Annotated in this window: 54 protein-coding genes and 7 tRNA genes (1 of these 61 cut by a window edge); 27 read left to right on the plus strand and 34 right to left on the minus strand. The window is 61.2% G+C overall.

Annotated elements, in window-relative coordinates; genetic code table 11:
- Nucleotides 1–107 precede the first annotated feature (107 nt).
- From BN1127_RS21700 to amt, 4 genes are all read right to left on the minus strand, one after another.
- Nucleotides 108–290, minus strand: coding sequence for a DUF5363 family protein (locus BN1127_RS21700; RefSeq protein WP_082030117.1), 183 nt, complete (start codon nt 288–290; stop codon nt 108–110).
- A gap of 82 nt (nt 291–372) precedes the next feature.
- On the minus strand, nt 373–882 hold the full coding sequence (locus BN1127_RS14875) for a GNAT family N-acetyltransferase (protein WP_197069656.1): 510 nt from the start codon (nt 880–882) through the stop codon (nt 373–375).
- A 214-nt stretch (nt 883–1,096) separates the two neighbouring features.
- Nucleotides 1,097–2,449: a 23S rRNA (uracil(1939)-C(5))-methyltransferase RlmD gene (rlmD, locus tag BN1127_RS14880; protein WP_042649963.1), complete on the minus strand. Its 1,353-nt coding sequence runs from the start codon at nt 2,447–2,449 to the stop codon at nt 1,097–1,099.
- A gap of 233 nt (nt 2,450–2,682) precedes the next feature.
- Nucleotides 2,683–4,110, minus strand: a complete 1,428-nt coding sequence (gene amt / locus BN1127_RS14885) for an ammonium transporter (protein WP_005332207.1) — start codon at nt 4,108–4,110, stop codon at nt 2,683–2,685.
- Between the two features lie 662 nt (nt 4,111–4,772).
- Here amt and BN1127_RS22465 point away from each other — a divergent pair.
- Nucleotides 4,773–4,964, plus strand: coding sequence for a VOC family protein (locus BN1127_RS22465; RefSeq protein ID WP_197069655.1), 192 nt, complete (start codon nt 4,773–4,775; stop codon nt 4,962–4,964).
- A gap of 128 nt (nt 4,965–5,092) precedes the next feature.
- Here the strand turns inward: BN1127_RS22465 and BN1127_RS14895 are convergent.
- A tRNA-Leu gene (locus BN1127_RS14895) sits at nt 5,093–5,177 on the minus strand.
- Nucleotides 5,178–5,319: 142 nt separating this feature from the next.
- On the opposite strand from BN1127_RS14895, the gene BN1127_RS14900 reads away from it, so the two are divergent.
- The gene (locus BN1127_RS14900) at nt 5,320–5,838 is read left to right on the plus strand and encodes an RDD family protein (protein ID WP_005332441.1); all 519 of its coding nucleotides are present in this window, start codon (nt 5,320–5,322) and stop codon (nt 5,836–5,838) included.
- Between the two features lie 83 nt (nt 5,839–5,921).
- Here BN1127_RS14900 and lptG read toward each other — a convergent pair whose 3' ends face one another.
- Both lptG and lptF read right to left on the minus strand, forming a co-directional pair.
- On the minus strand, nt 5,922–6,992 hold the full coding sequence (gene lptG / locus BN1127_RS14905; RefSeq protein WP_041206454.1) for an LPS export ABC transporter permease LptG: 1,071 nt from the start codon (nt 6,990–6,992) through the stop codon (nt 5,922–5,924).
- A 25-nt stretch (nt 6,993–7,017) separates the two neighbouring features.
- Complete coding sequence (gene lptF / locus BN1127_RS14910; RefSeq protein WP_005332438.1) at nt 7,018–8,130, minus strand: LPS export ABC transporter permease LptF; 1,113 nt, start codon at nt 8,128–8,130, stop codon at nt 7,018–7,020.
- Between the two features lie 172 nt (nt 8,131–8,302).
- Between lptF and pepA the strand changes: the two genes are divergently transcribed.
- From pepA to pbpG, 6 genes are all read left to right on the plus strand, one after another.
- A complete protein-coding gene (gene pepA, locus BN1127_RS14915; protein WP_041206455.1) occupies nt 8,303–9,814 on the plus strand; it encodes a leucyl aminopeptidase in 1,512 nt (503 codons plus the stop codon).
- Between the two features lie 156 nt (nt 9,815–9,970).
- Nucleotides 9,971–10,426: a DNA polymerase III subunit chi gene (locus BN1127_RS14920; RefSeq protein WP_041206456.1), complete on the plus strand. Its 456-nt coding sequence runs from the start codon at nt 9,971–9,973 to the stop codon at nt 10,424–10,426.
- Nucleotides 10,427–10,491: 65 nt separating this feature from the next.
- Nucleotides 10,492–13,344: a valine--tRNA ligase gene (locus BN1127_RS14925; RefSeq protein ID WP_042649964.1), complete on the plus strand. Its 2,853-nt coding sequence runs from the start codon at nt 10,492–10,494 to the stop codon at nt 13,342–13,344.
- A gap of 243 nt (nt 13,345–13,587) precedes the next feature.
- Nucleotides 13,588–14,880, plus strand: a complete 1,293-nt coding sequence (locus BN1127_RS14930; protein ID WP_042649965.1) for a hemolysin family protein — start codon at nt 13,588–13,590, stop codon at nt 14,878–14,880.
- Nucleotides 14,881–14,898: 18 nt separating this feature from the next.
- A complete protein-coding gene (locus BN1127_RS14935) occupies nt 14,899–15,564 on the plus strand; it encodes a DedA family protein (RefSeq protein ID WP_042649966.1) in 666 nt (221 codons plus the stop codon).
- A 136-nt stretch (nt 15,565–15,700) separates the two neighbouring features.
- Nucleotides 15,701–16,528, plus strand: a complete 828-nt coding sequence (gene pbpG, locus BN1127_RS14940) for a D-alanyl-D-alanine endopeptidase (protein WP_042649967.1) — start codon at nt 15,701–15,703, stop codon at nt 16,526–16,528.
- Nucleotides 16,529–16,897: 369 nt separating this feature from the next.
- On the opposite strand, the gene BN1127_RS14945 is transcribed toward pbpG, so the two are convergent.
- The 12 genes from BN1127_RS14945 to pncC form a co-directional block, all read right to left on the minus strand.
- Nucleotides 16,898–16,974: transfer RNA gene (locus tag BN1127_RS14945), tRNA-Arg, on the minus strand.
- A 25-nt stretch (nt 16,975–16,999) separates the two neighbouring features.
- A tRNA-Arg gene (locus BN1127_RS14950) sits at nt 17,000–17,076 on the minus strand.
- 25 nt (nt 17,077–17,101) lie between these two features.
- Nucleotides 17,102–17,178: transfer RNA gene (locus BN1127_RS14955), tRNA-Arg, on the minus strand.
- Nucleotides 17,179–17,204: 26 nt separating this feature from the next.
- A tRNA-Arg gene (locus BN1127_RS14960) sits at nt 17,205–17,281 on the minus strand.
- Between the two features lie 98 nt (nt 17,282–17,379).
- Nucleotides 17,380–17,456 (minus strand) — tRNA-Arg (locus tag BN1127_RS14965).
- A gap of 4 nt (nt 17,457–17,460) precedes the next feature.
- A tRNA-Ser gene (locus tag BN1127_RS14970) sits at nt 17,461–17,553 on the minus strand.
- Between the two features lie 213 nt (nt 17,554–17,766).
- Complete coding sequence (gene csrA / locus BN1127_RS14975) at nt 17,767–17,955, minus strand: carbon storage regulator CsrA (protein ID WP_005315760.1); 189 nt, start codon at nt 17,953–17,955, stop codon at nt 17,767–17,769.
- A 93-nt stretch (nt 17,956–18,048) separates the two neighbouring features.
- On the minus strand, nt 18,049–19,296 hold the full coding sequence (locus BN1127_RS14980) for an aspartate kinase (RefSeq protein ID WP_005332431.1): 1,248 nt from the start codon (nt 19,294–19,296) through the stop codon (nt 18,049–18,051).
- Nucleotides 19,297–19,312: 16 nt separating this feature from the next.
- On the minus strand, nt 19,313–21,937 hold the full coding sequence (alaS, locus tag BN1127_RS14985) for an alanine--tRNA ligase (protein WP_042649968.1): 2,625 nt from the start codon (nt 21,935–21,937) through the stop codon (nt 19,313–19,315).
- Nucleotides 21,938–22,215: 278 nt separating this feature from the next.
- The gene (locus BN1127_RS14990) at nt 22,216–22,716 is read right to left on the minus strand and encodes a regulatory protein RecX (RefSeq protein WP_042649969.1); all 501 of its coding nucleotides are present in this window, start codon (nt 22,714–22,716) and stop codon (nt 22,216–22,218) included.
- Nucleotides 22,717–22,756: 40 nt separating this feature from the next.
- Nucleotides 22,757–23,818: a recombinase RecA gene (gene recA / locus BN1127_RS14995; protein ID WP_005324574.1), complete on the minus strand. Its 1,062-nt coding sequence runs from the start codon at nt 23,816–23,818 to the stop codon at nt 22,757–22,759.
- A gap of 80 nt (nt 23,819–23,898) precedes the next feature.
- A complete protein-coding gene (gene pncC, locus BN1127_RS15000) occupies nt 23,899–24,390 on the minus strand; it encodes a nicotinamide-nucleotide amidase (RefSeq protein ID WP_041207091.1) in 492 nt (163 codons plus the stop codon).
- 245 nt (nt 24,391–24,635) lie between these two features.
- Between pncC and BN1127_RS15005 the strand changes: the two genes are divergently transcribed.
- Both BN1127_RS15005 and mutS read left to right on the plus strand, forming a co-directional pair.
- Nucleotides 24,636–25,043: a Spy/CpxP family protein refolding chaperone gene (locus tag BN1127_RS15005; RefSeq protein ID WP_042649970.1), complete on the plus strand. Its 408-nt coding sequence runs from the start codon at nt 24,636–24,638 to the stop codon at nt 25,041–25,043.
- A 262-nt stretch (nt 25,044–25,305) separates the two neighbouring features.
- On the plus strand, nt 25,306–27,888 hold the full coding sequence (gene mutS, locus BN1127_RS15010; protein WP_042649971.1) for a DNA mismatch repair protein MutS: 2,583 nt from the start codon (nt 25,306–25,308) through the stop codon (nt 27,886–27,888).
- A gap of 70 nt (nt 27,889–27,958) precedes the next feature.
- On the opposite strand, the gene BN1127_RS15015 is transcribed toward mutS, so the two are convergent.
- Both BN1127_RS15015 and BN1127_RS15020 read right to left on the minus strand, forming a co-directional pair.
- Nucleotides 27,959–29,557, minus strand: coding sequence for a BCCT family transporter (locus BN1127_RS15015; RefSeq protein WP_041206460.1), 1,599 nt, complete (start codon nt 29,555–29,557; stop codon nt 27,959–27,961).
- A gap of 9 nt (nt 29,558–29,566) precedes the next feature.
- Nucleotides 29,567–30,094: a hypothetical protein gene (locus BN1127_RS15020; protein ID WP_025325616.1), complete on the minus strand. Its 528-nt coding sequence runs from the start codon at nt 30,092–30,094 to the stop codon at nt 29,567–29,569.
- 163 nt (nt 30,095–30,257) lie between these two features.
- Between BN1127_RS15020 and BN1127_RS15025 the strand changes: the two genes are divergently transcribed.
- A complete protein-coding gene (locus BN1127_RS15025; protein WP_041207092.1) occupies nt 30,258–30,737 on the plus strand; it encodes a MarR family winged helix-turn-helix transcriptional regulator in 480 nt (159 codons plus the stop codon).
- Nucleotides 30,738–30,784: 47 nt separating this feature from the next.
- Here the strand turns inward: BN1127_RS15025 and BN1127_RS15030 are convergent, their stop codons facing one another.
- Nucleotides 30,785–31,366, minus strand: coding sequence for a YjaG family protein (locus tag BN1127_RS15030; protein WP_042649972.1), 582 nt, complete (start codon nt 31,364–31,366; stop codon nt 30,785–30,787).
- 161 nt (nt 31,367–31,527) lie between these two features.
- Between BN1127_RS15030 and BN1127_RS15035 the strand changes: the two genes are divergently transcribed.
- Nucleotides 31,528–32,472: a D-2-hydroxyacid dehydrogenase gene (locus BN1127_RS15035; RefSeq protein WP_042649973.1), complete on the plus strand. Its 945-nt coding sequence runs from the start codon at nt 31,528–31,530 to the stop codon at nt 32,470–32,472.
- 66 nt (nt 32,473–32,538) lie between these two features.
- Here the strand turns inward: BN1127_RS15035 and mepM are convergent, their stop codons facing one another.
- Nucleotides 32,539–33,876, minus strand: a complete 1,338-nt coding sequence (gene mepM / locus BN1127_RS15040; protein ID WP_042649974.1) for a murein DD-endopeptidase MepM — start codon at nt 33,874–33,876, stop codon at nt 32,539–32,541.
- Between the two features lie 270 nt (nt 33,877–34,146).
- On the opposite strand from mepM, the gene BN1127_RS15045 reads away from it, so the two are divergent.
- Both BN1127_RS15045 and BN1127_RS15050 read left to right on the plus strand, forming a co-directional pair.
- On the plus strand, nt 34,147–35,445 hold the full coding sequence (locus BN1127_RS15045; RefSeq protein ID WP_042649975.1) for a LapD/MoxY N-terminal periplasmic domain-containing protein: 1,299 nt from the start codon (nt 34,147–34,149) through the stop codon (nt 35,443–35,445).
- Complete coding sequence (locus tag BN1127_RS15050; RefSeq protein ID WP_042649976.1) at nt 35,442–36,383, plus strand: TAXI family TRAP transporter solute-binding subunit; 942 nt, start codon at nt 35,442–35,444, stop codon at nt 36,381–36,383. The genes BN1127_RS15045 and BN1127_RS15050 overlap by 4 nt, the downstream gene beginning before the upstream one ends.
- On the opposite strand, the gene BN1127_RS15055 is transcribed toward BN1127_RS15050, so the two are convergent.
- Both BN1127_RS15055 and znuA read right to left on the minus strand, forming a co-directional pair.
- Nucleotides 36,378–37,052 carry a transglutaminase-like cysteine peptidase gene (locus BN1127_RS15055; RefSeq protein WP_041206463.1) on the minus strand — a complete coding sequence of 225 codons (675 nt, stop codon included), beginning with the start codon at nt 37,050–37,052 and terminating at the stop codon, nt 36,378–36,380. The genes BN1127_RS15050 and BN1127_RS15055 overlap by 6 nt on opposite strands.
- Before the next feature lie 77 nt (nt 37,053–37,129).
- Complete coding sequence (znuA, locus tag BN1127_RS15060; RefSeq protein WP_042649977.1) at nt 37,130–38,071, minus strand: zinc ABC transporter substrate-binding protein ZnuA; 942 nt, start codon at nt 38,069–38,071, stop codon at nt 37,130–37,132.
- Nucleotides 38,072–38,165: 94 nt separating this feature from the next.
- Between znuA and znuC the strand changes: the two genes are divergently transcribed.
- On the plus strand, nt 38,166–38,930 hold the full coding sequence (gene znuC, locus BN1127_RS15065; RefSeq protein ID WP_042649978.1) for a zinc ABC transporter ATP-binding protein ZnuC: 765 nt from the start codon (nt 38,166–38,168) through the stop codon (nt 38,928–38,930).
- Nucleotides 38,931–38,950: 20 nt separating this feature from the next.
- On the plus strand, nt 38,951–39,730 hold the full coding sequence (gene znuB / locus BN1127_RS15070; RefSeq protein WP_005331063.1) for a zinc ABC transporter permease subunit ZnuB: 780 nt from the start codon (nt 38,951–38,953) through the stop codon (nt 39,728–39,730).
- A 107-nt stretch (nt 39,731–39,837) separates the two neighbouring features.
- On the opposite strand, the gene BN1127_RS15075 is transcribed toward znuB, so the two are convergent.
- Nucleotides 39,838–40,755 carry a LysR substrate-binding domain-containing protein gene (locus BN1127_RS15075; RefSeq protein WP_042649979.1) on the minus strand — a complete coding sequence of 306 codons (918 nt, stop codon included), beginning with the start codon at nt 40,753–40,755 and terminating at the stop codon, nt 39,838–39,840.
- A 91-nt stretch (nt 40,756–40,846) separates the two neighbouring features.
- Between BN1127_RS15075 and BN1127_RS15080 the strand changes: the two genes are divergently transcribed.
- The gene (locus BN1127_RS15080; protein WP_042649980.1) at nt 40,847–41,704 is read left to right on the plus strand and encodes a DMT family transporter; all 858 of its coding nucleotides are present in this window, start codon (nt 40,847–40,849) and stop codon (nt 41,702–41,704) included.
- Nucleotide 41,705: 1 nt separating this feature from the next.
- Here BN1127_RS15080 and BN1127_RS15085 read toward each other — a convergent pair whose 3' ends face one another.
- A complete protein-coding gene (locus BN1127_RS15085) occupies nt 41,706–42,287 on the minus strand; it encodes a uracil-DNA glycosylase family protein (protein WP_042649981.1) in 582 nt (193 codons plus the stop codon).
- 101 nt (nt 42,288–42,388) lie between these two features.
- Between BN1127_RS15085 and rarD the strand changes: the two genes are divergently transcribed.
- Entirely contained in the window at nt 42,389–43,282 is an 894-nt protein-coding gene (gene rarD, locus BN1127_RS15090; RefSeq protein ID WP_042649982.1) for an EamA family transporter RarD, read from the plus strand.
- Nucleotides 43,279–43,623, plus strand: a complete 345-nt coding sequence (locus BN1127_RS15095; protein WP_042649983.1) for a GIY-YIG nuclease family protein — start codon at nt 43,279–43,281, stop codon at nt 43,621–43,623. The genes rarD and BN1127_RS15095 overlap by 4 nt, the downstream gene beginning before the upstream one ends.
- Nucleotides 43,624–43,693: 70 nt before the next feature.
- Here the strand turns inward: BN1127_RS15095 and pspG are convergent, their stop codons facing one another.
- The 4 genes from pspG to BN1127_RS15115 all read right to left on the minus strand — a co-directional run bounded on the left by pspG (nt 43,694) and on the right by BN1127_RS15115 (nt 45,768).
- Nucleotides 43,694–43,912, minus strand: coding sequence for an envelope stress response protein PspG (gene pspG / locus BN1127_RS15100; RefSeq protein ID WP_042649984.1), 219 nt, complete (start codon nt 43,910–43,912; stop codon nt 43,694–43,696).
- Between the two features lie 48 nt (nt 43,913–43,960).
- Nucleotides 43,961–44,167, minus strand: a complete 207-nt coding sequence (locus BN1127_RS15105; protein WP_042649985.1) for a PspC domain-containing protein — start codon at nt 44,165–44,167, stop codon at nt 43,961–43,963.
- Nucleotides 44,168–44,169: 2 nt separating this feature from the next.
- Nucleotides 44,170–44,832: a phage shock protein PspA gene (gene pspA, locus BN1127_RS15110; protein WP_042649986.1), complete on the minus strand. Its 663-nt coding sequence runs from the start codon at nt 44,830–44,832 to the stop codon at nt 44,170–44,172.
- Between the two features lie 207 nt (nt 44,833–45,039).
- Nucleotides 45,040–45,768, minus strand: coding sequence for a 1-acylglycerol-3-phosphate O-acyltransferase (locus tag BN1127_RS15115; RefSeq protein WP_042649987.1), 729 nt, complete (start codon nt 45,766–45,768; stop codon nt 45,040–45,042).
- A gap of 176 nt (nt 45,769–45,944) precedes the next feature.
- Between BN1127_RS15115 and BN1127_RS15120 the strand changes: the two genes are divergently transcribed.
- From BN1127_RS15120 to BN1127_RS15135, 4 genes are read left to right on the plus strand one after another with little or no spacing between them, the layout of a single operon-like run.
- The gene (locus tag BN1127_RS15120; protein WP_042649988.1) at nt 45,945–46,322 is read left to right on the plus strand and encodes a hypothetical protein; all 378 of its coding nucleotides are present in this window, start codon (nt 45,945–45,947) and stop codon (nt 46,320–46,322) included.
- Between the two features lie 50 nt (nt 46,323–46,372).
- Nucleotides 46,373–48,415 (plus strand): protein-disulfide reductase DsbD family protein, encoded by a 2,043-nt coding sequence (locus BN1127_RS15125; RefSeq protein WP_042649989.1) that lies wholly within the window; start codon nt 46,373–46,375, stop codon nt 48,413–48,415.
- Nucleotides 48,412–49,143: a DsbA family protein gene (locus BN1127_RS15130; protein ID WP_042649990.1), complete on the plus strand. Its 732-nt coding sequence runs from the start codon at nt 48,412–48,414 to the stop codon at nt 49,141–49,143. Before BN1127_RS15125 ends, BN1127_RS15130 begins: the two co-directional genes overlap by 4 nt.
- 3 nt (nt 49,144–49,146) lie before the next feature.
- Entirely contained in the window at nt 49,147–49,674 is a 528-nt protein-coding gene (locus BN1127_RS15135; protein ID WP_042649991.1) for a protein disulfide oxidoreductase, read from the plus strand.
- A gap of 85 nt (nt 49,675–49,759) precedes the next feature.
- Here BN1127_RS15135 and BN1127_RS15140 read toward each other — a convergent pair whose 3' ends face one another.
- On the minus strand, nt 49,760–50,179 hold the full coding sequence (locus BN1127_RS15140) for an EF-hand domain-containing protein (protein WP_042649992.1): 420 nt from the start codon (nt 50,177–50,179) through the stop codon (nt 49,760–49,762).
- A 361-nt stretch (nt 50,180–50,540) separates the two neighbouring features.
- Here BN1127_RS15140 and atcJ point away from each other — a divergent pair, with 361 nt between their 5' ends.
- From atcJ to atcC, 4 genes are read left to right on the plus strand one after another with little or no spacing between them, the layout of a single operon-like run.
- A complete protein-coding gene (atcJ, locus tag BN1127_RS15145; protein WP_025325592.1) occupies nt 50,541–50,825 on the plus strand; it encodes a cold adaptation protein ActJcold adaptation protein ActJ in 285 nt (94 codons plus the stop codon).
- Nucleotides 50,826–50,832: 7 nt separating this feature from the next.
- Entirely contained in the window at nt 50,833–51,363 is a 531-nt protein-coding gene (gene atcA, locus BN1127_RS15150; RefSeq protein ID WP_042649993.1) for a cold adaptation protein AtcA, read from the plus strand.
- A gap of 12 nt (nt 51,364–51,375) precedes the next feature.
- Nucleotides 51,376–52,140: a cold adaptation protein AtcB gene (gene atcB, locus BN1127_RS15155; RefSeq protein WP_042650001.1), complete on the plus strand. Its 765-nt coding sequence runs from the start codon at nt 51,376–51,378 to the stop codon at nt 52,138–52,140.
- 10 nt (nt 52,141–52,150) lie between these two features.
- Nucleotides 52,151–53,053, plus strand: a complete 903-nt coding sequence (gene atcC / locus BN1127_RS15160; protein WP_042649994.1) for a cold adaptation protein AtcC — start codon at nt 52,151–52,153, stop codon at nt 53,051–53,053.
- Between the two features lie 261 nt (nt 53,054–53,314).
- Here atcC and BN1127_RS15165 read toward each other — a convergent pair whose 3' ends face one another.
- Both BN1127_RS15165 and BN1127_RS15170 read right to left on the minus strand, forming a co-directional pair.
- Entirely contained in the window at nt 53,315–53,878 is a 564-nt protein-coding gene (locus BN1127_RS15165; protein WP_042649995.1) for a histidine phosphatase family protein, read from the minus strand.
- Between the two features lie 12 nt (nt 53,879–53,890).
- Nucleotides 53,891–54,916 carry the 3' portion of an SDR family oxidoreductase gene (locus BN1127_RS15170; protein ID WP_042649996.1) on the minus strand. 18 nt of this gene lie beyond the right edge of the window, so 1,026 of the gene's 1,044 nt are visible here — the last part of the coding sequence; its start codon lies beyond the right edge, outside the window; it ends in the stop codon at nt 53,891–53,893.

Here is a 54,916-nt window from a genome sequence, read left to right on the forward strand (position 1 = left end):
TATTCGGAACAGCTATTTAGAACACAGCAACTGCCGCTATACCCTGCGTGACTCCATCGGCCGCTTCCCCGCTTATCCGGACGGGTTGGGATTTGAGTACAACAGCGTTACCGGGGCCGTGACGCGCAATTTTGATTGAGTGGCGAGGCATCGCCCTCCGACGTCGGCTCCTCCTGCTCGTCTTCGTCATAACGCACCGGCACGCAGCAGCGCCGGTTCTCCGGAGTGAGTCCCCACTCCTGGCACCAGGCATCGTAGCGAGCCAGCCAACGCAGCAAAATCCCCTTCATGGGTCCTCCTCGTCTCTATTATCCTCCCGCTACAGCCTGCCCGAATCGTGTGCGCCGGGCCAGCATCACGGGTCCAGCGGCGCTATGGTGTAGTGGGCGGCAATAGCAGCCCCATGCTGATCTCGTCGACATAGCCCTCGTCCAGCCGATACGCCTGCCGCCACAGCCCCTCATCCATGAAACCGCACTTGCGATAAAGTGAATGAGCCACCTCGTTATGAGCCATCACCCCCAGCTCCAGTCTGCTGATGCCGCAATCCGGTGCACTCGCGATCAGGGTACGCAGCAGCCGCTCGCCCCAGCCCTGGCCGCGCGCACTCGACCGCAATCCCATCACCACCTGGGCGCAGTGCCGGTTGCGCGCCAGGCCGCCGCCGATGAGCACGGCAAACCCCTGCACCTCTCCGGCCAGCACCAGCAGCCACATGGCCTGATTGGGGACCGCCGCCATGGCCTCGAGCCGCTGGCGCTGCCCCTCGATATTTGAGGGTCGCTCCCCCACCTCATAGAGCATGAAGCCGGTCTCCCGATCCAGCTGCCCAAAGAAGTGATCCAGCGCAGCTGCATCCTCCACGTCCGCCAAACGAATCATCACCCCGCTCTCCCTGACTGGTTGCCATGCCGGTCCACGGCCATAAAAAAACGACTCCATTTGGAGTCGTTTTTATCAGAGCCATCTGGCTAATGCCATGCCCTTATGGCGCAGCAGCCCGATCAGGCTTTCTCTGGCAGGCTCAGACGAGCGACCGCTTCCACGTGCATGGCATGGAGGAGGAACATGTCAATCTCTCCACACCAATGCCCGCTCAGGCTTTGGCCGGCAGGCTCAGGCGGGCGACCGCTTCCACGTGCATGGAGTGCGGGAACATGTCCACCGGCTGCACCTCGTCCAGCACGAAGCCCTGCTTGACCAGCCAGGCGAGATCCCGGGCCAGGGTCTGGGGGTTGCAGGAGACATAGACCAGCCGGCGCGGCGCCATGCCGACCAGGGTCTGCAGCACCGCCTTGTCACAGCCCTTGCGGGGCGGATCCATCACCACCACATCGGCAGTCACGCCCTGGGCGTGCAGCTCGGGCATCAGTTGCTCGGCCTTGCCCACGTGGAATTCGGTGTGCTCTATGCCGTTGAGATCTGCGTTGCGACGGGCATCGCTGATGGCGCTCTCCACCGACTCGATGCCCACCACCTTGGCGGCCTTGCCAGCCAGGAACAGGGAGATGGTGCCGATGCCGCAGTAGATGTCGAACACCGTCTCGTTGCCGGTCAGCTCGCTGTATTCCAGCGCCTTGGAGTAGAGCACATCGGTCTGGCTCGGGTTGTTCTGGAAGAAGGAGAGCGGCGAGATCTCGAACGCGAGCTCGTGGATCTTGTCGCGGATCACTCCTTCCCCCAGCAGCACGCGGTTGCTCGTCCCCAGGATGCGGTTGGTGCGCTCGTCATTGATGTTCTGCACCAGGGTAGTGATGGGCAGATCCCTCAGGGCCGCCAGCAGTTCGGCCTCGAAGGGCAGCTCCTCGCCCAGGGTCACCAGCACCACCATCAGCTCGCCGCTCTTGAAGCCCTTGCGGGTCATCAGGTTGCGCACGCAGCCGGTGTGGGCCACTTCGTCATAGGCGGCAATGTCGTGCTCACGCATCCAGCCGCGCACCCGGGCATTGAGCTCCACATGCAGGGAGTCCTGCACCGCGCAGTCGTCGGCGGTGATGAGATCATGGGAGTGCTTGCGATAGAAGCCGATCTCGGCGCCGGCCTCACTGCCACGCACGGCGTACTGCGCCTTGTTGCGGTAGGCGAAGGGGCTGTCCATGCCGAGGATGGGGTTGACCTGGGTCTCACCCAGCCCAACCTGCTCCAGCGCGCTCTGCACCAGAGATTGTTTCAGCTTGAGCTGGGCCGGATAGGCCAGCGGGCGCACCTGACAGCCGCCGCACTCGGTGTTGGGGCAGAAATCGGGAACCCTGTCGGCGGACGGCTGGGTCAGCTCGACCAGCTTGCCGTGCAGATAGTTCGGCTTGACCTCGGTCAACTCGACCAGCGCCTGCTCACCGGGCAGCAGACCCTCGACAAACAGGGGGCGATCGAACAGGCGACCCTTGCCATCCCCCTTGTCGGTCAGTTCCAGAATATCGATCTGATGTTGGTGTCCCACTAACGGCATGAGCGGCTCCGAAGGCATAGAAGAAAGGGTGGAAGCAGGGCTGACCCGGCTACCCCAAATAAAGGGTGGCAGAGTTTAGCGGAGATCCGGCCAAATTGCAGGCATAAAACATCCCTTGAAGGAAATAACGGCAGGCTGGATCAGGGGGCTCTGGATAGGGGGCGCCTCATGGGTCGCCATAAAAAACCGCCGGACAAGGCCGGCGGCAGGTGGTCAACGGGAGCCTGAGGGGATCACAGGCTGTAGGCTTTCTCCCCATGGCTGGTGACATCCAGCCCTTCCCGCTCGGCATCTTCCTTGACCCGCAGGCCAATCAGCAGATCCACCAGCTTGTAGGCCACGGCAGAGACCAGGGCAGTCCATGCCACCGTCACCAGCACACCGATGACCTGGATCTTCACCTGGGTCAGGATGGAATAGCCCTCGGCCACCTGGTTGGTCACATAGTCCCACACCCCGGTGCCACCCAGATCCGGGCTGGCGAACACACCGGTCAGCACGGCCCCCAGGATACCGCACACCCCGTGCAGGCCGAACACATCCAGGCTGTCATCGGCCCCCAGCAGGCGCTTGAGGCCATGCACGCCCCACAGACCGGCCACACCGCTCAGCAGGCCTATGATGAGGGCACCACCGACACCGACGAAACCGGCGGCAGGAGTGATGGCCACCAGGCCCGCCACCGCACCGGACACGGCGCCCAGCAGGGAGGGACGACCCTTCATCATCCATTCGGCCAAGGTCCAGGAGAGCGCGGCACCCGCCGGCGCCAACCAGGTGTTGACGAAGGCCAGGGCGGCCGTGCCGTTGGCTTCCAGCGCGGAGCCGGCGTTGAAGCCGAACCAGCCGAACCAGAGCAGGGCGGCGCCAATCATGGTCATGGTCAGGCTGTGGGGAGCCATGGGATCACGACCGTAGCCAACCCGCTTGCCGACCATGAAGGCACCGACCAGACCGGCGACCGCCGCGTTGATGTGCACCACAGTGCCGCCGGCGAAATCGAGGGCGCCGTGCTGGAACAGATAACCTGCGGTGGCACCGGCAGCCTCGGCGGCGGCGGCATCCGTGTAAGCATCCGGACCGGCCCAGTACCACACCATGTGCGCCATCGGAATGTAGGCGAAGGTGAACCAGATCACGGCGAACAGCAGCACGGCCGAGAACTTCATCCGCTCGGCGAAAGCACCGACGATGAGCCCGCAGGTAATGGCGGCAAAGGCCCCCTGGAACACCACATAGATGAACTCGCTGATCCCCACCCCTTTGCTGAAGGTGGCGGCAATAGACTCGGGGGTCACCCCGACCAGCAGCAGCTTGTCGAACGAACCGTAAAAGGCGTTCCCCTCGGTGAAGGTCAGTGAATAGCCGTAGATGACCCAGAGCACTGTGATCAGGCAGAACAGGGTGAACACCTGCATCAGCACACTCAGCATGTTCTTGGCGCGTACCAGGCCACCGTAGAACAGGGCCAGCCCCGGGATGGACATCAGGATCACCAGGGCGGACGCCAGCATCAACCAGGTGTTGTCTCCCTTGTTGATGGTCACGGTCGCGGCAGCCTGCACCACGTCGGCCTGAGCGGCTACCTCTTCTGCCCAACCTGGGGTGGCCATGGTGGCGCTCAGCGCCAGCAGGCCAGTCACTACGAGTCTCTTGAACATACAGCCCTCTCCTTGTCGTCCCGGCACCCGGCCGGGTCCATTTCCTGATATGAATGTCAAACTTGGCCACTTGCACACATCGTCACATCCAGCGTGCCACCCCCTCGGGCATGACTCGGCGGGCTCTTCATGGCGACCTGATTTATCTAAAGCATAAAGCAGGCCAGAAAATATAATTCTTTATTTTCAATCACTTGAATTTGATTGTGCGATCTGATGCACCATATTGGCGCATCCCGCCCACAATCAGGCAGGGAGGCGCACTTCGGCTGTGCAGTGCCGGGCGTTGCACCAGGATGGCACCTGGGCATACCAAACGGGAAAAATCCCGGGGCAACGGGGGCCCGGCTGGCCATGGCGCTCATTTATTGAACAAATGGGAAACGCCTTTGCATGACGAAGTCACATGATGGCGTAGGTTGGGCATCATCCATCTGAGGGAGAGGATGGGAGCGTAGAGGGGGATTCGCCGCCTGATCTGGTCTGAGCCCGATCTTCCTGACCATAGCGGCGCGACCAGGTTTGCCCTGTCACCCGAACGAGGAGCCTATACCCTGTCTCGCCATGCCCAAAATCAAGGCGTTCGTGCCTGCCCGCGACATCAGCCTCTCCAGGCAGTGCTATCAGGTTCTCGGCTTCACCCTGGCTTCCGACGGCGAGGGGTGGCCTATTTCCATTTCGGGGCGGTGAGCTTCCTGCTGCAAGACCATTACCACGAGGCGCTGGCCGAGCACTTCATGATGCTCATCCTGATGAAGGACGTGGCCGCCTGGTGGGCTCACGGGGAGGAAAGCCAGATCACCCCCGTTACGGCATCAGGGTCACGGAGATCGCCACCAAGCCGTGGCACATGAAGGAGTGCAGTCCCTACGACCTCTCAAACGTGCTGTGACGGATCGGCCAGAGCATCGATTGAGAGGCCGCGAGTGCTGAAAAACAAAAGGCCATCCGCGAGGATGGCCTTTTATCATGAATTAGTTGATGGTGCCCGGGGTCGGACTCGAACCGACACGTCTTGCAACGGCGGATTTTGAATCCGCTGCGTCTACCGATTTCGCCACCCGGGCAACTGCGAGGGATTATACGAATGGCGTTTTGCCATGCAAGGTGTTTTTCTTGCGCGGCCACCGTTTGCTCAATTATTCAACGCCTTGCCGATGTTCGGCCAGTTACATAGAATGCCCGCATCATATTAATGGAATAATCATCATGGCCAAGCGCAAGACCCCCTCCTCTCTCCAGCCTCCCCCCCAGCACCAGCACCCTTCGGCCGGCCTGCTGCGGCGCCTGGGTGCCCTGCTCTATGACTACCTGGTGGTCATCGCCTTGCTGATCATCGCCGGTTTCATCGGCATGGGGGTGGCGCAACTGCTGCTGGCTACCGGGATGGCGACAGTCCCGGAGGGCAAGGATGCGGCCTGGCTGCTCACCAGCCCTCTCTACAGCGCCTGGCTCGCCCTGGTGATCTGCGGCTTCTACACCTGGTTCTGGACCCGCGCCGGCCAGACCATCGGCATGCGAGCCTGGCGTCTGCGCATCCAGAATCTGGACGGCAGCAACATTCGTATCACCCAGGCCCTGATCCGGCTCGCAACCTCGGCCTTCGGTCTCGGCAACCTGATGTGCGTGTTCAATCGTGCACGGCCCCGCGCCTTCCAGGACATCTGGGCCGAATGTGAAGTGGTGGTGCTGAGCAAGCAGGAGAACCTGGAGCAGCTGAACAAGTGACCAGCCGAGTACGAGATGAGAAACAAGAAGGGCACCCAGTGGGTGCCCTTCTTGTTTCTTGTCGTCTCACACCACCGCCAGTGTCACTGCTTGCGGCTCAGGATATAGAAGGAGATGCCACCAAACAGCAGGCTGGGTGCAATGGCAGCCAGGATGGGCGGTACCGCATACACCAGGCTGACCGGGCCGAATACCCGATCGCTCACATAGACAGCGAAGCCGGTCATGATCCCCATCAGCATCCTGGCCCCCATGCTCACCGAGCGCAGCGGGCCGAAAATGAAGGAAGACGCAAGCAGTATCATGGCCACCACCGACAGCGGCGACAGCAGCTTGCGCCACATCTCCAGCTTGTAGCGTCCTGCGTCCTGCTTGTTGGCGTCCAGATAGCCGATGTAATCCCGCAGTCCCGAGATGGGCAGGTTTTCGGGATCAATGCTCACCACCCCCAGCTGCTTGGGAGTCAGCTCGGACTGCCACTGCATCTGGGCATGTTTCTCGTCCAGGATCTGCTTGGGATCGTCGAAGCGGGTGATGTGCACCTGCTTGAGCAGCCAGTGATGCTGCTCGAACACCCCTTCCTGCGCCTGGACCACGTCGATCAAGGCTCGGGACGGAGTAAAACGATACAGTGTGATGCCGGTCAGGGCGCCGTCGTTGCGCACCCCGTTGATATTGACGAAGTTGTTGCCATCCCGTGCCCAGACACCGTAGGCCGAGACGGTGAGTCGCCCTTCCGACATAGCACCCGCCTTGATGTCATCCGCCATCCGCTTGGCGGCCGGGGCGACGTACTCGCCCATCAGACCGACCAGCAGCATCAGGGGGATCGCCGTCTTGAGCGCCGCCATCACGATGCTGATCTTGGAGCGACCCGATGCCTGCATCACCACCAACTCGGAGCTGGTGGCGAGCTGCCCCAGGCCGATGAGGCCACCCAGCAGGGCCGCCAGGGGGAAGAACAGCACCGCCTCCTTGGGCATGGAGAGCAGTACGAAATAGAGGGCGTTGAGCATGTCGTAGTTGCCCTCCCCCACGGCTTTCAACTGCTCCACATATTTGATGAGCGCCGCCAGCCCGACCAGGGTCAGTTCACACAGCAGGATCGACATGAAGATGACCCTGCCGATGTATCTATCGAGAATGCCGAACATCAACAGAAACTCCTATGTTGCAGCATCATGCTGATTTGCCTTTGAAAAAGTGACCCTTGACCCCGTTCCACCAACTGGTGCCCTGCAGGTTGAGCGGCACCCCGATCAGCAGCAGATAGACCAGCGGCACCAGGAACATGCCTGGCCAGTGAGGCAGACGCCCGCTGTCGATGGCTGAACGGGCGGCACTGAGCAGCAGGAAATAGGAGAGATAGAGCAGGATGGCCGGCAACAGTTTGGCGTAACGCCCCTGGCGGGGGTTGACCCGGGCCAGAGGCACCACCAGAACAGTGAGCACCAGGATGGAGAAGGGCAGCGACAGACGCCACTGCAGCTCGGCCATCAGCTGATTGTCCTGGGTACCCAGCAGCGCCATGGTCGGCTTGGCCGCCGCCTTGCGGTTGGAGCGCTCCATCTCCTGCTGACGGATTACCAGGCTGTATTCGCTGAACTCGGAGACCTGGAACTGCTTGCCGGTGAACTGACCTTCATAGCGGGAACCGTCCTTCAGAGTCAGCCATTGCAGGCCATTGCTGTCGGCGGTCACCTGTCCCTCGTTAGCCACCACCACGGAAGGGGGCGAACTCCCTTCGGCACGCTGCAGCACGAAGATCTTCTGCAACTCGGATCCCTTGTCGTTCAGATCCTGGATGTAGGCAACCAGGCGCCCCTTGTCGAGCTCCATGAAACGGCCGGCCTGCAGGAAGGAGATGCCAGGATCGGCCTTGAACTCGTCGATCACCTGATACTCGCGCTCCTTGGCCTGGGGGGCGATCCAGCCGGTATTGAATGCGGCGACGGCTGCTGTCAGCAGAGCCAGCAGCAGGGCACTGCCCATCACGAAGCGGTGGCTGAAGCCTACCGCATGCATCACCGTCATCTCGCTTTCCGCATACAAACGACCGTGAGCAAACAGAATGGCTAAAAACAGACTGATAGGCAGCATCAACAGGGCCATATTCGGCAGGTTGAGCAGCAACAGGGTGGAAACCAGGCGCGTCGGCACCTCACCATCGGCAGCATCGCCGATGATCTGGATAAATTGCTGGCTGACGAAGATAAGCAGCAGTACGAACAGCACCGCCAGCTGGGTTTTCAGGGTCTCCCTGAACAAATATCGGAAAACGATCACAGTCATTCCCAAGTAAACTTGTGTTTTTAGTCGAATGCCTGAAAAATAGGGCCCTATATTGGATTTTTACCAGTTTGAACTGCGGAGCCTGTGGCTGTTCGCTCCGCCTCTGATACCCCAACAAGCACCGCATTATTCAATAAATGGTGCCTTTTGTCTTTAGGATGTAGGAGATTCCATGGAGTTCAGTGTAAAGAGTGGCAGTCCTGAGAAGCAACGCAGCGCCTGCGTCGTGGTCGGCGTTTTTGAGCCTCGCCGCCTCTCTCCGGTTGCCGAACAGCTGGACAAGATCAGCGACGGCTACCTCAGCTCGCTGCTGCGCCGCGGCGATCTGGAAGGCAAACCAGGCCAGATGCTGTTGCTGCATCAAGTACCGGGCGTGCTCAGCGAGCGCGTGCTGCTGGTAGGGTGCGGCAAGGAGCGGGAACTCGACGAACGCCAGTACAAGCAGATCATCAACAAGACCATCACCACCCTGAACGAGACCGGGTCCATGGAAGCGGTCTGCTTCCTGACCGAGCTGCACGTCAAGGGCCGGGATACCTACTGGAAGGTGCGTCAGGCGGTAGAAACCACCAAGGCGGGCCTCTACAGCTTCGATCAGTTCAAGACCAACAAGGCCGAACCGCGCCGCCCGTTGCGCAAGCTGGTATTCAACGTGCCGACGCGTCGGGAACTGACCATAGGCGAGCGCGCCATCACCCACGGCCTGGCCGTGGCGAAAGGGGTACGCATCTGCCGCGACGTGGCGAACATGCCGCCCAACGTCTGCAACCCGGCCTACCTCGCCTCCCAGGCCCGCCGTCTGGCGGATGCCTATGACAACATCACCACCAAGGTGATCGGCGAGCAGGAGATGGCAGAACTCGGCATGAACTCCTACCTGGCGGTGGCCCGCGGCTCCGAGAACGAAGCCATGATGGCCATCATCGAATACAAGGGCAACGCCGACGCCAAGCCCATCGTACTGGTGGGCAAGGGACTGACCTTCGATTCGGGCGGCATCTCCATCAAGCCGGCGGACGGCATGGACGAGATGAAGTACGACATGGGCGGCGCCGCCTCCGTGCTCGGCACCATGCATGCCCTGGCCCAGTTGCAGCTGCCCATCAACGTCATCGGCGTGCTGGCAGGCTGCGAGAACATGCCGGGTGGCAACGCCTATCGCCCGGGTGACATCCTCACCACCATGTCCGGCCAGACCGTCGAGGTGCTCAACACCGACGCCGAGGGTCGCCTGGTGCTGTGCGATGCCCTCACCTATGTGGACCGCTACGATCCCGAAACCGTGATCGACGTGGCGACCCTGACCGGCGCCTGCATCATCGCCCTGGGTCACCACACCTCGGGCCTGCTGGCCAACCACAACCCCTTGGCCCACGAGCTGCTGAACGCCTCCGAGCAGGCCGGCGATCGCGCCTGGCGCCTGCCGCTGTTCGACGAGTATCAGGAGCAGTTGGAGAGTCCGTTCGCGGACATGGCCAACATCGGGGGCCGCCCGGCCGGCACCATCACCGCCGCCGCCTTTCTGTCGCGCTTCACCAAGAAGTACAACTGGGCCCACCTGGATATCGCAGGGACCGCCTGGAAGAGCGGCAAGGATAAAGGTTCCACCGGTCGCCCCGTGCCCCTGCTGACCCAGTTCCTGCTCAATCGAGCCGGCGTGGCAGACGTCGAAGACAAGGAGTAACCCCTCTCTTCGGATGCCCGCATCAGGGGAGTGGTACCACAAGGAAGAGGCTCGCCTCTTCCTTGTTTCATTGAGAGAATCCGGGAAGACCGTGCCTGGCACGGCGCCCCGCAGACGGCCAATCGCTGTCCGTCACAGCCAAACGGGACCCACCTGATGAGCCAAGTGACCTTTTACCTGATGAGTGAGCCTGACGACGCTCAGGCGTCTGCGGTCGAACGCCTCGCCTGCCAGCTGGCGGCCGATGGCTGGAGTGCCGGCCACCTCTATCTGTTTTGCAACGACGAGGCCCAGGCCCTGCGCCTGGACGAGCTGCTGTGGCAACTGCCGCCGGATCGTTTCGTGCCGCACCAGTTGCAGGGGGAGAGCGGCCAGGCCCCGGTGGAGATAGGCCATCAGCCACCGAAGCGGCGCTATGCCCGCCTCATCAACCTGGCCGAGCAGACACCTTTGTTTGCAGGACACTTCGCTCAAGTGGTAGATTTTGTCCCCACTGACGAAACGCAAAAGCAGCAAGCCCGCGAGCGCTACAAGCACTATCGCCAGGCGGGTCATGCCCTCGAGATGAGGGATCAGCCCGTCCTTGCCGCACCGGATCCGGCGCAGCCCTGACTGCGCCACCCTCGATCCACGACGACTCAACACCAGACTCCATCCATCCAGAATACGGCGAGACCATGGAAAAGACTTTTAATCACAACGCCATCGAACAGGCGCTCTATCAGCACTGGGAAGCCCAGGGTTACTTCAAGCCCCACGGCGACACCAGCAAAGACTCCTTCTGCATCATGATCCCGCCGCCGAACGTCACCGGCAGCCTACACATGGGTCACGCCTTCCAGCAGACCCTGATGGACACCCTGATCCGCTACAACCGCATGCAGGGCAAGAACACCCTGTGGCAGGCAGGTACCGACCACGCCGGTATCGCCACCCAGATGGTGGTTGAGCGCAAGATCGCCGCCGAAGAGGGCAAGACCCGCCACGATTACGGCCGTGAAGCCTTCATCGACAAGATCTGGCAGTGGAAGGAAGAGTCCGGTGGCACCATCACCCGCCAGATGCGCCGCCTCGGCGACTCCGTTGACTGGGAGCGCGAGCGCTTCACCATGGATGAAGGCCTCTCCGCCGCCGTGCAGGAAGTGTTCGTCCGTCTCTACGAAGATGGCCTGATGTACCGCGGCAAGCGCCTGGTGAACTGGGATCCCAAGCTCAACACCGCCATCTCCGATCTGGAAGTGGAAAACCGCGAGATCAAGGGCCACATGTGGCACCTGCGCTATCCGCTGGCCAACGGCGCCAAGACAGCCGAGGGCCAGGATCACCTGATCGTCGCCACCACCCGTCCGGAGACCATGCTGGGCGATACCGCCGTCGCCGTGAACCCGGAAGACCCCCGTTACAAGGCGCTGATCGGCCAGCACATTCTGCTGCCACTGGTGAACCGCCTGATCCCCATCGTCGCCGATGAACACGCCGACATGGAGAAGGGCACCGGCTGCGTGAAGATCACCCCGGCCCACGACTTCAACGACAACGAAGTGGGCAAGCGCCACAACCTGCCAATGATCAACATCTTCACCCTGGACGCCCACGTGCGTGCCGAGGCCGAAGTGGTCGACACCAACGGCAACCCCAGCACCGCCTACGATGCCGCCCTGCCGAGCGAGTTTGCAGGCATGGAGCGCTTCGCCGCCCGCAAGGCCATCGTCGCCAAGCTGGACGAGCTGGGTCTCTTGGCCGAGATCAAGGATCACGTGCTGCAACAGCCTTACGGTGATCGCGGCGGCGTGCCCATTGAGCCCATGCTGACCGACCAGTGGTACGTGCGCGTGGCCCCCATGGCCAAGACCGCCATCGAAGCGGTGGAAGATGGCCGTATCCAGTTCGTGCCGAAACAGTACGAAAACATGTACTTCTCCTGGATGCGCGACATTCAGGACTGGTGCGTCTCCCGTCAGCTGTGGTGGGGTCACCGCATCCCGGCCTGGTATGACGACGCCGGCAACGTCTACGTGGGCCGTGACGAGGCGGAAGTGCGTGCCAAGCACAGCATCCCGTCCGTGACCACCCTGCGTCAGGACGAAGACGTGCTCGACACCTGGTTCAGCTCCGCCCTGTGGACCTTCTCCACCCTGGGCTGGCCGAACAACACCGAGGCGCTCAAAACCTTCCACCCGACCGACGTGCTGATGAGCGGCTTCGACATCATCTTCTTCTGGATTGCCCGGATGATCATGATGACCATGCACTTCATCAAGGACGAAAACGGCCAGCCGCAAGTCCCGTTCAAGACCGTCTACATCACGGGCCTTATCCGTGACGAAGAAGGCCAGAAGATGTCCAAGTCCAAGGGCAACGTGCTGGACCCGCTCGACATGATCGACGGCATCTCCCTGGAAGATCTGCTGGAGAAGCGCACCGGCAACATGATGCAGCCGCAGATGGCCGAGAAGATCGGCAAGCGCACCGCCAAGCAGTTCCCGGAAGGGATCGAGGCCCATGGTACCGACGCCCTGCGCTTCACCCTGGCGGCGCTGGCCTCTACCGGTCGTGACATCAACTGGGACATGAAGCGCCTGGATGGCTACAACAACTTCTGCAACAAGCTGTGGAACGCCTCCCGCTATGTGCTGATGAACACCGAGGATCAGGATTGCGGCCTGCACGGCGGCGAGATGCAGTTCAGCCTGGCGGATCGCTGGATCCAGTCCCAGCTGCAAGTGGCCATCCGTGACTTCCGTACCGCCCTCGATACCTACCGCTTCGATATCGCGGCCGGTGTGCTGTACGAATTTATCTGGAACCAGTTCTGCGACTGGTATCTGGAGCTGACCAAGCCGGTGCTGGGCAAGGGCTCAGAGGCCGAGCAGCGCGCCACCCGTCACACCCTGGTGACTGTGCTGGAGACCCTGCTGTGTCTGGCGCACCCCATCATCCCTTTCATCACCGAGACCATCTGGAAGTCGGTGGCTCCGCTGACCGGCGTGCACGCCGACACCATCATGATTCAGGCTTTCCCGGAGTTCGATGCCGCCAAGGTAGACGACGCCGCCATGGCGGATCAGGAGTGGGTGAAGGAGTTCATCGTCGGCATCCGCAACATCCGCGCCGAGATGAACGTGGCTCCGAGCGTAGCCCTGAACGTGCTGCTCAAGTGTGATGGAAAGGACGCCCAGCGCGCCGGTGACAACGAGGCCTTCCTCAAGTCCCTGGCTCGTCTGGAATCCATCCGCGTGCTGGCGGACGGTGAAGTCGCCCCCCTGTCGGTGAAGAAGCTGATCGGTGCTACCGAGCTGATGATCCCGATGGCCGGTCTCATCGACAAGGATGCCGAACTGGCCCGTCTGGCCAAAGAGGTGGCCAGGCTGGTCGGCGAGTGCGGCCGCATCGAAGGCAAACTCGGCAACGAGGCCTTCGTCGCCAAGGCACCGGATGCCGTCATCGCCAAGGAGCGCGAGAAGCTGGAAGATTACCGTCTCCAGCTGACCAAGCTGGAAGCCCAGCAGGCCGAGATCGCCGCCCTCTAAGTGCTCCTCGCCAACCCCAAAAGCCCCCGTCTATCGGGGGCTTTTCATTTTCCCCCCCCGGATGGCAAACCCGCGGCTATCATCCCGATGCCTGGATGACGACGAGTCCGTGATGGACGGATGCCCCGCAGCCCAACGTTGAATTGAAAAATTCACGAGCCACATCACCTCCTTTCACAAGCGCATCGCCCGCAAATTCATTACACTGCCAGCGATCTTTTCTACCGGGAGTGCTGCTGCAGTATGGAAATATTGATCCTGTTTGGATTGATTTTGCTCAATGGCGTCTTCGCCATGTCGGAAATCGCCATCGTCACCGCACGCAAGGCCCGTCTCAGCAAGATGGCAAGCGAGGGGAGCCGCTCTGCCGCCATCGCCCTCAAGCTGGGAGAGGATCCGACCCATTTCCTCTCCGCCGTCCAGATCGGCATCACCAGCATAGGCCTGCTCAACGGTATCTACGGTGAGTCACTGCTGGCCCAACCCTTCGCCCTCTGGCTGCAGGAGTGGGGTCTCTCCCCCAAGAGCAGCAGCCTGTTCGCCACCGTCATCGTGGTGGTGCTGGTGACCTACCTCTCCATCGTGGTGGGGGAACTGGTGCCCAAGCGCCTCGGCCAGCTCAATGCCGAACGCATCGCCTGCCTGGTGGCTCGCCCCATGCTGTGGCTGGCGACCCTGACCCGCCCCTTCGTCTGGCTGCTGTCCGCCTCCACCAACGCCAGCCTGCACCTGCTGCGGGTCGATCAGAGCAGCAGCAACAACGTCACCCAGGAGGAGATCCACGCCATCCTGGTAGAGGGCTCAGAGGCCGGCATCATCGAGGATCACGAACACACTATGTTGCGGAACGTGTTCCGCCTCGACGAACGCAGCCTCTCCTCCCTGATGGTGCCCCGCAGCGACATCCGCTATCTGGATCTCTCCCTGCCGCTGGAGACCAACCTGCAGCGACTGGTGGAGTATCGCCACAGCTTCTTCCCGGTCTGTGACGGCAGCCTCTCTGACCTGGTGGGCATCCTCAACGTCAGCAAGGTGCTACACGCCTACATCAAGGGGGAGCCCATCGATCTGGCGGCCCTGACCCAGGATGGCAGCCTGCTGCCGGAGACCCTCAACGGCCTGGAGCTGCTCAACCACTTCCGCGCCCACGCCGAACACATGGTGCTGGTGGTGGACGAATATGGCGAGCTGCAGGGGCTGGTCACCCAGCAGGATCTGCTGGAGACCCTGGCGGGCGACTTCCAGCAGGAAGACGGGGAGAACAACTGGGCCTTCCAGCGTGCCGATGGCAGTTGGCTGCTCGACGGCCTGATCCCGCTGCCGGAATTGAAGGACTGTCTGGAGCTGGTTCGCCTGCCGGAAGAAGAAAAACATCACTATCACACCCTCGGAGGGCTTATCATGCTGCTCCTTGGCCGCCTTCCCCAGACCGGAGACCTGGTCACCCTGGAACAGTGGCAACTGGAAATCGTGGATATGGACGGCCTGCGCATCGACAAGGTGCTTGCCATGCCCTTGACCGACCAACCCAGCTAACCTGCGGAGTTTGCATGTATGGAGCAGTTTTACCACCTGGCTAACGCCTTCATTCATCAGGATCTGGCGACCCTGTCCGACCCCAAGATGGTCTTCATGGTCTACATAGTCCTGCTGACCTTCCTGGTGCTGGAAAATGGCTTCATCCCGACCGCCTTCCTGCCCGGTGACACCCTGCTGATCCTGACCGGCGTGCTCATCTATCAGGGGGTACTGCCGCTCGCAGTCATCCCGCTGCTGATCCTGGCGACCTTCTTCGGCACCTGGCTCGGTTACATGCAGGGGCGCTTCCTCGGCCACACCCAGATGTACCACAGGCTGATGTCCCATCTGGACGAGAAGCACAAGGAGAAGGTGCACTACCTGCTCAACAAGTACGGCATCATCACCCTGATCACCGCCCGCTACATCGCCTTCGTGCGCACCGCCTACCCCTACATCGTCGGCGCCAACGAGATACCCCAGGGTCGCTTCCTGGTGGTGAACCTCATCAGCTCCATCATGTGGATCTGCCCTCTGGTCGGGCTGGGTTACTACCTGAGTCACACCAAGCTGGCCGCGCAGTATGAGTCCCAGTTCCTCAGTATCATCCTCTGCCTGCCGCTGGTGCTGCTGGTGGGCGGCTTGATAGCGCTGGTCTGGCGCTGGCTGAGCAAACGCAAGGTCCACGTCTCAAGGGATTGAGACAAATCACAGGGGTCGCCAGCAGGCGGCCCTTTTTTATGGAAATAGTGGCGAATTCCGCCCTCCCGCTCTTGTAAAGCGAGGGCAAAAATGAGTGAATCTAGCGCCTTTTTTCGCTGTGGATGGAGTCGGTTGTATGGGGTGTCGGATTCGCGCAATCGCGCTGGTATGTGGATTGATGGGACTGCTCGGATCGCAGGCAGCCCTGGCGGCGCCCAACCCGGCCAAGCTGCAACTGAAATCGGGCAGTGCCCTGGTGATGGACATCAACACGGGCAAGACCCTCTACCAGAAGAACCCTGCCCAGGTGCGCCCCATCGCCTCCCTCACCAAGCTGATGACGGCCCTGGTGGTGCTGGATACCCGCCAGAACCTCAACCAGACCCTGACCATCGATCAGAACGACAGGGACAACCTCAAGCACACCTACTCCCGGGTACGCATGGGCACCAAGGTGAGCCGCCGTGACGCCCTGCACCTAGCGCTGATGTCCTCCGAGAATCGCATGGCCTCTGCCCTCGGCCGCCACTATCCGGGTGGCCGCTCGGCCTTCATTCGCGCCATGAACAACAAGGCCAGGCAGCTCGGCATGCGCAACAGCCGTTTCTACGACTCCACCGGCCTGTCGACCCGCAACGTCTCCACCGCCCGGGATCTCGCCAAGCTCATCGCCGCCGCCTATCGCCAGCCGCTGATCCGACAGTTCACCCAGGACACCAACAAGGAGATGCGCTTCAGCACGCCCGCCTACAGCCTGATGTTCAACAACACCAACCCCCTGGTGAAGAACCCGGACTGGGACGTGCGCCTCTCCAAGACCGGCTACACCGACGAGGCGGGCCGCTGCCTGCTGATGCGCGCCAAGCCGGACCAGCAGGAGCTCGCCATCGTGCTGCTCAACTCCGTGGGCAAACGCACCCCTGTCGGCGATGCGAATCGCATTCGCAAGTGGCTGAAAAGCTGACTCTCTCCACGAAGACAAGAAAGGATGCCGCGGCATCCTTTTTTATTGCCCGCCAAAGGCTGCTGTCGGCCACCAAGGCGTTCAACGTCCAGAGCCTGGGTTCATGCCGCCCTAGTGGTGCCAACGAGCCTGTAGCAGCGCGGTGAGCAGCTGGAGGTGGCATGGGGCTGGGATGACAAGACGCTGAGTGGCAGGGTCTGGTTCCGGATAGAGGGGAAGATAGGACGAAGACAGGGAGTGATGTGGCGGGAATAGCAAGTGTCGTTCAATACGGCGGCACATCGATCGCCATCAGGGCCACAGATCTCCAGGACCGGGAGAATGGCGCCCATAAAAAAACAGCCCCGACTAATGTCGAGGCTGTCTGTATGGTGCGCCCGAGAGGATTCGAACCTCTGACCACCTGGTTCGTAGCCAGGTACTCTATCCAGCTGAGCTACGGGCGCTCATCAACTTTTGGTACTGCTAAAATGGTGCGCCCGAGAGGATTCGAACCTCTGACCACCTGGTTCGTAGCCAGGTACTCTATCCAGCTGAGCTACGGGCGCTCACAAACTTTTGATACTGCTAAAATGGTGCGCCCGAGAGGATTCGAACCTCTGACCACCTGGTTCGTAGCCAGGTACTCTATCCAGCTGAGCTACGGGCGCTCATAAATCTTTGATTTCACTTTAAATGGTGCGCCCGAGAGGATTCGAACCTCTGACCACCTGGTTCGTAGCCAGGTACTCTATCCAGCTGAGCTACGGGCGCTCTGATTTAAAGCGATAAAAAAAGCTTACTCAACAGTAAGCCTTTTCTAGCGTACCGACCTGCCGACGGTCGATACATGACTCATCGTGAGTCTAATATGGTGCGCCCGAGAGGATTCGAACCTCTGACCACCTGGTTCGTAGCCAGGTACTCTATCCAGCTGAGCTACGGGCGCAAAATGGCGGAGAAGGGGGGATTCGAACCCCCGATGCGGGTATAAGCCGCATACTCCCTTAGCAGGGGAGCGCCTTCAGCCTCTCGGCCACCTCTCCGTTTGCGGGGCTGATAATACTTCACAGGGATTTTTAGTCAAACACTTTTTTGGAGAAAACAGCGAGTTCGCTCAGCATTTGGCCAAAGCGTGGAATATTCAAGCAATATCGACACTTACCCCCTGGTTCCGCGCCTCGCAAGGCGATTTGCAGGGCCCGGAAAAACAAAAGGCGACACCTGAGATGTCGCCTTGAGGCTGCCAATGGAATGGCTTAGAAATTCGGTTGGCCCGGTACTTTCTCGGCCTGTATCCGCATGTAGATCTCTTCGCGGTGCACGGAGACCTCTTTGGGTGCATTCACACCGATACGAACCTGGTTACCCTTAACGCCCAGCACGGTGACAGTCACTTCGTCACCGATCATCAGGGTTTCCCCTACACGACGAGTCAAAATAAGCATTCGCTTGCTCCTGTATCCTGTTTTGTATTTATATCGATATGCGCCATTATCTTACAAAGATACCGATATGGTAAATGGTTGAAACTAAATCAATCAGGGATTGTTCCCCAAGGGCTGCTCATGAGGCTCATTATCCAGCCCGAACGCTGAGTGCAACGAACGCACGGCCAGCTCCAGGTACTTCTCGTCAATCACCACGGATATCTTGATTTCAGAGGTGGAGATCAACTGCATGTTGATCCCCTCCTCACCCAATACCTTGAACATGGTGCGCGCGACCCCGGGATGATTCCACATGCCGACCCCGACGATGGAGACCTTGGCGATCTCCCCGTTACCCTGCACACAGGCGGCCCCCAACAGGGTGGCGGTCTCCTCCAGCAGGGCGCGAGCCCGGCGATAGTCATCGCGATTCACCGTGAAGGTGAAGTCGGCGGTGCCATCCCCCATGGTGTTCTGCACTATCATGTCGACATCTATGTTGGCGTCGCTGATCGGATTCAGGATCTGCGCGGCCACCGTCGGCCTGTCCGGCACTCCCAGAATGGTTAGGCTGGCCTCGTTGCGATTGAACGCAATGCCGGATACCAGGGGTGCTTCCATCCTCTCACCTCCATATGTGATTAAGGTTCCCTCTCCGTCGACGAAACTCGACAGCACCCGCAGCGGTACGCGGTACTTGCCCGCGAATTCCACCGAACGGATCTGCAGCACCTTGGCCCCCAGGCTCGCCATCTCCAGCATCTCCTCGAAGGTGATGGTGGAGAGGCGGCGTGCCTTGGGCTCGATGCGCGGATCCGTGGTATAGACCCCATCCACATCGGTAAAGATCTGGCATTCATCGGCCTTGATGGCGGCCGCCACGGCAACCGCCGTGGTGTCCGAACCACCTCGCCCCAGGGTGGTGATGGCGTTGTGCTCATCACGGCCCTGGAAGCCGGCGATCACCACCACCTTGCCCGCACCCAGCTCGGCCTGAACCTGCTCGGTGTCGATCTGGGTGATGCGCGCCTTGCCATGGGCGGAATCAGTGTGGATACGAACCTGATCACCGGTCATTGAGACCGCAGGGCAACCCCGTTTGTTCAACGCGATGGCCAGCAGCGCTATGGTGACCTGTTCACCGGTGGAGACCAGCACATCCATCTCGCGCCGGTTGGCATCCGGATCCAGCTGCTGGGCCATGCCCAGCAACCGGTTTGTTTCGCCCGACATGGCGGAGACGACCACCACCACATCATGCCCCTGGGCGCGGCTCAGCTGAACACGATCAGCCACCGCCTCGATCCGCTCCAGCGTGCCGACCGAGGTGCCGCCGTACTTCTGTACATAGAGTGCCACAGATCACCTCGCCCGTTTACAGGCGCTCTTCCAGCCAGGAGTGAACGGATTGCAGGGCCGCCGGCACCGCAGCAGGTTGGGTACCACCCGCCTGCGCCATGTCAGGACGACCACCACCCTTGCCACCCACCTGCTGGGCCACCAGATTGACCAACTCACCGGCCTTCACCTTGGCGGTCAGATCGTTGGTCACACCGGCGATCAGGTTGACCTTGTCCTCGCTGCTGGTTGCCAGCAGCACGACACCGGACTTCATCTGATTCTTCAACTCGTCCAGCATGCCGCGCAGGGACTTGGGATCGGCACCTTCCAGCGCAGCAATCAGCACCTTCTGGCCATTGATCTCGATCACCTGGCTCAGCAGGTCGCTGCCGGCCTGCGCCGCCAGCTTGGCCTTGAGCTGTTCCAGCTCGCGCTCCATCAGCTTTGCCTTGTCCATCATCTGGCGAACCTTGTCGGCGATGGAGAACTGATCCCCCTTCACCAGGGCTGCCGCCTCTTCGATCTGCTCGCCCAGCTGGTGCATGAAATCGATGGCACCTTTGCCGGTGACCGCTTCGATACGACGCACCCCTGCGGCGATGCCGCTCTCGGCGATGATCTTGAAGAAGCCGATGTCGCCGGTGCGCTTGGCATGAGTACCGCCGCACAGCTCGGTGGAGTAATCCCCCATACGCACGACGCGGACATCATCTTCATATTTCTCGCCAAACAGGGCCATGGCGCCGGCGGACTTGGCGGCCTCCAGATCCATCAGCTCGGTGCTGACATCGTGGTTGGCACGTATCTGGGCATTGACCAGCTCCTCGACTCGGCGAATGGTCGCCATGGTCAGGCCTTCGAAGTGGGAGAAGTCAAAACGCATGCGCTCCGCACCGACCAGGGAACCCTTCTGGGTCACATGGTCGCCCAGCGCCTGGCGCAGGGCGGCGTGCAGCAGGTGAGTGACCGAGTGGTTCAGGGCGATGGCCTGACGGCGCTCGCCATCGACCACGGCTTCCACCTCGGCGCCCTTCTCCAGGGTGCCCAGTTCCAGATAACCTTTGTGAATGATGGCCTTGCCAGCTTTCTGGGTATCGGTCACGGCGAAGATGCCGTCATCCACTTTCAGAATGCCACTGTCGCCCACCTGACCACCGGATTCGGCGTAGAAGGGGGTCTCCGCCAACACCACCACAGCCTCTTCGCCGGCGATGAGACCGTTCACCTCGACGCCATCCTTGTAGATGCCGACCACGGTCGTCTTTTCGCTGAGCTGCTTGTAACCGGTAAATGGGGTTTCGAAATCGAGTTTCAACACCTCGTTGTAGTTCACCCCGAAGCTGGAGGCTTCCTTGGCACGGGCGCGCTGCTTCTCCATCTCGGCCTTGAAGCCTTCCTCGTCGATAACGATCTCGCGCTCGCGTACCACGTCGGCGGTGAGATCCGCCGGGAAGCCATAGGTGTCATACAGTTTGAACACCACCTCGCCCGGAATGACCTTGGCATCGCCGAGGTTCGCCAGCACGTCTTCCAGCAGCAGCAGGCCGCGGTCCAGGGTGCGGACGAACTGTTCCTCCTCGATGCGCAGCACGCGCTCGACCAGCGGCAGCTGGGCGATGAGTTCGGCAGCCACGTCCTTCATCTGCACCGCCAGTTCGGCAGCCAGCTTGTAGAAGAAGATCTCGGTGGCCCCCAGCTTGCGGCCATGACGCACGGCGCGGCGGATGATGCGGCGCAGCACATAGCCGCGGCCTTCGTTGGAGGGCATGACGCCGTCAGCCACCAAGAAGGCGCAGGAGCGGATGTGGTCGGCGATGACGCGCAGGGACTGGTTGCTCAGATCCTCGGTGCCGACGATCTCGGCCGCCTTCTTGATCAGCGCCTGGAAGATGTCGATCTCGTAGTTGGAGTGCACACCCTGCATGATGGCGGAGATGCGCTCCAGGCCCATGCCGGTGTCCACGGACGGACGGGGCAGCGGCTCCATGGTGCCGTCGGCCTGACGGTTGAACTGCATGAAGACCACGTTCCAGATTTCGATGAAACGATCGCCGTCTTCTTCCGGTGAGCCGGGAGGGCCACCCCAGAGGTGGTCGCCGTGGTCGTAGAAGATCTCGGTGCAGGGGCCGCACGGGCCGGTATCGCCCATCTGCCAGAAGTTATCGGAGGCAAAGGCGGCTCCCTTGTTGTCACCGATACGCACGATGCGCTCGACCGGCACACCGATCTCATTGGCCCAGATGTTGAAAGCTTCGTCGTCCGTTTCATAGACGGTCACCAACAGGCGCTCTTTGGGCAGCTTGAGGGTACCGGTCAGGAATTCCCAGGCAAAACGGATGGCGTCCTGCTTGAAGTAGTCACCGAAGCTGAAGTTGCCCAGCATCTCGAAGAAGGTGTGGTGACGAGCGGTATAGCCGACGTTTTCCAGGTCATTGTGCTTGCCGCCAGCCCGTACACAGCGCTGGGCCGTGGTTGCACGGTTGTAGCCACGCTTGTCTGCGCCAAGGAACACGTCCTTGAACTGGTTCATCCCTGCGTTGGTGAACAGCAAGGTCGGATCGTTGTGCGGCACCAGCGAGCTGGAGGAGACAACCTGGTGCCCCTGAGAGCGGAAATACTCGAGGAACGCTGAGCGTAACTCTGACGTGGACATATACATGGAAAATCCTGCTTGATTCGGATACGGACTTTTAATCGCAATAATGTAAGTTTTCTGCGGGGTAAAGTAAAACGCGCGGGCCCGTCACGGGTGAAAAAGCCCCCAATGGACGGGGCTGCAGCAGAACACCTGACAAGCGCAGGCGGAAAGGGGAGTCGGCTGGGTGGCAGATCATGGCGCCATGGCCCTCAGGGGCAGGATAAAACGAGGGAAATGCCTCCCATCTTACGCGCCGGAGGATCACGCCACCTGGCAGCACCATGGCCAGAACCAGCCCGTTAGTCGTCCCCCTGCTGCATGGCAGAGATGGCGTAACGCGCCTGCTCCTGGGTAAAACCCCGCCCAAGCAAATACTTGAGCCACTTCATCTTCAGCTTGAAATCACCGAGATCGGCGACTCTGGCACGCCGCTCGAGCAGGACGAACGCCAGTTCGAACCAGTCCAGCTCGGGCTGGTCAAAGGCGGCGTCGATCTGCATATCATCCAGCCCCTTGCGGCGCAGATCGAAGCGGATCTTGATGGGACCATGGCCCTTGGCCGCACCGGCCCGCACCGCCATGGCGCCGTACCGATCGTCATTGACCCAGTTGTAGCCATGGCAATACTCGACAACGGCCTCGATCACCTCTTCATTGAAGCCCTGCAGCCGCAGCCGCTTGGCCAGCTCCGACTCGGCGCTCTCGCGGCGAGCCAGACTGCGCATGGCAAAGGCGCGGGCGGCAGCAAACCGTTCTTCAAAGGAGAGTTCAACGGATTCGGGGGAAGATTCATCGACCATAAATGACAAGGCCGGGTATCAACCCGGCCTTCCTTGTTCCTTATTCGAACTCTTGTTCGCTTTCGTCTTCAAACTCTTCGGCGACCGCGGCCACCGGCTTCTCGACCGGTACGGCACCGGAGAGCAGCAGCTCACGCAGGCGGGCTTCCACCTCGGCAGCCATCACCTTGTTCTCGGCGAACAACTTCATCACGTTGGCCTTGCCCTGGCCGATCTTCTCGCCGTTGTAGCTGTACCAGGCGCCGGCCTTGTCGATCAGCTTGTGCTTGACGCCCAAGTCCACCAGTTCGCCCTCTTTGGAGATGCCGGCACCGTAGAAGATCTGGAACTCGGCCTGCTTGAAGGGCGGGGCCACCTTGTTCTTGACCACCTTGACGCGGGTCTCGTTACCGACCACTTCGTCACCTTCCTTGATGGCACCGATGCGACGGATATCCAGACGCACGGAGGCGTAGAACTTGAGCGCGTTACCACCCGTGGTGGTCTCGGGGCTGCCGAACATGACGCCGATCTTCATCCGGATCTGGTTGATGAAGATGCACAGGCAGTTGGCGTTCTTGATGTTGGCGGTCAGCTTGCGCAGGGCCTGGGACATCAGGCGGGCCTGCAGGCCGACGTGGGAATCCCCCATCTCGCCTTCGATTTCCGCTTTCGGCGTCAGGGCTGCCACCGAGTCGACGATGATGACGTCAACAGCGTTGGAGCGCACCAGCATGTCGCAGATCTCCAGCGCCTGTTCACCGGTATCCGGCTGGGAGATCAGCAGGTCGTCGACGTTGACCCCCAGTTTGGCGGCATAGATGGGATCCAGCGCGTGCTCCGCATCGACGAAGGCACAGGTCTTGCCTTTCTTCTGGGCTTCCGCGATCACCTGCAGGGTGAGGGTGGTTTTGCCTGACGATTCCGGACCGTAGATCTCGACGATGCGACCGCACGGCAGACCACCGATGCCCAGCGCCACGTCCAGGGAAAGGGAGCCGGTGGAGATGGCTTCGATATCCATGGTCTTGCTGTCGCCCAGACGCATGATGGAGCCTTTGCCAAACTGCTTTTCGATCTGGCCCAGCGCAGCCGCCAGTGCCTTCTGTTTGTTCTGATCCATGCCAATCTCCGCTGGGAATCGTGATGTAGAAGTGAAGTTGGGCTAAGTATACTGTTTATGCATACAGTATCAAGCCCAATTTATCTGAGCAGAGCCAGCAGTCCGGACAAGGCCTGCCTGACCGCCTGCTGGCGCACCTGATGGCGGTCGCCATCGAAACGGGCGAGCAGGGAGTGATGACGGCCTGTGCGATCCGCCCAGGCGAACCAGACGGTGCCGACCGGCTTGTCGTCACTGCCACCACCAGGCCCGGCGATGCCGCTGATGGCGACGCAGATCCCGGCATCGGAACGGGCGAGGCCCCCTCTGGCCATCTCCAGCACCACGGCCTCGCTGACGGCGCCATGGCGCAGCAGGCTGTCGATGCTCACCCCCAGCATCTGCTGCTTGGCTTCGTTGGTATAGGTAACAAAGCCGCGATCGAACCAGCCTGAGCTGCCCGCAATATCCGTGATGGCCGTGGCGACCCCGCCCCCGGTACAGGACTCCGCCGTTGCGGCCAGCCAGCCTCGCGCCAGCAATGCCTCGCCGAGCTCCCGGGATAGACGGTCGATTTCTGCCTCTAGTCCCATCCTCATGCCCTCTCTGATCCCTTTCGGGGGAAACATGGGGGTCATTATGCAGTTGCCCCGAATCACGAGCAACCTACCCGGGAGCGGCTGCGTCAGCGACCGGCATGGCCCTGCCGAGCATTTGGCGCAAGCGCGCCACAGTGGCAAGTCACCCACGCTTAAGCTCCAGTACATGGGGGCTTCCTATAATCAGCAGGCACCGCCCTGTATGCGGTTTCTATCTTTTTGGATACTGGAGAAAGCAGATGAAGCATCAATTTAAAGTCGCCATGACTGCCCTGGCGATCTGTTTTGCCACCAATACCTTCGCCGCCGAGAGCGCCCCCGAGCTGCAGAGCGAAACCACCCTGGCGCAAGAGCTGAACCTCTCCAGCGCACAGGTTGAACAGATCAAGAGCCTGCGTGAGCAGGCGGCCAAAGAGCTCGGCGCGGTCAAGCTCGACGCCATCGGTCAGGACGTCATCATCAACATGATCAAGACCGGCAAGTGGGACGAGGCGGCCGCCAAGAAGCAGTTGCAGACCATCAGCAACGTGCAGGCCGAGGCCCGCTACTACCGTGCCCATTACCTGTTTGAAGTCAGCAAGGTGCTGACCCCGGAGCAGAAAACCAAGCTGCACGAGATGCTCAGTGGCAACGAAGCCATGTATTGAGAGACGGCTCCCGTTTCTGTGATGCCAATCCCCGCGCTGATGGCGGGGATCTTGTTTCCCCTTCCACGCCTTGCGCACAATTCCCCGCTCCCGCCCTCCCGACACGGCTTGCCACTCCCCTCCCACGCCAGTGAAATCCCAGGACAGCCTTCCCCAAAGCGAGATAACCCCTCACCATCTCGGCCCGACCATGTAGAATGGCACCAGATTCAGACCCATTACGGCAGACGCTTGCCCGCAAGAGCCCCTTCTGGAATAGAACATGACCGCACAACACCACGCTACTGGCGCTGCGCCAAGCGCCAATCTCAGCGCCCACACGCCCATGATGCAGCAGTACCTTGGCCTCAAGGCCGAGAACCCGGAAATCCTGCTGTTCTACCGGATGGGCGACTTCTACGAGCTGTTCTATGACGATGCCCGCAAGGCCTCCCAACTGCTCGATATCTCCCTGACCAAGCGCGGCCAGTCGGCGGGCAGCCCCATCCCGATGGCAGGTGTTCCCTATCATGCCATCGAGGGTTATCTGGCCAAGCTGGTGCAGCTCGGCGAGTCGGCCGCCATCTGCGAACAGGTGGGGGATCCCGCCACCAGCAAGGGGCCGGTGGAGCGTAAGGTCATTCGCATCATCACCCCGGGCACCGTCTCCGACGAGGCGCTGCTCAGCGAGCGGCAGGACAACCTGATCGCCGCCGTCTACCACGATGGCCGCCGCTTCGGCTATGGCACCATGGACATCGGCTCCGGCCGCTTCTTCATCAACCAGTTTGATAAAGAAGAGACCCTGTTGGCGGAGCTGCAACGCACCAATCCGGCCGAGCTGCTCTATCCCGAATCGTTCGAGTTCCTGCACCACATCGAGGGTCGCCGTGGCCTGCGTCGCCGCCCCGAGTGGGAGTTTGAGCTGGGTACCGCCCGCAAGCTCTTGTGCCAACAGTTCGGCACCCAGGATCTGGTGGGCTTTGGCGTCGACAAGAGCGAGACAGCCCTGTGCGCCGCCGGTTGCCTGATGCAGTACGTCAAGGACACCCAGCGTACCGCCCTGCCCCACATTCGCAGCGTGCGCCTCGAGCAGCCCGATCACGCCGTCATCATGAATGCCGCCACCCGCCGCAATCTGGAGCTGACCCAGAATCTGGCTGGCGGCTACGAAAATACCCTGGCCGAGGTGCTGGACCGCACCGCCACCCCCATGGGTAGCCGCCTGCTCAAGCGCTGGATCCACCAGCCGATCCGCGATCGGGTGATCCTGAAAGGGCGCCAGAGCACCATCAAGGAGTTGATCGAGCAGAACCTCTACGACGAGCTGGGCAACCTGCTGCGTCAGGTGGGCGATGTGGAGCGGGTGCTGGCGCGCCTCGCCCTGCGTTCGGCCCGCCCGCGCGACCTCACCCGCCTGCGGCAGGCCTTCGCCCAGTTGCCCGAGTTGCAGCGCCTGCTGGCGGACAACGAGCACGAAGCGGTGCAGCAACTGGCCGAGCGCGCCAGCACCTTCCCCGAGCTGCTCGACCTGCTGGAGCGCGCGGTGATGGAGGTGCCGCCGGTGCTGATCCGCGATGGCGGCGTCATCCGTGACGGCTTCAACCAGGAGCTGGACGAGCTGCGGGATCTGGCCAACGGCGCCACCGCCAGCCTCGCCCGCATCGAGGAGCGGGAGAAGCTGCTGACCGGCATCAACACCCTCAAGGTGGGTTACAACAAGGTGCACGGCTTCTATATCGAGGTGAGCCGCGCCAACAGCCATCTGGTGCCGGCCCACTACATCCGCCGTCAAACCCTCAAGAACAACGAACGCTACATCATCGATGAGCTGAAGAAATACGAGGACAAGGTACTCACAGCCCAAGCTCAGGCACTGGCGCTGGAGAAGCGCCTCTACGAAGAGTTGCTCGACACCCTGCTGCCCCACCTCGGCGATCTGCAGGAGTCCGCTGCCGCACTGGCAGAGCTGGACGTGCTGGCCAATCTGGCGGAGCGGGCAGAAACCCTCGACTACCGCTGCCCGACGCTTATCGATGAGGATCAGATCCTGATCGAAGCGGGCCGCCATCCGGTGGTAGAGCAGGTAATGACAGACCCCTTTATCGCCAACCCCATCCGGCTCGAGCGGGAACGGCGGATGCTGATCATCACAGGCCCCAACATGGGCGGTAAATCCACCTATATGCGCCAGACCGCGCTGATCGTGCTGCTGGCCCATATCGGCGCCTTCGTCCCGGCCGACAGCGCCCGCATCGGCCCCATCGACCGCATCTTCACCCGCATCGGGGCGTCGGACGACCTCGCCTCAGGCCGCTCCACCTTCATGGTGGAGATGACCGAAACCGCCAACATCCTCAACAACGCCACCGCCCGCAGTCTGGTGTTGATGGACGAGATTGGCCGCGGCACCAGCACCTACGACGGCCTGTCGCTGGCCTGGGCCTGCGCCGAGCAGCTGGCGAGCAAGATTGGTGCCTACACCCTGTTCGCCACCCACTACTTCGAGCTGACCCGCCTGCCCGAGCTGATGAGCGGGCTGGCCAACGTCCACCTCGATGCGGTGGAGCACGGCGACACCATCGCCTTTATGCACGCGGTGCAGGAGGGGGCGGCCAGCCGCTCCTACGGTCTACAAGTCGCCGCATTGGCAGGGGTACCGAAATCGGTGATCCAGCAGGCCCGTCACAAACTGCACGAGCTGGAAAGCGCCACTCCGGTGGCCGCCGGTGAATCTCGCCCGGCTCCGGTGACTCTCGCCCCGCAACCCCATCCGGTGGTGGAAGAGCTGGAAGCGGTGCGTCCCGACGAGCTCACCCCCCGTCAGGCGCTCGATCTGCTCTATCGACTCAAGCAGATGCTGTAAGCACCGACCGCCGCGCAAGCATGCAAAAGGGGAACCGCGAGGTTCCCCTTTTATTTACCTTAACCTGTCATCAGCCCGGGCCGATGCGATCCAGCAGACTCAGATTGACCGAGCCGGGATGGCGCTTGAGCTTCTGCCGGTATTCGAACTGGTGCTGACTCTCCTGCTTGAGCCCCTGCATCAGCGAATAGCACATGGCCAGCATGATCAGCGAGAAGGGCAGCGCGGCTATGATGCTGGCCGCCTGCAAGGCCGCCAGGCCGCCGGAGACCAGCAGGATGGCAGCCACCAGCCCCTGACCCAGTCCCCAGATGGCGCGGTGCAATACGGGGGGATCCTGATCGCCGATGGAGAGCAGCGTCGTAATCACGAGCGTCCCCGAGTCGCTGGAGGTGATGAAGTAGGTGCAGATAAGCAGGGTCAGCACCCCCTTGGCAATCCAGCCGAAGGTCTCCCAGTGCATCAGTTCCACCGTCTTGTAGAGCGCCAGGGTCACGTCCTGATTGACTGCCGCCACCACGCCACCGCCGCCGAACAGCTCCAGATGCATGGCGGTACCGCCGAACACGGTGAGCCAGAACATGCCGAGCAGGGAGGGCACCAACAGCACGCCGAGTACGAACTCGCGAATGGTGCGCCCCTTGGAGATGCGGGCGATGAACATACCGACGAAGGGGGCCCAGGCTATCCACCAACCCCAGTAGAAGGCGGTCCAGCTCGATTGCCAGGCCGAGGTGCCGTTGGCTTCGGTGTTGGTCCAGAAGCTCAGTTTGACGATGTTTTGCAGGTAGTCGCCGATATTCTGCACATAGGCGTTGAGGATGTAGGTGGTCGGTCCCAGCACCAGAAAGAGAGCGAGGATGAAGGCGCTGAGCCAGATGTTGAGCTCGGATAGGATCTTCACCCCGCGCCCCACGCCGGAGATGGCCGACAGGGTGGCGATCAGACTGATGCCGCCGATGAGCCAGAGCTGGCTCTGTTGGGAGACTTCCATGCCGAACATCTGGTTGAGGCCGGTGTTCATCTGGGAGACGCCAAGCCCTAAGGAAGTCGCTACCCCGAATACGGTACCGAACACCGCCAGCACGTCGGCGGCATGGCCCCAGAAGCCGTAGATCCGCTCGCCGAGAATGGGGTAGAGCACGGAGCGAATGGCCAGTGGCAACTTGCGGCGGTAGCTGAAGAAAGCCAGCGACAGGCCGACGATTACATAGATGGCCCAGGGGTGCAGACCCCAGTGGAAGAAGGTGAGGCGCATGGCCATCTGGGCCGCTTCCGGCGTCATCCCTTCGGTGACGAAGGGGTTGCCCTGCAGGTGATACATGGGCTCGGCGATGCTCCAGAACACCAGGCCTATGCCCATGCCTGCGCTGAACAGCATGGAGAACCAGGCGAAGTAGCCGAACTCCGGTACCTGGTCGTCGTCGCCCAGTCGAATGCTGCCAAAACGGCTGAACATCAGGTAGACGGCGAAGAACAGGAACAGGGCAACCACCAGAATGTAGTACCACTTGAAGCCAGCAATGATGGTGTCCTTGGCGCCGGTGAACCAGGTTCCCGCGGTATCCGGGTCAAACACCCCGAACAACAGGAACAGGGTCACGACGGTCAGGGCCGTCATGGCCATGGTGGGATTGAGGCCTTTCAATAGCCCTTTGGTTGCTCTCATCTGGCCTCCTTAGTCATTGTTGAAAAAATCTTCACCCACGTGATCCCCCGCACCACCGATGGCGCGATAGACCAGTCGACCCGCCACCCGCTCGCGGTGATCCACCAGGGTGACCGAAGGCTGGCCGTTCACGGCGTGACGCTTGCCGAGGAAGATGGCCATGGGCACCCCCAGACTGGAGACACCGCTGGTGATCCAGAGCCGGTTGAAGTCATAGGAGCCGCCGATGAACTCAAGCTGGGCCAGACCATTGTCCAGACCGGCCAGGTAGAAATTCATGGCGCTCTCGTCGGGGAAGAGGTGCACCAGCACATAGGCGTAGCGCAATTCGTTTACCAACTCCTTTAGACTAAAAGAACCTGTGTCGCTGCAGGAGAGCGGCAGCTCACCATCATAGTGATGCACTTGCAGGTTGTTGGGATCCTCGTCATAGGCGGGCTGATAACGCACGAAAGCCGAGGTGTCAGGCAGTTCATAGCGGACCCTGACCACGCGAAGATCGGCAACCAGGGACTTGATATCCAGGTCGTCATTCATGATGTCACTCCTCAAATATCGGGTTTAAATGCGGCAATTGTCCAATAACCTAACATAAAATTCATTAGAGCAGAAATGATTACACCAAAAACCATATTGACCTTGTTGTGGATTAGGCGGAGAATTTTGCGCCTCTCCACTGCCCTGCGATGACCCCGACTCCATGGAAAAACATGATGAAGTGCTGGTTGCTCTGCGCCAGATCATCCGTGCCATCGACATGCACTCCAAGCGCCTGATCAAGGAGGCCGGGCTGACCTCGCCGCAGCTCCTGCTGCTAAAGGGGATCAACGAGCTTGGCCAGATCTCCATGCGCCAGCTCGCCGATCACACCAACATGAGCCAGGCCACCGCGACCACCATCATGGACAGGCTCGAGAGCCGCCAGCTGGTGCAGCGCATTCGCAGTGAGACCGACAAACGCAAGGTGCATGCGACACTGACTGACGCGGGGCGCGCCCTGCTTGCCCAGGCCCCTACCCCGCTGCAGGAGAGCTTCATCCAGCGCTTCCAGGCCCTGGAGAACTGGGAACAGGGACTGCTACTCTCCTCCCTGCAACGGATCTCGGCCATGATGAATGCCGACGGCATCGACGCGGCGCCCGTGCTGAGCGTCAGGCCGCTCACCGAGGAGCGGGCATAAAAAAAGCTCCCATTCGGGAGCTTTTTTTATGGGCCGGGGAAGTGCGATCACTCTTCCAGGCTGATGCCTATGTTGGAGACGCCGTCCTGGGCCGCGAAGGTGCGAATGGCCAAGATGCGATCACTGTCGCGCTCATGAGCGACCCGCTTGAGCAGCTCGACCTGGAACTCTAGCTCGGCTTCCATGTATTCATGCTCGTAGAGCTCTTCGTCGCTGAGATCCCGCTCTTCCAGCATCTCGATGAAACCGGCCACGGTACCGACCGAAGCATGGCTGGCATCATTGGCCTCTTCACCCACCCGGCAGATCACCGAGTTGTAGGCGCAACCCAGCGCCACACAGGCATCCAGCGCCGGATAGGCGCCGTAAGACTCAAATTTGCCTGGCTCGGGAATATAGACTTCAAACGCCTCCAGGATCGCTCCCAGATTGACGCGGGAACCTTTAACCGTCAGGTAATTCCACATCTGATCCAACGCGTGGCGAAATGCCTTCGCATCCCCGAAGCCGGAGGCCTGGGTAAACAGCGCATAGTTGGGATACATGCGCTCTGCCAGCGCCAGGGTGTAGACGGTCTGCTGCCAAGGCTGTAGCTCGGCCAGTCGCTTATAAAACTTGTCACCAAACACTGGAGTCGGATCCTTTGCAAAATGTGGGGCAGATTGTAGCCCACGAGGGGCGTGGCGAAAACGAAAAAGCGCCCTGGTCGACTATCTTGCCCGATCAACTGGGGTAAGATGAGGACAGACCCCTCCTCCTCCGTGCCGTAAACATGATAAGGAACAAGAGTATGAGTCAACGTACCCTGCTTCTGCTCAGCCAGGACAACAACCATTATGAACGCCTGCTCAAGGCCGCCCGCCTTCCTCATTTGCACATACTGCGGGCCGACAACCAGAGCGACGCCGAGAAGCTGATCGGTGATGCCCATATCCTGATGGCTGAGCCGGCACGGGCCAGACCCCTGCTGGCCAAAGCCGACAGGCTGAGCTGGCTCCAGTCCACCTATGCCGGGGTCGACGTGCTGCTGGATGCCAGCTGCCGCCGTGATTACCTGCTCACCAATGTGCGCGGCATCTTCGGGCCGCTGATGAGCGAGTATGTGTTCGGCCACCTGCTCAGCCTGTCGCGACAGTTGCCACTCTACCGCGAACAGCAGCAGCAGCGACTGTGGCAGAGCCATCCCTATCTGGGGCTCAAGGGACGCACCATGTTGATCCTGGGCACCGGCAGCATAGGTCAGCACATCGCACACACCGCCAAGCACTTCGGCATGCGAGTGCTCGGCATCAGCCACGGTGGCAATGAGCGCGCGGGCTTTGATCAGGTGTATCAGCTGCCGGCGCTGAACAAGATGCTGGCCCAGGCAGACGTCATCGTCAGCGTACTGCCGGCGACCCGCGAGACCCGCCATCTGTTCACCACCGATCGGTTCAATCACTGCAAACCGGGCGCCATTTTCTTCAACGTCGGCCGGGGCAATGCCGTCCATGAAGGCGACCTGCTGGCAGCATTGCGCGGCGGCAAGCTTGGTACGGCTGTGCTGGATGTGTTCGAGCAGGAGCCCCTGCCCGCCGACAGCCCGCTCTGGCATCAGCCCAATCTCATCCTCACTCCCCACAACAGCGCCTACAGCTTCCCGGAAGATGTGGCCCAGATCTTCATACGCAACTACATCCGCTTCATCGACGGTCAACAGCTCGATGGCCGCATCGACTTCGACAAGGGCTACTGAGTCCAGGTCTCCAGCAAAAAGGCCCCGCCAGATTGGCAGGGCCTTTTGGTATCCGGAGAGAGGGGATTAACCCGCTTCCATCTCCTTGCGATAGCTCTTCACCTTGGCAAGGAACTGGCGCTTGTCTTTGCCGGAAAGCGGTTCCGCCATCGGCAGCTTGACCTTCATGGCATCCACCGGGCGGTTGTTGAGCCGCACCTCATAGTGCAAATGAGCGCCGGTAGAGCGGCCCGTATTGCCGGAGAGCGCTATCTTGTCTCCCATCTTCACCTTCTGGCCGGGTTTGACCAGCAGCTTGCTCAGATGCAGATAGCGAGTCATCAGGGTACGACCGTGCTTGATCACCACATAGGTTCCCGCGAGGGGGTGACGGGTCGCCTTGAGCACGACACCGTCGCCGGTCGCCATCACGGGCGTCCCCACCGGCAGGGCGAAGTCAGTCCCCTCATGGGGGCGAACCTGACCGGTAATGGGATGGCGCCGGGCCGGGTTGAAGTTGGAGCTGACCCGATAGCGACTATGGGTCGGGTAACGGCGGAAACCTCGCTCCAGGCTGTTCGCCTGGCCGTCATAATAGTTGCCATCTTCCGACAGCCAGGCCGATACCGTCTTACCCTGGCTGAACACTTCCACTCCCAGCAGCTGGGTGTTACCCGTGCTCTTGCCCTCGACCGTCTCCTGTCTCACCAACACCTTGAACTTGTCGCCTCTTTGCAGATCCTTGGCAAAATTCAGGCGCCACTGGAACAGGTTGGCAATTTTCTGGATGTGGTTGGCCGGGATCCCCGCGTTGCGGGCGCTGACGTAGAAGCTGCCATTGATGACGCCGTCATAACTCTTCTGCTGCCACTCAACCTCTTCATTGAGCATGTTGGCGCTGTAAGTGTCATCGGTTCGCTCCAGCACCAGGGTTTGCTTGATGTTCAGACGGATCTTCAGCTGCTGCAGTATGTTGTCCTGATCGATCAGCAACTCGATGGTCTGACCGGGCTTGAGGCGGGCCAGATTATTCTTGGCATCCGCATCCAGCACCTTGTAGAGGGTGGTGGTGGAGAGGCCGAGATTGTTGAAGATGGTGGTCAGATTCTCGCCGTTACGTACCCGATAATCCTGCCACTGGGGCGTGCCGTCGGCCGGAATGTCATCTTCCGGCGCCGCTGCTTCCACCAGTTCGTGGTCGGGGATGTCGTTGAAGTCGGTGTTGTCTTCGTTGGTTGCGGTACCAGTGGTGGCAATGGGCAACTCCAGACGCAATGGCCGCTCAAGGATGTCACCTGGAGCCGGCAATACGGCTACCGCTGACAGCGTCATGGCCGTGAGCAATAGCATGGCATAAAAATGTTTGCGGGGAACCGGGGGTTCCCAGTTGGCAGCCTGCGCTACCAAGGGACGGAGACGTTTCATCCGCTATCCTGTTATTAGATCTAAGGGTGGTAGTTGTGGGTCTGTTTTTATGATTTTTTATTATGAAAACCGAATATCTGGGTTTTAGACCCAAATACTTACAAAAAGTTCATCACGATATGCACGAAACTCACATTTTATGCATAACCTTCTCGCATGGGCAGAAATGATCGCCTTTTTCAGCCAATTTTTTCTATTTTTAAGAACCAAGTCCGGTTGCGTTCACCCCCGGGCGGCCAGATGTTGCAAAAACATTTCCAGGGAGTGGGTATGTCATTGGCAAGATTGTTAAATGTAATCATTCTAATCCTGTTCGCCATAGGTGCCATCCTGCTGCTCATGCTGGAGATCACCACGGTACGGCAATCCATCCTCGATCAGATGTCGGCCAACTTGGAGACGGCCATCACGGCACTCGGCCTGGTGCTGCAAGGTACCCTGCTCAACGACGACAAGGTGCTGGCGGAAACCATCGTCAACGCCATGTTCGATGGCGGTTTCGTCAGCTCGGTCACACTGCTGGATCCCGATGGCCAGTTGCTGTTCCAGAAAGTCTTCCACACGGCCCAGCAAAATATTCCCGTCTGGCTGCCGACTGTCGTCCACATGCCACCGGTCAAGGTCGAGCAGGAACTCACCGATGGCTGGCGCATTCTGGGCACCCTCACCCTCGAAGGACACGAAGGGTATGCCTACCAGCACCTCTGGAACGCCATCAGCCGCACCGGGCTGGCACTGCTCGCGGGTCTGCTAGTATTCACTCTGGTCATCACCTGGGTGTGCAACCGCCTGTTGCGCCCTCTCGAACAAGTCAGCCTGCAACTGGTGCAGATCCGCAAACGCCAGTTCAGCGGTACTCTGCCAACTCCATGGCTTCGTGAGCTGCAGGAGGTCGTGGCTTCCATCAATCAACTGGTCTCCGAGCGTAAACGAGATCTGCTGCAGCAAAGACTCAAGATCACCCAGCTCGGCAAACATGACAGTCTTCGGGCTCATCAGAAACTCACTGGGTTGACCGACATCGCCAACGGCATGTATCTGCAACACTTTTTCTCCACTCAAGGACACATCCGACTGTATAGCCGGTTGCTGCCCAAGACCCCCCCCACCACAGACAGCTCGCCGGATGAAATCCGGACGCTGATCCACGACTGGCTGACCCAGAAGACGGAAGGGATCCAGCTCCCCCTCAGCCTGCTCAATCATACCGACTGGACACAGTTTTCATCCTCCTTGGCCAGCGCCAGGGGAAAAATTCTGGACTGGCGCGGGGATCTGACAAGCTTCCCTCCCATGGCTGAGGAGCGTCTGGGTGCACTTCAGGCTCTGGGGATCGAGATGGCATTCAGCAATGTGCCCATGAACAACGACAACCTGACAAAGCTCGACCCCATCAAGCCAGTCTTCATCAGTTGCCAGCTGACTCAGGCCCCCCTCTACTGGAACCTGCTTTCCCAGTGCCTGCATGCCTCCGGCTATACCCTGCTGGCAGAAGCCGGTGACATCAACGACGTGGACACCCTGCGCAGTTGGGGCATCGATGGCTATGCCAGCCAGGAGGCATCATGAAACTCCCCATCCTATTGCTTGCCCTGCTGTGGCAGCCCAGTCTGCACGCAGTATCCGTGACCATTGGCACGGGAGGAGAACAGGGCATCTATTACCAGGTCATCAAGGAATTCTGCCGGCTGGCTCACAAGAGCGACCCCACAGTGCAGTGCAAACCGCAGGCCAGTTCGGGCTCCATCGAAAATCTACGTCTGCTGCAAGCCGGAGAGATCCCCTACGCCCTCGTCCAGTCTGACTGGCTCTATCAGGCCAGTCAGGGCACGGGGCCATTTGCCAGGCAACCCCAGCCCGAATTGAGAACCCTCTTTGCCACCCATGCCGAGCCTTTCACCATAGTGGTGCGGGCCGATGGCGATATCACCACTCTGGAGCAACTCAAGCTGGCCCCCATCGACATGGGGCTGAAGAATTCGGGTACCCGTCAAACAGCATTGGCACTGTTCAGCGTGCTGGGGGCAAAGGAACAGGATCTCGATCTGAAGAGCGTGGCCAATCTATCCGAAGCCTTGTGCAGCAAACAGATCGATGCCTATGGACTAGTGATGGGTCACCCCAACCGGATCGTGCTGGAGACATCCAAGCGCTGTGCCATCCGTTTCATGTCCGTCGAGGGCGCAATCCGGGAGCAATTGTTGCAAGGCGTCAAATATTATCAGCGCAGTCAGATACCGGCCCGCATCTATCCCGGCAATCTGAAAGCCACCCCCACCTTTGCCATCGCCGCCACTCTGGTGACCAATGCCATCACGCCGGATAAGGATGTCTATCGCCTGACCAAGGCGATGCTGAGCCAGCAGACCAGCTTCAACGAGCAGACCTATGGCTATGCCAACCTGTTTCACAAGGCGCGCAACAAAACAGGCCCGGTGCTCAGCGTCACTCAGCATCCGGGGGCAGCGAGGTATTTCGAGGAGTTGAAAGCCGCAGGCAAGCTATAGCTGGCGACGGGGAGCACGCAGATGCTCGCTGGAGAAGCGGCTCTGCATCGACGTCCACTGGGTCAGGCGATCAGCACTCCCGGCCAGGGTTCCCTCACGACGTGACTTCATGACCCAGATGCTCTTGGCATCGAAACTGTACACGGGTTGCAGATCGTTGCGCTGGCTGCCGGGCAGGATACGGCCGTTGATGTTGTCCAGCACCAAGGGATCGGACTTGGTCGTCGGGAAGTAGAGCGTCACCATGTGAAACTGGTTATAGCGGATCGCCTTCACATAGGCCAGCCGCAGTTTCTTCTCGTCGACGCCGAGTTCCATCAGGGTGTAGTACTTGGAAATGCTGTAATCCTCGCAGTCCCCCCCCCTGGCCCCGATAAATTCCAGCGGATTGGCCCAGTAGTCCTCATCTCCCCATAGCCTGGGATCCTCACTGTAGGTCAGATTGTTGAAGTAGTTGTTGACCAGTTCCAGCTTCTGCTGATCCGTCGTACCCGCTCTGGGTGTGAGCAGGCGTGAAAAGGCCTCGGCGCGCTGGATGGCCCGGGCACCATACACTTCCTGCATTTTGACCTTCAGCTCAGGGCTGGCAAGGTGCTCGGAGAGGCGGGAGGCCTGCACGTTGGCACTCAACACTACCAGCGTGCAGGTGGGGACAAGCAACCATCTCATAACTGACACTCCATATCAGACGCTGGAGGTCAGTATAGTTGGCCGCGGCTACCCCATCGGGCAAGCCTGGGGGTGACTCAACGGCACTGAGCGAAGGCGTCGGCCAGCTGTTGCATGAATTGCAAATAAGAATCAGGACCAAGCGGAACTCCCTCGCCCACTTCATCCAGCAACAGCACCTTGGCCCCGGTGTTGCGGGCAACCGACTCGATCACCGCTGGCGAGAATTGCGGCTCGGCATAGATGCAGCGTGCCTGCTTCTCTTCCAGCGCCTTGCGGATCTCTACCAGCGTCTTGGCGCCGGGACGACGCTCAGGGCTCACAGTGAAGTGTCCCTTGGAACTCATGCCGTAGTGACGCTCCCAGTAGCCATAGGCCTCGTGGAACACGAAATAGCCTTTCTGGTTCACCGCCTTCATCTGCCCGGCGATCACCTCGTCCCTGGCGTCCACCTTGGCATCGAATGCGGCGAGGTTGGCGGCATAACGGGCCTGATTGGCCGGATCCTGCTTGCCAAGCTCGGTCGCGATCGCCTTGGCAATCACCTTAGCCTGGGTCGGACCCAGCCAGAGGTGGGGATCCACCCCCTCATGGTGATGTCCCTCATGCCCTTCATACCCTTCATGCCCTTCATCATGATCACCGTGTGCGTGGGCCTCGTGTTCATGATCGTGGTCGTTGTGGCTCTCCTGAGTCACGTAGTTGAACAGGGGCATGCCCGGCACCTGAGTCAGGGTCAGCGCATGGGGGTGCTTTGCAAGAGGCTTTGTCATGAAACCTTCCAGCTCGGGGCCGACCCACACCACCAGATCGGCGTCGTTGATGCTGCGAATATCGGAAGGGCGCAGGGAAAAATCGTGGGGAGAAGCGCCGGTCGGCAGCAGTACCCTGGGCTCACTCACGCCATCGGTGATGGCGGCCGCGATAAAGCCGAGGGGCTTGATGGTGGTCAGCACCTCGAGGGCACGGACAGGCAAACTCACTGCCAGCAGGGCAGTGATCAGTGTAAGAATTCGCATAGAGGTCTCGTCAGGGAGTGAGTGTGTGATAATATAACAAACCAATGCTGTTGTTATATTATAACTCTCACAGGCTGTAAACCCCGGAGCTGTCATGACCCAACTGGTGGAGCTGAAAGAGGTCTGTCTGTCATTTGACGGACGGTCCGTGCTCGACAAGGTCTCCTTTACCCTGAACAAAGGCAAAATCACCACCCTGGTCGGCCCCAATGGGGCGGGCAAGAGCACCCTGAGCAAGCTGGTGCTGGGTTTACTCAACCCAGACTCCGGCAAGATCATTCGCCGTCGCGATCTGCGGGTCGGCTATGTACCGCAACGCCTCTATCTGGATCCAACGTTGCCGCTGACGGTGCGCCGCTTCCTGCAACTCGGCAAGAACAGCCGCCTCTCCATCGAGGAAGCGCTGGAACGGGTCGGCGCCCAGGAGCTCTTGGACAACCGGATGCAGAAGCTTTCCGGCGGCGAGATGCAGCGGGTGCTGCTGGCCCGTGCCCTGCTGGTCAAGCCCGAGCTGCTGGTGCTGGACGAGCCGGTCCAGGGGGTGGATATCACGGGCCAGATCGAGCTCTACGCCCTCATCAGCCAGCTCGCCGCCGAGTTCAACTGCGCCGTGCTGATGGTCTCCCACGATCTGCACCTGGTGATGGCCAGCACCCACGAGGTGATCTGCCTCAATCGCCACGTCTGCTGCCACGGCGAGCCGGAAAGCGTGGCGCGCCACCCCGAGTTCGCCCGCCTGTTCGGGCGCCCGGAGCGGGAGGTGCTGGCGGTCTACACCCACAATCACCACTGCGACGGTGAACACCATCATCATGAGCCGCAGGCCCCCGTCATCCGCCTGCCGTCTCGCAATCCATAAGCGCAGTTAAGGACATTCAAGTGGACAGCTTTCTGTTATATGCCCTCGCGGCCGGCCTCGGCATCGCCCTGCTGGCCGGGCCCCTCGGCAGCTTCGTGGTGTGGCGCAAGATGGCCTACTTTGGCGACACCCTCTCCCATGCCTGCCTGTTCGGCATAGCGCTGGGTATTTTGCTGCAGGTGGATCTCACCCTCGCGGTGGTGGTCTGCTGCCTAGCCATGGCCATGCTGCTGGTGATCATGAGCCGCAACCAGCAGGTGGCGACCGATACCCTGCTCGGCATCCTGGCCCATAGCGCCCTGTCGCTCGGCCTGGTCACCTTGAGCTTCATGGACAACGTGCGGGTGGATCTGATGGCCTACCTGTTCGGCGACCTGCTCTCGGTGCAGCCCATGGATCTGCTCTGGATTTACGGCGGCGGAGCCCTGGTGCTGCTCACCCTGTGGCGGCTGTGGGATCCCCTGCTCTCCATGACCATCTCGGAGGAGCTGGCGCGGGTGGAAGGGGTGCGGGTCGACGTGCTGCGCTGCGTGCTGATGCTGTTGATTGGACTGGTGATAGCGGTAGCGATGAAGTTCGTCGGGGCGCTCATCATCACATCCTTGCTGATCATCCCCGCCGCCACCGCCCGGCGCTTCAGCCAGACGCCGGAGCAGATGGCCGGCTTTGCCGCCTTGATCGGCTGTCTGGCGGTGCTGGGTGGGCTGACCCTCTCCTGGTACCAGGACACACCGGCGGGCCCTTCGGTCGTGGTCTGTGCCACCAGCCTCTTCATCCTGAGCCAGTTCAAACGAGCTTAAACACCAAAGCTCCTGATAACGGTGGGTTCTCCAACGTTATCAGGAGACTCCCAAGTACGGCACCTTGATCCAGGTCTGTACCACCAGCCTCTTTATCCCGAGCCAGGTCAAACACGTCTGAGGGGCTCGCTCTCCCCGGGACGCAGGCTCGCCTGCGCCTCCTGCCAGAGCCACTGTCGCAGCCGGCTGATGGCGGGTTCATGGGCGCGCGAGCGTTTGCAAACGAAATAGAAGTTGTCGCCGGTTTCGAGGGCGTGCAGCGGCAATCGTACCAGACCGGGATCCTCCGGCTGCAACATGTAGTCGTTGATGAGCGCCACCCCCTGATCCCAGCTGGCGGCCTCCAACGCCAGCAGGATGTGGCTAAAGTGGTGCATCCTCGCCTCGGGGGGGATGGTCAGCCCGCCCACCTCGGCCCAGCGCCGCCAGTCCTCCCCCTTCTCCTTGTAGATCGCCTGGATGGAGAGCAGCGGTAGTTGCCACAAGGCCGCGGGCCACTCTCCCTCCACCTGTTGCCACAGGCGCCGGCTGCACACCGGCATCAGCCGCTCCCGGTAAAGCAGATCGTGCAGATAGCCGGGCCCCTCGGGGGAGACGGTGATGAAACCATCCGCCACCCGATCGGAGAGTTCGGGATCCTCCGCCACCATCTCCAGACTGAGATCCAGTTCTGGATAGAGCTGGCGCAACCCCGCCAGACGCGGGATCAGCCACTTCACCGCAAACGAGCTGTAGACCGCGAGCCGCACCCGCATCTCGCCGCCGCCGCGCAACTGCTCGCTGCTCTGGGCGATCTGGCCGAGCCCGGCGGAGATCCCCTCGAAATAAATCTCCCCCTGGGGCGTCAGCGACAACAGCCGACCCTGGCGCAACAGCAGTCGCTCCCCCAGAAAGTCCTCCAGCAGGCGGATCTGGTGGCTGACCGCGCTCTGGCTGACATTCAGCTCCAGGGCCGCGCGGGAGAAGCTGAGCAGGCGGGCAACCGCCTCGAAGTATTGAACGGCACGCAGGGGGGGCAGCTTCATTATCCAAAATTCTCATGCATGGTGATTTTTTATCATTTTACTGGATAACTAGGCGCGGGCTACCCTCACCTCATCTGAATCTGGAGGTGGTATGAACGCAGTCGGAATAGGCATCCTCTATCTGGTGCTGGGCAACATGGTGGCGGTCTTCTCCGATGCGCTGGTCAAGGTGCTGGAGCCGAGCCAGCCGGTGTTCCAGTTCGTCTTCTTCCGCCAGCTCTCCGCCGCCCTCCTGCTGGCGCCCTGGCTGCTCTGGTCCTGGCGGCGCAACCCACCGGTAGCCATCAAGTGGCACCTGCTGCGGGCCCATATCTGGGCGGTCGGTGTCTGCCTGATGGTGGTCGCCCTCACCCGCTTGCCACTGGCCACCGCCAACGCCCTCTTCTATGCGGCCCCCCTGCTGATGGTGCCGCTGGCGGTGTGGCTGGCGGGGGAGGCACTGTCGCGCCAGAAGGTGCTGACGGCGCTGATCGGCTTCATAGGGGTACTGATCGTGTTGCGCCCGACCGAGGTGAACTGGGCCGCCCTGGCAGCGCTCGGGGTGGCGCTCTCCATGGCGGTCAACAACCTGCTGATCAAGCGGATCCCGCTCAAGCAGCCCATCGCCCAGACCCTGTTCTTCACCAACGTGCTGAGCATGCCTTTCATACTGGCGCTGGCCTGGTGGGAAGGGGGGAACTGGCAGTGGCAGATGTGGTGGCCCGCCTTCGGCTCCTCGGCGCTGATCATGGTCTATGCGGGGCTGTGCGTGGTGGCCTATCGCAAGGCGGAGGCGAGCAAGATCGCCTCGGCGGAGTACACGGGTCTGCTGATGGCGGTTGCCATCGGGGTCTGGCTGTTTGACGAGCAACCGGGTCTGCCGCTGCTGCTGGGGTGCCTGTGCATCATACTGCCGCTGGTCGCCATGGCGCGCGGCAAGTCAAAACCGCTGGCAGAGCCGGCAGTCTGAATCAAAGCAGCAAGGGGGCAACCCTCTGCTGCAGATGAGGGATAACCTCCTGCTCGAACCAGGGGTTCTTCTTGAGCCAGAAGGTGTTGCGCGGGGACGGATGCGGCAACGGCAACCAGCCGGGACCATACTCCCGCCAGCATTGCACCGTCTCGGTAAGGGACTCCTTGCCCGCCTCCCGCAGATAGTGGCGCTGGGCGTACTGGCCGATAAGCAGGGTCAGCTCTATGTTGGGCAACAGCATCAGCACCTTGTCGTGCCAGGTGGGCGCACATTCTGGGCGCGGCGGCAGATCCCCCGACTTGCCCTTGCCGGGGTAGCAGAGCCCCATCGGCATGATGGCGATGCGGGATTCGTCGTAGAAGGTGACCTTGTCGACCCCGAGCCACTGACGCAGCCGATCGCCGGAGGGGTCATCCCAGGGGATGCCGCTGGCATGGACACGGGTACCGGGCGCCTGCCCGATGATCAGCAGGCGAGCGCGCTCGCTACCGCGGATCACCGGCCTGGGCCCGAGCGGTAGGTGAGCCTCGCACAGGCGGCAGGCCCGGATCTGTTCAAACAGGATATCGAGTCGGTTCATGGCCTGATGGTAACAGAGTTTCCGGCAGGATCCCGCTTGTGGAACCGGCGGCAGATACTTATCATGCGGCCACATTTGTTTAATTTAATAAACGGAAAGCGATGAAGAACTGGCTGGGCCCCGGCAGTGCGGCCCTCTCCTTCGTGCTGTGGGGCATGCTGCCCCTCTATTACCAGTTCATGCCCGAGATCAACATGTGGGAGCTGCTCTCCCACCGGGTGCTCTGGTCTGTTGTCCTGCTGGGCGGCCTCTTCCTGCTGCTCGGGGTACGGGTACCCTGGGCACGCCTGCACAGCGAGCCCCGCCAGCTCGGCCTCATCCTGCTGGCGGGGCCCATCATGTCCATCAGCTGGTGCATGTTCACCTGGTGCCTGACCACGGGCCAGGTGCTGGCCACCAGCCTCGCCTTCTTCATGACGCCGCTGTTCAACATCGCCTTCGCCGTGCTCTTCCTCAAGGAGAGGCTCACCCCCCAGAAACATCTGGCGGTCGCCCTGGCCCTGGCGGGGCTGGCCTACATGCTGTTCTCCTACGGCGAACTGCCCTGGTTCTCCCTGATCATGGGGGCCAACTTCGCCTTCTACGGCCTCATCAAGAAGAAGGTGCGCCACGATGCCGGTGTCAGCCTCTATCTCGAGTCCCTGGCCCAGCTTCCCGTCGCCCTCCTCGTTCTCGGCTACCTCGGTGCCCAGGGTTCCAGCCAGTTTATGGCAGGAGACTGGGCCGACAAGCTGCTGCTGATGGGCAGCGCCCCCGCGACCCTGCTGCCGGTAGGCCTGTTCTGCTACGCCGTGGCACGCACCCGCATGAGCACGGTGGGGCTGCTGCAATACATAGAGCCGAGCCTCGCCTTCCTGCTCGCCATCTTCTGGTTTGGGGAGATCCCGGATCCGGTGAAGTCGGTGGGTTTCGCCTTCGTCTGGGCCGGTCTGCTGGTGAGCCTGCTACCCCTGCACCTGCTCGGGCGCTGCCGGGTCCAGTGGAAAGAGTCATGACAACGGACGCCTGTACAGATAAACCTGCAACTAACTGGTTTATCTATCTGGTGCGTACCGGCGCGGGCTCGCTCTATGCGGGGATCAGCACGGATCCCGAGCGGCGACTGCGCCAGCACCAGAGCGGCAAGGGTGCCCGAGCGCTGCGTGGCAAGGGGCCGCTGACCCTGGTCTGGCGCCAAGGGGTGGCGGACAAGGGCGCGGCGCTGCGCCTCGAGTATCGCCTCAAGCAGCAGACCAAGGCATTCAAGGAGCGCCTGGTGCTCGACCCCGGACTCTGGCACGACTGGAGCCAACCCTGGCTGAGCGCCGATACGGCCCCCATCGATCCGTCCCCCTGAACCAGTCGCTCCCGCCATAAAAAAGGCCGCTGGGAGCAGCGGCCAAGGAAGGATCCGATAGCAGAGAGGCTTAACGGTAGGTGTTCGAGTGCTTGCGCCTGTTGCTGAGCAACCAGCACACCGCCAGCACCAGCAGCAGCCAGGGCGCCAGCTTGATGATGAGGGCAAACATGCCGGCCAGGGCGCCAAACAGCACGAAGACCCCGCTCACCAGCAGCATGGCCAGCACGGTAAACCCGGTCAGCGCCATGGTCACCAGTACCAGCATCAAGACGATAAATTCCAGCATGTTGTGCTCCTCACAGGCTTGCAGTGGCCAGCGAGTCTGATCCGGGGATCAGTCCAGCCAGCGTTTCAATTCACGACGGGGCGGCATGACCAGCACCGCCAGCAGATAGAGAGCCAGGGCCAGGGGCGGCATCAGGATAAGCGCCAGCAAGGCCAGCACCCGCACCGTCACCCTCGAGATCCCAAGCCCCCTGGCCAGACCGGCACAGACCCCGGTCAGCTTGCGATGGGCCAGATCTTTGGGCCAGGGGCTCATGGTTATGCCTCCGCCTTCCGGCTTTTCAGACGAGCCAGCTCGCGCTCAATCTCGTCGTTCAACTCCAGCTCGCGGAACTGGGCCTCCAGGGAGGGATTCTGCCCCAGGGTCGCCGCCTCCAGCTGGGCTTCCAGCTGATCTACCCGGCCCTGAAAGCCGTCGAAGCGGGCCATCAGCTCATGCATGCGCTGGTTGTCCACCTGGGCGCGGGCACGGATCCGGCTGTGGGCTGTCTGCTCGCGCAGGGTCAGCATCTTCTGCTTCTCGCGGGCCTCGGTCAGCTTGGTCGCCAGCCGCTCGCTGTCGGCGGTGAGCTGGGCCAGCACCTCGGCCACCCGGGCCTTGTCCTGCTCCAGTTGATCGCACTTCTTGACCTCGGCCAGCTTCTCCGTGAGGGCGGCACGGGCCAGATCCTCACGTCCCTTCTGGATGGCGAGCTCGGCCTTGGCAGACCACTCCTGGATCTGGTGGCGCAGCGCCTGCTGATGGCGCTCCAGCTGTTTCTGTTCGGCGATGACGCGGGCGGCCTGGGTTCTCATCTCGATCTGCACCTGCTCCATCTCTTCGATCATCAGACGCAGCATCTTCTCCGGCTCTTCACTCTTGTCGAGCAGGCTGTGCAGGTTGGCATTGATCACGTCGGTCAGGCGGCTGAATACGCTCATGGTCTGGCTCCTTGTTGATGGGATGTCACTCTCTTCCCATGGCATTACAAGAGCCGTGCCAAGATAATTTATTGTTGTTTTACAGATAGATGGAGACTTGGCATTGCCATCTCAAGGCCATGAGTTGGTGAAAATCGCCAACAGCGTGGTGATTTTAACCAATAAAAAAGGGAGCCAGCGGCTCCCTTCATGCAGTTGGGTTCAACCTCAGGCGGCCGGGCGATGGCCCAGCTTGCCATCCAGCTCCGCCAGCTTGGCTTCCATCCTGGCCCGGCAGGTATCCGACAGATCGCGGATGCCGGCGGCGCCGTGCTCCTTGCTGCACAGAGGGGGCAGCATCTCCAGCAGCACCTCGCCGTTGTCCCAGCGGTTCAGGTCAACCTGACCGAAGTAGCTGGAGCAGACGATGGGCACCACGGGCACTTCGGCCTGGACGGCGGTGTGGAAGGCGCCGGCCTTGAACGGCAGCAGACCGCGGCCCTGGGAGCGGGTCCCTTCCGGGAACATCCAGATGGAGGTGCCGTGGTGCTTGATGCGATCCACCACCTGGCCTATGGTGCCGATGGCGCGGGAGCGGTTGGATCTGTCGATCAACACGTTGCCGGAGAGCCAGAAGATGAGGCCAAAGAAAGGCAGCCACAGCAGACTCTTCTTGCCCACCGCCACCACGCCGGGGCGTACGGCACCGGTCACGGTGAAGATGTCGAAATTGCTCTGGTGATTGCAGACATAGACGGCAGGCCCCACCGACTTGACCTCGTCCGGAATGGTGACCCGGACCTTGAGCCCGATGAGCGGGCAGACGGCATGGTACATGCGGGCGAAAACATAGACGTTGTTGGGGTGGCGCGGACGCACCAGACAGAGCAACAAACCAAACACGAACCAGAAGATGAGCAGCAGGGTAAGCAGCAGCACACGGGCAATTTTGAGCATCGAACACCTCGGAATTTGACTCGGCGCAGTATACTGGTCCCCCTTTTAGCGAACAAGCGTTCGCCAGACAGAACCGACCACCCCAGATGGAGCACGTGCTCTCATCGAATCCCGCTGGCTTGCTCACGCCACCATTGATCGATAGGATATGCCCCATTCAACAGGGTAGGACGAGCATGATTTTGCGACAACGCGTGGCGACAAGACTCCTGCTGCTGGTCTGCATCCTGGTGCTCAACTGTGCGGCCCAGCCGCTGGCCAGATTGGCACAGCTCGACCAGGCCCTGAGTTGCCAGGCTCTTCCCCTCCCCTCGTCCAGCGCCGATGCCGATGAGGGGCAAACCGTGACACCCCAGCCCAGCAGTTGCCAGCTCAACGGCAAGTGGCTCAGTGCCGCCAACCTGCTCTGCGCCGAGCAGATCTTCTTTGCCATCGCCTTCGTGATTGCCCTGCTGGCGCCCCTGTCGCGCCGCGCCCCTGCGCTTCCCCCTCCCATCAATATCTCGCCCCCCGAACGGCGACTGCACCTCACCCTCTGCGTCTGGCGGGAATGAGTCTGCGGCGGTTTTCTCCACCCTGACTTTCATTTTCAAGAGACAAACACATGTCAAACATCATCAAGACCGCCCTGTTGCTGAGCGGTCTGCTGTGGCAATCCTTTGGGTTGGCCAGCGACACTGGCTGGCTCACCAGCCCCCAGAACGATCACGCCAAGGTGCGGCTGCAAGCTGACACCCGGGATCCCGCCGCCCCACGGGTGCTGCTCAGCCTGCAGCTTGAATCCGGCTGGAAAACCTATTGGCAGAACCCGGGAGAAGGCGGCATAGCCCCCGAGATCCTCTGGGATAAGCCCGAGCCGGCGGCGCAGTGGCACTGGCCAGTGCCCAGGCGGTTCGACGTCAGCGGCATCTCGACCCAGGGCTATCAGGGGGACGTCAGCCTTCCCATCAGCCTCACCCGCAACGGCGGCGAGGCGCTGACGGGCACCCTGCGCCTCTCGACCTGCAGCAACGTCTGCATCCTGACCGACTACCCCTTCACCCTGGCGCTGGACGGCGCTGCCCCTGACGGGTTCGACCTTGCCTATGCGAAGGCGATGAGCACCCTGCCACAGGCCATGCCGGGCACTGTGACCCTCGAGGCGGGCTACCGGCAGAACCAGTTGCAACTGACCGCCGACAACCCCCAGGGCTGGCAGGATCCCCAGATTTTCCTCCAACGCCTGGAGGGAGCCGAATTTGGCGAGCCCAGCCTGGACGTCCAGGGCAACACCCTGATCGCCCGCATTCCGGTCAGCGATGGCTGGCAGGGAGATGCCCCCGACATCCGTCATCAGCCACTCGGGTTGGTGCTGGCAAGCGGCGAGCAGGCCTGGCAGAGCGAGGTCCGCATAGGTGAGCCCCTGACCCTGCCGAGCGGCGGCCAGTCGCTGCTCTGGTTGCTGGGAGCCGCGCTGCTGGGGGGCCTCATCCTCAACCTGATGCCCTGCGTGCTGCCGGTGCTGGCCCTCAAGCTGGGGTCCGTGCTGCAACTCGAGAGCCGGGAGCGCCGCCCGGTGCGCCTGCAATTCCTGGCGGCCAGTGCCGGCATTCTGGTCTCCTTCTGGGCGCTGGCGCTGATGAGCACCCTGCTGCGCGCCACCCAGGGAGCGGTCGGCTGGGGCATACAGTTCCAGAGCGTCTGGTTTATCGGCTTCATGGTGGTGGTGACGGCGCTGTTTTGCGCCAACCTGCTGGGGCTGTTCGAGCTGCGGCTGCCGAGCAACCTCAATACCCGCCTGGCCACCAGCGGCGGCCAGGGGCTGGGGGGTCACTTCCTGCAGGGCTGCTTTGCCACCCTGCTGGCCACCCCCTGCTCAGCGCCCTTCCTCGGCACTGCGGTCGCCTTTGCGCTCGGGGCGCCGCTCGGTCAGCTCTGGCTCATCTTTACTGCGCTCGGTGTGGGCATGAGCCTGCCCTGGCTGCTCATTGCCGCCGTCCCCCGCCTGGCGCTCTGGCTACCGAAGCCGGGCCGCTGGATGGGACGCCTGCGCACCCTGCTCGGCCTGATGATGCTGGGCTCCAGCCTCTGGCTACTCAGCCTGCTCGGCAACCACGTCGGCTCCTTCTGGATGCTGATCCTGATGGCGCTGATGCTGACGGCCCTGCTGCTGGCCGTCGTCTGGCGCCATGGCATACGCACGCTGACTTTGGGGCTGGCACTGAGTTGCCTGCTGGGTGGGGCCCTGCTGCTCGGCGGCGCCTTCACCCTGGACAGCAAGCCCCAGCAGGACAGGGTCGACTGGCAGCCGCTCTCGGAGCAGGCCATCGCGCTGGCATTGGCCCAGAACAAGCGAGTCTTCGTCGATGTGACCGCAGACTGGTGCATCACCTGCAAGGCCAACAAATTCAACGTACTGCTTCGCGATGATGTGCAACAGGCCCTGAGCGCCCCCGATGTGGTGGCCCTGCGCGGGGACTGGAGCCGCCCCTCCGACACCATCGCCAGCTTTCTGCGCCAGCGCGGCAGCGTGGCCATTCCCTTCAACCAGATCTACGGGCCCGGCCTGACGGATGGCGAGATCCTCTCCCCCCTGCTGGACCGATCGACCCTGCTTGCCACCCTGTCGCAAGCCGGTATTGCCCCCTCTCAAGGAGAAACCAAATGAAACCGACCCTGCTCGCCCTGACCCTGCTGGGCACCTTGTTGACCCCGGCTCTGCACGCCGCCCCCTTCACCCCGGAGCAGGAGGCCCGCATCAAGGAGCTCATCCGCGAGACCCTGGTCCAGAATCCGAAGATCCTCGATGAAGCGGCCGAATCCTGGGAGAAACAGAACGCCGCGGATCAGGCGGCCCAGCTCGGCGACTTCATCAAGGGCAACCAGGACGTGCTGTTCAACAGTGCCACCAGCCCGCGCCTGGGGGCCAAGCACCCCAAGCTGACCCTGGTGCTCTTCACCGACTACAACTGCCCCTACTGCAAGCAGTTCGATCCTGCGGTGGCCAAGCTGCTCAAGGCCTATCCGAACGATCTGGGGCTGGTGATCAAGCTGCTGCCGTTCAAGGGGCAGACCTCCGCCAAGGCGGCCCAGTACAGCCTGACCCTGTGGCAGCAGGATCCGGCACGCTTCCTCGCTCTGCACGACAAGCTGATGAGCAAGCAAGGCATGCTGACCGAGGCGGACATCAACAAGGCGCTGGCAGCCACCGGCAATGTGGCGCTCAAACCCGAGGGCAAGGCCACAGAGGAGCTGCGCAATAGCCTGCGTATCGGCACCCTCTTGGGCGTGCAGGGCACACCGGCGACCCTGATCGGCAATCAGCTGGTGCCGGGCGCCCTCCCCTACGAGCAGCTCGAACAGCTCGTGAAAACTGAACTGGCGAAACTGGGGTAACGAATGACCGAGACGGCAACCCCCAGACCCCGCTGGCGACGCTGGGGCAAGGAGGCGCTCTGGCTGCTGCTGTTTGCCCTGATCCTCTCGACCGTGCTGGATCTGTGGCGCAGCCCGGCGCTGCCGGAGGGCAGCCCGCTGCCAGTGCTGACCCTGCAAGATGGCACCAGGGCCGACCTGCAGGCCATGAGCCGGGAGCGGCCGCTGCTGATCTACTACTGGGCCAGCTGGTGCGCCGTCTGCCGCTTCACGACCCCGGCAGTGGAGCAGCTCTGGCAAGACGGCGAGAACGTGCTGACGGTGGCGCTGCGCTCCGGTGACAACACCAGACTGCAACAGGGCATGGCCAGAAAGGGGCTCAGCTTCCCGACTCACAACGATGAGCAGGGGACGCTCGCCGCCCGCTGGCAGGTAAACGTCACCCCCAGCTTCCTCATCCTCAAGGACGGCAAGGTGGTGAGCAGCACCACGGGCTGGAGCAGTCGCTGGGGCTTGCAGCTACGGCTGCTGTGGGCCAGCTGGCTGGCTTGAGCCCCATCACAATGAGCAGAGCCCGGTATGACTACCGGGCTCTTTTTTCATCTTGAAGGTGGTTCCCTTCACTTCAGGCTCAGACCTATTGCGCCGGGGACATCATCCCCTGGCCGAGCCGGGCCTTGACGTTTGCCCGTTCGGCCTCGTCGATCACGCCGTCACCGTTCTTGTCCAGACGGGTGAAGAGGGTCTCATGGCGTTCCATGAACTGCGCCTTGGTCGTATCCTGCATCGGCCTCATGTTGCCCATCTTGCCCGGCATGGCCTTGCCCGATTGCTTCATCGCCTCTTGCATCTTGGCCATGGCGGCCTCTTTCTCGGCAACCGACAGGGTGCCATCACCGTTGCTGTCTTGCCGGGCGAAGCGCTGCTCGGCTCTTTCCATGAACTGGGCCTTGGTGATATCCCCCTTGAGCATCACCAGCGGCTCATCGAGACTCTCATCGGCGGCGATGGCGACACCGCCCAGCAGTACCAGAGGCAGAAGATAACGTTTGAACATGATGTCTATTCCTTGTGATGGCCCCGGCCTTGCCGGGTCCTGATGCCTATCCCCAGGGCAGGATCCTTGTCACATGCACGCCCGACGATGTGGTTCCAGCATGAGTACACTGTCGCCCGTCACGGATACCCTCTGTCAGTGTAGTCCCCATGCCGGGCCCTCCATGTCTGCAGGGCTGACAAGCCGCTCTGTGACGAGCGGGATCCGTGCCCGTCCCGGGCTGCCGTCATCTCGTGTCCTATTCATGGCGGTGGCCGGTAGTTTCCGTTAAAATGACGGGTTTTTACCGTGCCTGGTTCCCCCAAGCCCCATCAGGCGCCAGCATTGTGACTCTGATGATGCCAGTGATGCAGGATCTGCCATGAACAACTACTTTCGGGTGCTGGGCGTCAAGTCCAACGCCAGCGAAAACGACATCAAGAAAGCCTATCGACGGCTCTCGAACCAGTACCACCCCGACAAGTTGCACGGGGCGAGCGAAGAAGAGAAAGAGCAGGCAGCCATCAAGCTGCATCAGGTGAAGAAGGCCTACGAAGTGCTTTCCGATCCCAAGGCGAGAGCCGCTTTCATCAAGGATTTCAACAACGTCATCGTGACCGATCCCGCTGCTGCCATGCAGGAGATGTGGGACCAATTCTACCCCTGAGGGCGCTATGCAAAAAAAATGGGACCAGGCGCGCATCAAAGCGCTGATGAGTGACGCGGGCGAGAACATCGAATCCTACCGGGATCAGGATCAGCCCAAGGCGCTCGAGCAGTTCACCGGCAAGATGAAGGCCCTGCTGCTGGCCGATATCAGCATGCTGGAGTTCATGCCCGAATACCTGCCGCTCGCCCTCTATGGCCGGGTACAGTTCCCGCCCAAGGCGAAACCGGAGTGGGCCAGGTGGCTCGCCGACGGCGTACAACCCTCATGGGACGCGTTCAAGGTATCGGTGGCGTTCAACAACGCCGATCTGCCGCTGGTCAAGGCGGTGCGGGCCCAGAGCGAAGAACAGTTGATCGAAGCCTGCGCCGTGCTCTATCTGCTGGACAATCCCCTGCCCCGCGGTGGCCGCCGTGCCGATGACGACTACGAGTTGCGGGACGAAGAAGAGGAAGACGGGGAAGATGCCGACGCCGACTATCATGGCGGCGAGGGTGAGGAAGACGATCAGGACATGTACGACGAAGTACGTTTCTAATTGGGGCAAGGCATGAGCAATAGTCTGATAGAAATTACCGCCATCGAGATCAAAGAGCTGGCCGTGGTCGAACCGAAACAGGCGAGCGAGAAGTTCGAGCTGATCGCCAAGACCATGTCCGACGAGCAGTTGGCCGAAGTGATTGAAAACATTGATATCGTCACCCTGACCCAGATCAACGGCCAGCACGACATCTCCTTCCCGTCCATCATCTCCGAGCTGATGACCCCGGAGCGGATCCGCGACATCGTCTGCCAGCAGCCGCTCTACTGGGAAGAGGCCATCAAGAACAATGCCGAAGAGCTGCAGCAGCACACCTTCGACTTCCTCAACTACCTGATCCGCACCCAGGACAGCGAGGCCAAGCAGACCGAGATCCTGGAGTGCATCGCCGACGATCCCGCCGGGCTCTTCTACCTCGCCATCCCCTTCATCGAGTTCTATCGCGGCGATCGCTACGAGGATGAAGAGGGCTATCGCGACGCCCTGCACGCCGAAGAGGAAGATCTCGAGGAGTCCCTCGCCTACAGCGAGCGCCAGCAGAGCGAAGATGCCCACGACTACCCGCTGGATGACCCGAGAAGCCTCTTGATGCTCATTCGCGAGCAGGCTCCCGAGGTGGAGAAAGCGATCAAGTCGCTGCTGCGCAGCGAGAACGCCACCTGGGACGGCATCATCAACAAGTTCGCCAACGAGCTGGTGATGCAGGCCAAGGAGAAGAACCAGGTCAGCGACGAGTACGACGAAGTGGACGACATGTTCAGCTTCCTGGATTGAGGAGAGCCCTATGCAGCTAGTCATCCGCGAGGCCAACGAAGGCCCCTTCCTCACCCAGGTACTGCGTTTTGGCCGCGACAACGAACGCCTGAGCGACCAGCAGCTTGCCGCCATCAAGGGCAAGGCGGTGCTGATGAGCCTGAAGTTCGCCGACAAGTACTACAACAAGTACAAGATGCACCTGCTGGAGCAGGCCGCCCACGACGTCATCGGCGTGGTGAGCCTGGGGTTGCAGGAGCTCTCCGGGCGCGACAATGCCCGGGCGCTGGCCCTGCTGCAGGCGCCGGAGGGGCCCATCAAACCGTTCCAGAAGGGCTGGTCCATGCTGATCTCCGTCAGCCCCAGGCAGGCTGGCAACAGCCTCTATGGCGACGTGGATGCCCGCCTGCTGGACAAGATCTCGAGCCCCCCCGACATCGAGGAGTGGCAAGGGTGGCAGGAGTACGAGAAGGCGCTGGCCGAGCACAACAAGAGCCGCCTGATGGGGCTCATCGATCAGCACTTCTTCGCCAGCGAGAGCGATCACCCCACCATGGAGGACAAGCTGGCCGAGGCCCTGCTCTACCGCATCCTCTGCGGCAAAGGCAGCGGCGCCGCGCCCTTGAAGGTGAAGCAGGATCTCAAGCGCAAACTGGCGCGGGAGATTGAACTCGATGAGGCCTGGTACGATACCGACTATCTCGCCGCCCAGCTTGTCCTGATGCTCGCCGAACTGCCCGCCGACATGGCCGCCGCCCTGCGCCAGGAGCTGAGCCCGGGCTTCGTGCCCAACCTGCTGCACACCCTGGGGTTTGTGCGCCAGTATCAGCAGCAGCAAAGGGACAACGCCTCGCCGGAGAAGCTCGACAACATCGAGATGCGCGCCGGGCTCCGTCACCCTCTGCTCGGCTGGCCCCTCTACCACGACTTCTAGGGCGCATTTTCAGCGCCCACACCATTGTCCCACAACGCCCGGCTTGCCGGGCGTTGTGCTATCTGCCTGGCAGTAGGCGCCACCGAACAAGCACTGCCAATAGAACACGCCCCTATATAAGCACTAACGTACAACCAACCCAATTGTGAGGCGTCGAGCGCTCCTCTCGGAACGCTCGCAGGTCATTGCAACCATACCCGTATCGGCCCAGTCAGTTTCGAAGGGGATCGCCGATCCCTGTATAACAGAAGCGTTCACCTCTTAAATACTGTCATTTTGATACACAATCGCACCCCAATATTGGCTGCCGTTACCTGTTTGGCGAGCCCATCCATCTGCCTCCAGTTGTCTGGCGATCATTCGATTCATAAAGCCATGACCGAGCAGCAGCACCGGTCCTTCGCTGGCAAGGCATTGAAGTCGTTGAGCTGCCGTGCTGGCGCGCCTCTTCGCAGTGCCGACAGATTCGACTCCGTGTGAGTAACCCCACAACCATAAGATTCGCAGGATAAACGCCCAGACAAACGGCGATAGCCGTGGCAGTCTCCAGTGGCCATAAGGCAGTGGCGCTTCACGAAATAGCCCGTCGACGAGGGCGGGCTTCAGGCCGAGAGCCTGGACTGAGGTCAGCGCACGAGGCAGGTTGCTCGAGACTATCACCTTGGCGGTGGCGGCGAGTCGCTTGCTGGCTTCCGGGACGGGGTGCTTGGTAATGTCGGAGCTGTCGTACTGCTCGATCCAATCTTTCATCTCGAGCGCTGACATTTTGTCGGTTGCGGCCAGCTTGGGCTGGCCGTGACGCATCAGGATTATTTTTCTGCTCACTGTCTCACTGTCTCACTGTCCGTTTACGCCCTTGTCCTGATGTGTTCCAAACCAACCGTGATCACGGTACCACACCACTGTGTCGGTGATGGTTTGCTCCAACGCCCGGAAACGCAGATCAAGCTCTCGCTCACTCTTGCCGTGATTGAAACAGGTCCGGTCCTTTTCTCGTATCAACAGGCGCAACGTAGCCATGCTCAGCAGAATGGGCTTGCCAGTAATACGCGCGTAGACCTCCTGCACCGCCGCCAAGGCGTATAAAAAGGGCAGCGGCAGTTGTCGAACGGGTGTCTTGACGCCAGCGATGCGCCCAAGAACAGGTATCAGCTCACGCATTGTCATATGCCGGCCCGCCGCGAGATAGCGCTCACCCCGGCGCCCATACCTGGCTGCAGCGATCAGCGCCAATGCCACATCGCGAGCATCGACAACGGAGAAGCTACCTGGGATAAGTCCGGGCAATTTGCCGCGTACGACATCGTTGACCAACTGTCCCGAGGAGGTCGGGCCAATGTCGGCAGGACCCCACATCCAGCCAGGCAGGACCATGCAGGCATGCATCTCGGGATGGGTTTCCAGGAACGACAGGACGACACGGTCGGCGAGGATCTTGCTGCGGTAATAGTCATCCGCGTCAGCGTCGGCCCGCAGACAGTTTTCATCAATTGACGTGCCGGGTGCGCCGTCGAGCACGGCAATGGAAGACGTATGGATAAACCGTCTTATACCAGCGCTATAGGCCTGACCCAGCAGGTTCCGTGTACCGGACACATTAATCTTGTCGAGCTCCTCCCAGTGACGGCCGCCCTTGTAGCTGTCGCGAAAGTACGCTGCAGTGTGGAACACCGTATCACAGCCCTGTAGCGACGCAGCGAACGCATCGACATCAGCCATGTCGCCCACCACCAGTTCCACACCCGGCAGATCCTTGAACTGCTGTTCACCTTTGGCTCTTGAACGAACCAGGGCTTTGACTGCGTGACCACGAGCGACCAGTTCACGCACCAGGTTGTTGCCCAGCAAGCCGGTCGCGCCAGT

This window comes from Aeromonas media, from assembly GCF_000819985.1.
Lineage (GTDB): Bacteria > Pseudomonadota > Gammaproteobacteria > Enterobacterales > Aeromonadaceae > Aeromonas > Aeromonas media.

Excerpts from the sequence above, each read along its gene's own strand:
- BN1127_RS21700 (WP_082030117.1), bottom strand. The coding sequence starts at position 290 with ATGAAGGGGATTTTGCTGCGTTGGCTGGCTCGCTACGATGCCTGGTGC.
- BN1127_RS14875 (WP_197069656.1), bottom strand. The coding sequence starts at position 882 with ATGATTCGTTTGGCGGACGTGGAGGATGCAGCTGCGCTGGATCACTTC.
- rlmD (WP_042649963.1), bottom strand. The coding sequence starts at position 2,449 with ATGCCGTTAGTGGGACACCAACATCAGATCGATATTCTGGAACTGACC.
- amt (WP_005332207.1), bottom strand. The coding sequence starts at position 4,110 with ATGTTCAAGAGACTCGTAGTGACTGGCCTGCTGGCGCTGAGCGCCACC.
- BN1127_RS14900 (WP_005332441.1), top strand. The coding sequence starts at position 5,320 with ATGGCCAAGCGCAAGACCCCCTCCTCTCTCCAGCCTCCCCCCCAGCAC.
- lptG (WP_041206454.1), bottom strand. The coding sequence starts at position 6,992 with ATGTTCGGCATTCTCGATAGATACATCGGCAGGGTCATCTTCATGTCG.
- lptF (WP_005332438.1), bottom strand. The coding sequence starts at position 8,130 with ATGACTGTGATCGTTTTCCGATATTTGTTCAGGGAGACCCTGAAAACC.
- pepA (WP_041206455.1), top strand. The coding sequence starts at position 8,303 with ATGGAGTTCAGTGTAAAGAGTGGCAGTCCTGAGAAGCAACGCAGCGCC.
- BN1127_RS14920 (WP_041206456.1), top strand. The coding sequence starts at position 9,971 with ATGAGCCAAGTGACCTTTTACCTGATGAGTGAGCCTGACGACGCTCAG.
- BN1127_RS14925 (WP_042649964.1), top strand. The coding sequence starts at position 10,492 with ATGGAAAAGACTTTTAATCACAACGCCATCGAACAGGCGCTCTATCAG.
- BN1127_RS14930 (WP_042649965.1), top strand. The coding sequence starts at position 13,588 with ATGGAAATATTGATCCTGTTTGGATTGATTTTGCTCAATGGCGTCTTC.
- BN1127_RS14935 (WP_042649966.1), top strand. The coding sequence starts at position 14,899 with ATGGAGCAGTTTTACCACCTGGCTAACGCCTTCATTCATCAGGATCTG.
- pbpG (WP_042649967.1), top strand. The coding sequence starts at position 15,701 with ATGGGGTGTCGGATTCGCGCAATCGCGCTGGTATGTGGATTGATGGGA.
- csrA (WP_005315760.1), bottom strand. The coding sequence starts at position 17,955 with ATGCTTATTTTGACTCGTCGTGTAGGGGAAACCCTGATGATCGGTGAC.
- alaS (WP_042649968.1), bottom strand. The coding sequence starts at position 21,937 with ATGTATATGTCCACGTCAGAGTTACGCTCAGCGTTCCTCGAGTATTTC.
- BN1127_RS14990 (WP_042649969.1), bottom strand. The coding sequence starts at position 22,716 with ATGGTCGATGAATCTTCCCCCGAATCCGTTGAACTCTCCTTTGAAGAA.
- recA (WP_005324574.1), bottom strand. The coding sequence starts at position 23,818 with ATGGATCAGAACAAACAGAAGGCACTGGCGGCTGCGCTGGGCCAGATC.
- pncC (WP_041207091.1), bottom strand. The coding sequence starts at position 24,390 with ATGGGACTAGAGGCAGAAATCGACCGTCTATCCCGGGAGCTCGGCGAG.
- BN1127_RS15005 (WP_042649970.1), top strand. The coding sequence starts at position 24,636 with ATGAAGCATCAATTTAAAGTCGCCATGACTGCCCTGGCGATCTGTTTT.
- mutS (WP_042649971.1), top strand. The coding sequence starts at position 25,306 with ATGACCGCACAACACCACGCTACTGGCGCTGCGCCAAGCGCCAATCTC.
- BN1127_RS15015 (WP_041206460.1), bottom strand. The coding sequence starts at position 29,557 with ATGAGAGCAACCAAAGGGCTATTGAAAGGCCTCAATCCCACCATGGCC.
- BN1127_RS15020 (WP_025325616.1), bottom strand. The coding sequence starts at position 30,094 with ATGAATGACGACCTGGATATCAAGTCCCTGGTTGCCGATCTTCGCGTG.
- BN1127_RS15025 (WP_041207092.1), top strand. The coding sequence starts at position 30,258 with ATGGAAAAACATGATGAAGTGCTGGTTGCTCTGCGCCAGATCATCCGT.
- BN1127_RS15035 (WP_042649973.1), top strand. The coding sequence starts at position 31,528 with ATGAGTCAACGTACCCTGCTTCTGCTCAGCCAGGACAACAACCATTAT.
- mepM (WP_042649974.1), bottom strand. The coding sequence starts at position 33,876 with ATGAAACGTCTCCGTCCCTTGGTAGCGCAGGCTGCCAACTGGGAACCC.
- BN1127_RS15045 (WP_042649975.1), top strand. The coding sequence starts at position 34,147 with ATGTCATTGGCAAGATTGTTAAATGTAATCATTCTAATCCTGTTCGCC.
- BN1127_RS15050 (WP_042649976.1), top strand. The coding sequence starts at position 35,442 with ATGAAACTCCCCATCCTATTGCTTGCCCTGCTGTGGCAGCCCAGTCTG.
- BN1127_RS15055 (WP_041206463.1), bottom strand. The coding sequence starts at position 37,052 with ATGAGATGGTTGCTTGTCCCCACCTGCACGCTGGTAGTGTTGAGTGCC.
- znuA (WP_042649977.1), bottom strand. The coding sequence starts at position 38,071 with ATGCGAATTCTTACACTGATCACTGCCCTGCTGGCAGTGAGTTTGCCT.
- znuC (WP_042649978.1), top strand. The coding sequence starts at position 38,166 with ATGACCCAACTGGTGGAGCTGAAAGAGGTCTGTCTGTCATTTGACGGA.
- BN1127_RS15075 (WP_042649979.1), bottom strand. The coding sequence starts at position 40,755 with ATGAAGCTGCCCCCCCTGCGTGCCGTTCAATACTTCGAGGCGGTTGCC.
- BN1127_RS15080 (WP_042649980.1), top strand. The coding sequence starts at position 40,847 with ATGAACGCAGTCGGAATAGGCATCCTCTATCTGGTGCTGGGCAACATG.
- BN1127_RS15085 (WP_042649981.1), bottom strand. The coding sequence starts at position 42,287 with ATGAACCGACTCGATATCCTGTTTGAACAGATCCGGGCCTGCCGCCTG.
- rarD (WP_042649982.1), top strand. The coding sequence starts at position 42,389 with ATGAAGAACTGGCTGGGCCCCGGCAGTGCGGCCCTCTCCTTCGTGCTG.
- BN1127_RS15095 (WP_042649983.1), top strand. The coding sequence starts at position 43,279 with ATGACAACGGACGCCTGTACAGATAAACCTGCAACTAACTGGTTTATC.
- pspG (WP_042649984.1), bottom strand. The coding sequence starts at position 43,912 with ATGCTGGAATTTATCGTCTTGATGCTGGTACTGGTGACCATGGCGCTG.
- BN1127_RS15105 (WP_042649985.1), bottom strand. The coding sequence starts at position 44,167 with ATGAGCCCCTGGCCCAAAGATCTGGCCCATCGCAAGCTGACCGGGGTC.
- pspA (WP_042649986.1), bottom strand. The coding sequence starts at position 44,832 with ATGAGCGTATTCAGCCGCCTGACCGACGTGATCAATGCCAACCTGCAC.
- BN1127_RS15115 (WP_042649987.1), bottom strand. The coding sequence starts at position 45,768 with ATGCTCAAAATTGCCCGTGTGCTGCTGCTTACCCTGCTGCTCATCTTC.
- BN1127_RS15120 (WP_042649988.1), top strand. The coding sequence starts at position 45,945 with ATGATTTTGCGACAACGCGTGGCGACAAGACTCCTGCTGCTGGTCTGC.
- BN1127_RS15125 (WP_042649989.1), top strand. The coding sequence starts at position 46,373 with ATGTCAAACATCATCAAGACCGCCCTGTTGCTGAGCGGTCTGCTGTGG.
- BN1127_RS15130 (WP_042649990.1), top strand. The coding sequence starts at position 48,412 with ATGAAACCGACCCTGCTCGCCCTGACCCTGCTGGGCACCTTGTTGACC.
- BN1127_RS15135 (WP_042649991.1), top strand. The coding sequence starts at position 49,147 with ATGACCGAGACGGCAACCCCCAGACCCCGCTGGCGACGCTGGGGCAAG.
- BN1127_RS15140 (WP_042649992.1), bottom strand. The coding sequence starts at position 50,179 with ATGTTCAAACGTTATCTTCTGCCTCTGGTACTGCTGGGCGGTGTCGCC.
- atcJ (WP_025325592.1), top strand. The coding sequence starts at position 50,541 with ATGAACAACTACTTTCGGGTGCTGGGCGTCAAGTCCAACGCCAGCGAA.
- atcA (WP_042649993.1), top strand. The coding sequence starts at position 50,833 with ATGCAAAAAAAATGGGACCAGGCGCGCATCAAAGCGCTGATGAGTGAC.
- atcB (WP_042650001.1), top strand. The coding sequence starts at position 51,376 with ATGAGCAATAGTCTGATAGAAATTACCGCCATCGAGATCAAAGAGCTG.
- atcC (WP_042649994.1), top strand. The coding sequence starts at position 52,151 with ATGCAGCTAGTCATCCGCGAGGCCAACGAAGGCCCCTTCCTCACCCAG.